This window comes from Streptomyces sp. NPDC088915, from assembly GCF_044749825.1.
In the GTDB taxonomy this organism is placed as follows: Bacteria; Actinomycetota; Actinomycetes; order Streptomycetales; family Streptomycetaceae; genus Streptomyces.
Genome location: NZ_JBIVIR010000008.1, coordinates 1 through 57,505, shown reverse-complemented (window position 1 = coordinate 57,505; position 57,505 = coordinate 1). Strand labels below are relative to the sequence as shown.

General features: G+C 73.0%; 48 protein-coding genes (1 of these 48 cut by a window edge). 15 read left to right on the top strand and 33 right to left on the bottom strand.

Annotated features, from left to right (window positions below):
* The 4 genes in view from ACIP5O_RS16360 to ACIP5O_RS16345 are tightly spaced (at most 20 nt apart) and all read right to left on the bottom strand, a layout consistent with a single transcriptional unit that may run on beyond the window.
* Positions 1-803 carry the 5' portion of an ABC transporter permease gene (locus tag ACIP5O_RS16360; protein WP_401293638.1) on the bottom strand. 25 nt of this gene lie to the left of the window's left edge, so 803 of the gene's 828 nt are visible here — the first part of the coding sequence; its start codon is at positions 801-803; the stop codon falls past the left edge of the window.
* Positions 800-1,018: a hypothetical protein gene (locus ACIP5O_RS16355; RefSeq protein ID WP_401293636.1), complete on the bottom strand. Its 219-nt coding sequence runs from the start codon at positions 1,016-1,018 to the stop codon at positions 800-802. The genes ACIP5O_RS16360 and ACIP5O_RS16355 overlap by 4 nt, the downstream gene beginning before the upstream one ends.
* Entirely contained in the window at positions 1,015-1,995 is a 981-nt protein-coding gene (locus ACIP5O_RS16350; RefSeq protein WP_401294161.1) for an ABC transporter ATP-binding protein, read from the bottom strand. The genes ACIP5O_RS16355 and ACIP5O_RS16350 overlap by 4 nt, the downstream gene beginning before the upstream one ends.
* Positions 1,996-2,015: 20 nt before the next feature.
* Positions 2,016-3,359: an NYN domain-containing protein gene (locus tag ACIP5O_RS16345; protein ID WP_401293633.1), complete on the bottom strand. Its 1,344-nt coding sequence runs from the start codon at positions 3,357-3,359 to the stop codon at positions 2,016-2,018.
* Positions 3,360-3,585: 226 nt separating this feature from the next.
* Here ACIP5O_RS16345 and ACIP5O_RS16340 point away from each other — a divergent pair, with 226 nt between their 5' ends.
* Positions 3,586-3,756, top strand: a complete 171-nt coding sequence (locus ACIP5O_RS16340) for a hypothetical protein (protein WP_356543539.1) — start codon at positions 3,586-3,588, stop codon at positions 3,754-3,756.
* Between the two features lie 73 nt (positions 3,757-3,829).
* Here ACIP5O_RS16340 and dnaE read toward each other — a convergent pair whose 3' ends face one another.
* Complete coding sequence (dnaE, locus tag ACIP5O_RS16335; RefSeq protein WP_401293630.1) at positions 3,830-7,369, bottom strand: DNA polymerase III subunit alpha; 3,540 nt, start codon at positions 7,367-7,369, stop codon at positions 3,830-3,832.
* Positions 7,370-7,559: 190 nt separating this feature from the next.
* Here dnaE and ACIP5O_RS16330 point away from each other — a divergent pair, with 190 nt between their 5' ends.
* The 5 genes from ACIP5O_RS16330 to ACIP5O_RS16310 all read left to right on the top strand — a co-directional run bounded on the left by ACIP5O_RS16330 (position 7,560) and on the right by ACIP5O_RS16310 (position 13,649).
* The gene (locus ACIP5O_RS16330) at positions 7,560-8,918 is read left to right on the top strand and encodes a DUF2252 domain-containing protein (RefSeq protein ID WP_401293627.1); all 1,359 of its coding nucleotides are present in this window, start codon (positions 7,560-7,562) and stop codon (positions 8,916-8,918) included.
* 37 nt (positions 8,919-8,955) lie between these two features.
* Positions 8,956-9,642, top strand: a complete 687-nt coding sequence (locus tag ACIP5O_RS16325) for a hypothetical protein (protein WP_401293624.1) — start codon at positions 8,956-8,958, stop codon at positions 9,640-9,642.
* A 57-nt stretch (positions 9,643-9,699) separates the two neighbouring features.
* Positions 9,700-10,515, top strand: a complete 816-nt coding sequence (locus ACIP5O_RS16320; protein ID WP_401293621.1) for a DsbA family protein — start codon at positions 9,700-9,702, stop codon at positions 10,513-10,515.
* Between the two features lie 174 nt (positions 10,516-10,689).
* Positions 10,690-12,339 (top strand): alkaline phosphatase D family protein, encoded by a 1,650-nt coding sequence (locus tag ACIP5O_RS16315; protein WP_401293618.1) that lies wholly within the window; start codon positions 10,690-10,692, stop codon positions 12,337-12,339.
* A 326-nt stretch (positions 12,340-12,665) separates the two neighbouring features.
* The gene (locus tag ACIP5O_RS16310; protein WP_401293615.1) at positions 12,666-13,649 is read left to right on the top strand and encodes a zinc metalloprotease; all 984 of its coding nucleotides are present in this window, start codon (positions 12,666-12,668) and stop codon (positions 13,647-13,649) included.
* Between the two features lie 83 nt (positions 13,650-13,732).
* On the opposite strand, the gene ACIP5O_RS16305 is transcribed toward ACIP5O_RS16310, so the two are convergent.
* The 6 genes from ACIP5O_RS16305 to ACIP5O_RS16280 all read right to left on the bottom strand — a co-directional run bounded on the left by ACIP5O_RS16305 (position 13,733) and on the right by ACIP5O_RS16280 (position 19,183).
* Entirely contained in the window at positions 13,733-14,323 is a 591-nt protein-coding gene (locus ACIP5O_RS16305; RefSeq protein WP_401293612.1) for a dienelactone hydrolase family protein, read from the bottom strand.
* 76 nt (positions 14,324-14,399) lie between these two features.
* Positions 14,400-15,986 (bottom strand): Na+/H+ antiporter, encoded by a 1,587-nt coding sequence (locus ACIP5O_RS16300; protein WP_401293609.1) that lies wholly within the window; start codon positions 15,984-15,986, stop codon positions 14,400-14,402.
* 78 nt (positions 15,987-16,064) lie between these two features.
* Positions 16,065-16,532 carry a GNAT family N-acetyltransferase gene (locus ACIP5O_RS16295; protein WP_401293606.1) on the bottom strand — a complete coding sequence of 156 codons (468 nt, stop codon included), beginning with the start codon at positions 16,530-16,532 and terminating at the stop codon, positions 16,065-16,067.
* Positions 16,529-17,470: an RluA family pseudouridine synthase gene (locus tag ACIP5O_RS16290; protein ID WP_125667297.1), complete on the bottom strand. Its 942-nt coding sequence runs from the start codon at positions 17,468-17,470 to the stop codon at positions 16,529-16,531. Before ACIP5O_RS16290 ends, ACIP5O_RS16295 begins: the two co-directional genes overlap by 4 nt.
* A gap of 17 nt (positions 17,471-17,487) precedes the next feature.
* Complete coding sequence (gene lspA, locus ACIP5O_RS16285) at positions 17,488-18,084, bottom strand: signal peptidase II (RefSeq protein ID WP_401293604.1); 597 nt, start codon at positions 18,082-18,084, stop codon at positions 17,488-17,490.
* A 283-nt stretch (positions 18,085-18,367) separates the two neighbouring features.
* Positions 18,368-19,183, bottom strand: coding sequence for a TraR/DksA family transcriptional regulator (locus ACIP5O_RS16280; RefSeq protein ID WP_401293601.1), 816 nt, complete (start codon positions 19,181-19,183; stop codon positions 18,368-18,370).
* Positions 19,184-19,732: 549 nt separating this feature from the next.
* Here ACIP5O_RS16280 and ileS point away from each other — a divergent pair.
* Positions 19,733-22,870 (top strand): isoleucine--tRNA ligase, encoded by a 3,138-nt coding sequence (ileS, locus tag ACIP5O_RS16275; RefSeq protein ID WP_401293598.1) that lies wholly within the window; start codon positions 19,733-19,735, stop codon positions 22,868-22,870.
* A gap of 171 nt (positions 22,871-23,041) precedes the next feature.
* Here the strand turns inward: ileS and ACIP5O_RS16270 are convergent, their stop codons facing one another.
* The 16 genes from ACIP5O_RS16270 to rsmH form a co-directional block, all read right to left on the bottom strand.
* The gene (locus ACIP5O_RS16270) at positions 23,042-24,169 is read right to left on the bottom strand and encodes a DivIVA domain-containing protein (RefSeq protein WP_401293595.1); all 1,128 of its coding nucleotides are present in this window, start codon (positions 24,167-24,169) and stop codon (positions 23,042-23,044) included.
* A 64-nt stretch (positions 24,170-24,233) separates the two neighbouring features.
* Positions 24,234-24,524, bottom strand: coding sequence for a YggT family protein (locus ACIP5O_RS16265; RefSeq protein WP_125664559.1), 291 nt, complete (start codon positions 24,522-24,524; stop codon positions 24,234-24,236).
* 81 nt (positions 24,525-24,605) lie between these two features.
* On the bottom strand, positions 24,606-25,226 hold the full coding sequence (locus ACIP5O_RS16260; protein ID WP_030205527.1) for a cell division protein SepF: 621 nt from the start codon (positions 25,224-25,226) through the stop codon (positions 24,606-24,608).
* A gap of 122 nt (positions 25,227-25,348) precedes the next feature.
* Positions 25,349-26,068, bottom strand: a complete 720-nt coding sequence (locus tag ACIP5O_RS16255) for a YggS family pyridoxal phosphate-dependent enzyme (RefSeq protein ID WP_401293592.1) — start codon at positions 26,066-26,068, stop codon at positions 25,349-25,351.
* Positions 26,068-26,844 carry a peptidoglycan editing factor PgeF gene (gene pgeF, locus ACIP5O_RS16250; protein ID WP_401293589.1) on the bottom strand — a complete coding sequence of 259 codons (777 nt, stop codon included), beginning with the start codon at positions 26,842-26,844 and terminating at the stop codon, positions 26,068-26,070. The genes ACIP5O_RS16255 and pgeF overlap by 1 nt, the downstream gene beginning before the upstream one ends.
* Positions 26,841-28,058, bottom strand: coding sequence for a cell division protein FtsZ (gene ftsZ, locus ACIP5O_RS16245; RefSeq protein ID WP_401293586.1), 1,218 nt, complete (start codon positions 28,056-28,058; stop codon positions 26,841-26,843). The genes pgeF and ftsZ overlap by 4 nt, the downstream gene beginning before the upstream one ends.
* A 278-nt stretch (positions 28,059-28,336) precedes the next feature.
* The gene (locus ACIP5O_RS16240) at positions 28,337-29,140 is read right to left on the bottom strand and encodes a cell division protein FtsQ/DivIB (RefSeq protein ID WP_401293583.1); all 804 of its coding nucleotides are present in this window, start codon (positions 29,138-29,140) and stop codon (positions 28,337-28,339) included.
* Between the two features lie 34 nt (positions 29,141-29,174).
* Positions 29,175-30,269, bottom strand: coding sequence for an undecaprenyldiphospho-muramoylpentapeptide beta-N-acetylglucosaminyltransferase (gene murG / locus ACIP5O_RS16235; protein WP_401293581.1), 1,095 nt, complete (start codon positions 30,267-30,269; stop codon positions 29,175-29,177).
* Positions 30,270-30,275: 6 nt separating this feature from the next.
* On the bottom strand, positions 30,276-31,616 hold the full coding sequence (gene ftsW, locus ACIP5O_RS16230; RefSeq protein WP_356543573.1) for a putative lipid II flippase FtsW: 1,341 nt from the start codon (positions 31,614-31,616) through the stop codon (positions 30,276-30,278).
* A 55-nt stretch (positions 31,617-31,671) separates the two neighbouring features.
* Positions 31,672-33,111, bottom strand: coding sequence for a UDP-N-acetylmuramoyl-L-alanine--D-glutamate ligase (murD, locus tag ACIP5O_RS16225; protein WP_401293578.1), 1,440 nt, complete (start codon positions 33,109-33,111; stop codon positions 31,672-31,674).
* Positions 33,093-34,163: a phospho-N-acetylmuramoyl-pentapeptide-transferase gene (gene mraY / locus ACIP5O_RS16220; protein ID WP_121832102.1), complete on the bottom strand. Its 1,071-nt coding sequence runs from the start codon at positions 34,161-34,163 to the stop codon at positions 33,093-33,095. Before mraY ends, murD begins: the two co-directional genes overlap by 19 nt.
* Positions 34,160-35,584: a UDP-N-acetylmuramoyl-tripeptide--D-alanyl-D-alanine ligase gene (gene murF / locus ACIP5O_RS16215; RefSeq protein ID WP_401293573.1), complete on the bottom strand. Its 1,425-nt coding sequence runs from the start codon at positions 35,582-35,584 to the stop codon at positions 34,160-34,162. Before murF ends, mraY begins: the two co-directional genes overlap by 4 nt.
* A 4-nt stretch (positions 35,585-35,588) precedes the next feature.
* Positions 35,589-37,280, bottom strand: a complete 1,692-nt coding sequence (locus ACIP5O_RS16210) for a UDP-N-acetylmuramoyl-L-alanyl-D-glutamate--2,6-diaminopimelate ligase (protein ID WP_401293570.1) — start codon at positions 37,278-37,280, stop codon at positions 35,589-35,591.
* Between the two features lie 16 nt (positions 37,281-37,296).
* Positions 37,297-39,294, bottom strand: coding sequence for a peptidoglycan D,D-transpeptidase FtsI family protein (locus ACIP5O_RS16205; RefSeq protein WP_401293568.1), 1,998 nt, complete (start codon positions 39,292-39,294; stop codon positions 37,297-37,299).
* A gap of 7 nt (positions 39,295-39,301) precedes the next feature.
* Positions 39,302-39,814, bottom strand: a complete 513-nt coding sequence (locus ACIP5O_RS16200; protein WP_401293566.1) for a septum formation initiator family protein — start codon at positions 39,812-39,814, stop codon at positions 39,302-39,304.
* Positions 39,811-40,767, bottom strand: a complete 957-nt coding sequence (gene rsmH / locus ACIP5O_RS16195; protein ID WP_356543583.1) for a 16S rRNA (cytosine(1402)-N(4))-methyltransferase RsmH — start codon at positions 40,765-40,767, stop codon at positions 39,811-39,813. Before rsmH ends, ACIP5O_RS16200 begins: the two co-directional genes overlap by 4 nt.
* A 541-nt stretch (positions 40,768-41,308) precedes the next feature.
* On the opposite strand from rsmH, the gene ACIP5O_RS16190 reads away from it, so the two are divergent.
* Genes ACIP5O_RS16190 through ACIP5O_RS16180 form a run of 3 tightly spaced genes read left to right on the top strand, consistent with a single transcriptional unit; the run spans position 41,309 to position 46,172 of the window.
* A complete protein-coding gene (locus ACIP5O_RS16190) occupies positions 41,309-42,325 on the top strand; it encodes an AAA family ATPase (RefSeq protein WP_401293562.1) in 1,017 nt (338 codons plus the stop codon).
* Positions 42,325-43,677: a DUF58 domain-containing protein gene (locus tag ACIP5O_RS16185; protein WP_401293559.1), complete on the top strand. Its 1,353-nt coding sequence runs from the start codon at positions 42,325-42,327 to the stop codon at positions 43,675-43,677. Before ACIP5O_RS16190 ends, ACIP5O_RS16185 begins: the two co-directional genes overlap by 1 nt.
* Positions 43,674-46,172: a DUF3488 and DUF4129 domain-containing transglutaminase family protein gene (locus ACIP5O_RS16180; protein ID WP_401293558.1), complete on the top strand. Its 2,499-nt coding sequence runs from the start codon at positions 43,674-43,676 to the stop codon at positions 46,170-46,172. The genes ACIP5O_RS16185 and ACIP5O_RS16180 overlap by 4 nt, the downstream gene beginning before the upstream one ends.
* Before the next feature lie 203 nt (positions 46,173-46,375).
* Here the strand turns inward: ACIP5O_RS16180 and ACIP5O_RS16175 are convergent, their stop codons facing one another.
* From ACIP5O_RS16175 to ACIP5O_RS16165, 3 genes are all read right to left on the bottom strand, one after another.
* On the bottom strand, positions 46,376-46,777 hold the full coding sequence (locus tag ACIP5O_RS16175; RefSeq protein ID WP_356543591.1) for a DUF3040 domain-containing protein: 402 nt from the start codon (positions 46,775-46,777) through the stop codon (positions 46,376-46,378).
* A 272-nt stretch (positions 46,778-47,049) separates the two neighbouring features.
* On the bottom strand, positions 47,050-47,838 hold the full coding sequence (locus ACIP5O_RS16170; RefSeq protein ID WP_401293554.1) for a methyltransferase: 789 nt from the start codon (positions 47,836-47,838) through the stop codon (positions 47,050-47,052).
* Between the two features lie 66 nt (positions 47,839-47,904).
* Positions 47,905-48,423: an SAV_6107 family HEPN domain-containing protein gene (locus ACIP5O_RS16165; protein WP_356543594.1), complete on the bottom strand. Its 519-nt coding sequence runs from the start codon at positions 48,421-48,423 to the stop codon at positions 47,905-47,907.
* A 164-nt stretch (positions 48,424-48,587) separates the two neighbouring features.
* Between ACIP5O_RS16165 and ACIP5O_RS16160 the strand changes: the two genes are divergently transcribed.
* The 5 genes from ACIP5O_RS16160 to ACIP5O_RS16140 all read left to right on the top strand — a co-directional run bounded on the left by ACIP5O_RS16160 (position 48,588) and on the right by ACIP5O_RS16140 (position 54,661).
* Positions 48,588-49,544, top strand: coding sequence for an ATP-binding cassette domain-containing protein (locus ACIP5O_RS16160; RefSeq protein WP_401293551.1), 957 nt, complete (start codon positions 48,588-48,590; stop codon positions 49,542-49,544).
* Positions 49,516-51,603 (top strand): YhgE/Pip family protein, encoded by a 2,088-nt coding sequence (locus ACIP5O_RS16155; RefSeq protein WP_401293548.1) that lies wholly within the window; start codon positions 49,516-49,518, stop codon positions 51,601-51,603. The genes ACIP5O_RS16160 and ACIP5O_RS16155 overlap by 29 nt, the downstream gene beginning before the upstream one ends.
* Positions 51,604-51,646: 43 nt before the next feature.
* Positions 51,647-52,258: a TetR/AcrR family transcriptional regulator gene (locus ACIP5O_RS16150; RefSeq protein ID WP_030205589.1), complete on the top strand. Its 612-nt coding sequence runs from the start codon at positions 51,647-51,649 to the stop codon at positions 52,256-52,258.
* Positions 52,259-52,572: 314 nt separating this feature from the next.
* On the top strand, positions 52,573-53,211 hold the full coding sequence (locus ACIP5O_RS16145; protein ID WP_401293544.1) for a DUF4126 domain-containing protein: 639 nt from the start codon (positions 52,573-52,575) through the stop codon (positions 53,209-53,211).
* Positions 53,212-53,254: 43 nt separating this feature from the next.
* Positions 53,255-54,661, top strand: a complete 1,407-nt coding sequence (locus ACIP5O_RS16140; protein WP_401293541.1) for a phytoene desaturase family protein — start codon at positions 53,255-53,257, stop codon at positions 54,659-54,661.
* A gap of 40 nt (positions 54,662-54,701) precedes the next feature.
* On the opposite strand, the gene ACIP5O_RS16135 is transcribed toward ACIP5O_RS16140, so the two are convergent.
* From ACIP5O_RS16135 to thiE, 3 genes are all read right to left on the bottom strand, one after another.
* Positions 54,702-55,532: a hypothetical protein gene (locus tag ACIP5O_RS16135; RefSeq protein WP_401293538.1), complete on the bottom strand. Its 831-nt coding sequence runs from the start codon at positions 55,530-55,532 to the stop codon at positions 54,702-54,704.
* A gap of 54 nt (positions 55,533-55,586) precedes the next feature.
* Complete coding sequence (metF, locus tag ACIP5O_RS16130) at positions 55,587-56,504, bottom strand: methylenetetrahydrofolate reductase [NAD(P)H] (RefSeq protein WP_401293535.1); 918 nt, start codon at positions 56,502-56,504, stop codon at positions 55,587-55,589.
* A gap of 151 nt (positions 56,505-56,655) precedes the next feature.
* Entirely contained in the window at positions 56,656-57,309 is a 654-nt protein-coding gene (gene thiE / locus ACIP5O_RS16125) for a thiamine phosphate synthase (protein ID WP_401293532.1), read from the bottom strand.
* Positions 57,310-57,505: the final 196 nt, after the last annotated feature.

Genomic DNA, 57,505 nt, shown 5'->3' with positions numbered 1-57,505 from the left:
GCCCAGGTGGCGACGGCGAGCGAGATGACGCCGACCGCGCCGCAGACGGCGAGGTCCAGGGCGACCACCGCCCAGTCGGGGCGCGGGTCGAAGGTGTGGGCCAGGGCCTCCACGCCGTACGTCGACGGCAGCAGGTCCCGCGCCCAGCCGATGGGCGCGGGCAGCCGCTCCGCCGGGAGCACGCCGAGGAGCAGCGCCGCCGACATGCCGAGCTGGCCCAGGAGGGTGGCCAGTTCCTGGCGGGGCGCGAGGAGCCCGAGGGCCGCGCCGAGCCCCGCGAGGGCGGCGCCGGAGAGCGGGACGACGGCGACCAGGATCCACAGGTGGGTGAGCGGGAGGCCGAAGAGCAGGGAGCCCGCGACGGCGGTGAAGGCGGTGCCGGGGACGGTGAAGGAGGCGTACGCCCCGGCCGCGCCGAGCACGACGGCGGCGGGCGGCACCGGCAGGGTGGCGTAGTGGTCGAGGCCACCGGTGGCCCGCAGCTGGCCGAAGTACTGGGCGAGCAGGTTGAGCGCGACGAAGGCGACGACGAGGACGGTGGAGCCGGCCACGACGGCGCGCGCCTCGGAGCCGCCGTCGACGACCCCGCGCATCAGGACCATGATCCCGATGGACTGGAAGGTGGCGACGAAGAGCAGCGGGATGCGGGCGACGCGGGCCCGGGAGAGCTGGGCGCGGTAGACGGCGGCCAGGGACGGCAGCAGCCGGGCGCTCGGGGCGAGGGGCGCGGGGGCGGCCCCTTCGTCGTACGACCGGACGTCCGGCGCGCGGGTCGGCAGGGCCTCGGCGGGCACGGTGCTCACTGCGGACAGCTCCTGACGGTCACGTGCGGGTACGGAGCGCGGTGCCCTCCGGGGGTGGGGAGGGGCGCGTGCGGGAGACGGCGGCCCCCGAGGGCGCGGGAGGCGTCCCGGGCGCCGGGGGTCCGGGCGGCACCCCGGACGCCGGGACGGCGTACCGCGCCGACGGGGCCGCGCACGCCGGAGGCCCCGGCGGGGCCGGGCGTCGTGGCGGTCATGCCTTCACCAGCCCCTCCGTGCCCTCCGTGGCGCCGCCGAGGGCGAGGTAGACGTCCTCCAGGCTGGGCGTGGCCAGGGTGAAGTCGTCGAGGGCGGCGAAGGCGGCGCCGCCGGTGACGGTGGCGACGGCCGCGCGGGCCGCGTCGGGGGCGAGCCGCAGGACCCAGCGCCGGCCGGTCTCCTGGGCGAGGCCCCGCAGGGCGGCGACCTCGGGCAGGTGGAGGGGGGCGGTCTCGCGCCACACCAGCTCGACGCGGACCTCGCCCGCGACGCGCTCCTTGAGCCCGGCCGGGGTGTCGCAGGCGATGACCCGGCCGTGTTCGAGGACGGCGACCCGGTCGAGGACGGTCTCGGCCTCGATGACGTTGTGGGTGACGAGCAGCACGGTGGTGCCGTGTTCGGCGCGCCGCCGGTCGACGGCGGCCCAGACGGCGCGGCGGGCGACCGGGTCCATGCCGGTGGTGGGCTCGTCGAGGACGAGGACGGGCCGCCGGCCGGCGAGGGCGGCGGCGACGCAGGCGAGGCGCCGCTGTCCGCCGGAGAGCTTCTTGAGGGGCCGGGAGGCGAGCGCGGTGAGGCCCAGCTCCTCCAGGACGGCGTCGCCCTCGGCTCGCGCGTCGCGGGCGGTGAGGCCGCGCAGCCGGCCGGTGGTCACGGCGGCGAGGGAGACGGTCAGCTCGTCGAGGGCGGTGGACTCCTGGCCGAGGTGGGCGAGGAGCCGGGAGGCCCGCTCGGGGTGGCGCACCAGGTCGTGGCCGAGGAGTTCGACGGAGCCGGAGTCGGGCCGCATGAGCCCGGTGACCTGGCGGACGAGGGTGGACTTGCCCGCTCCGTTGGGGCCGAGCAGCCCGAAGATCTCCCCGCCGCGCACGTCGAGGCTGATCCCGTCGGTGGCCCGCACCTCGGGGGTCGCCGGCGCACCGCGCCCGCCGCGCGTGGCGGGGTACGTCTTGACCAGATCCCGCACCGCGCACACCGTACTCACGGGGGAAGAGCCTACGGGGTCGCCGGGCCCGCTCCGGGCGCGGGGGCGTGTTCGGCGGCGGCGCGGACGTCGATCTCGCGCCAGAAACCGGCCCGGATCGCGTACCGGTCGTGCTCGTCGATCTGGTCGTCCTTGTGGGCGAGGAGGCCGAAGCGGGCGGCGTAGCGGAGGAGTTCGCCGTCGATGCGGTGCGGGATGCGGGGGTAGAGGGTGGAGAGCTTCTGGACGTGGCTCTGCTCCGGGAGGCGTTCCATCCAGCGGCGGGCGAACACCTGCCCGACCTCGAAGGGGTCGCCGCCGACGGTGGTGATGTCCTCCTCGCGGTCGGCCCAGCGCTGCTCGGCGCTGGTGAGCGCGGCGAGGGTGGGCAGGGAGGCGGTCTCGGGCGGTTCGCCGAGGGGGGCGGGGCGCTCGACCCAGCCCCGGTCGGAGGACCAGCGGAGCGCGCTCGCGCTCTGCGGCACGGAGGCGCCGTGGGCTCCGTGGATTCCGTGGGAGCCGTTGACGGCGGGGGCGCGCAGCCCCGCGAGGTCCTTGGGGGTGGGGACGCCCCTGGCCTGGGCCGGGGCGCGGCCGTTCTCCCCGGCGCGGTCGTGGGCGTGCTCGTGGCCGTGGCCGCCGTCGGAGGAGCCGTTCGTCCCGGCCGGAGCCGTGCTCCCGTTCCGTACGGCCGCCGCCGCGGCTGCCTCCGCCGCCCGTTCGGCGGAGGCGGCGAGGGCGGCCTCGGGCAGCGGCGCGGAGAGGATGGCGGCGATCTCGGGGCGCGGGGCCGGCGGGGGCGCGCAGAGTCCGTTGAGGTCCTTGGCGCGGACGGCGCGGGTGATCCAGGCCCGGTCGAGGACCCGCCGCTCGTCGGCCTCGGCGACGAGGTCCTCGGACTGGTTGTAGTCGCCGTCGGCGGCCTGGACGGCCCAGAGGTGGACGGCGACGCCGTGCTCCTTGGCCGACATGAGGCCGGGCAGCAGGTCGCCGTCGCCGGTGACGAGCACGATGTCGGAGCAGGCCCTGTTCCTCGCGAGCTCGGTCAGCTCGGTGTGCATGGCCGCGTCGACGCCCTTCTGCGCCCAGCGTCCCTCGCTCCGGGTCAGGGCGCCGAGCCGGACGGTGACCCGGGGCATCACGCGCAGTCTGCGGTGCTCGGGCTGGGGCACCCGGTCGGGCGCGCCGTCGAACCAGTAGATCCGCAGGAGGGGCAGCGCGGTCTCGGCCTCGGCCCGCTGGCGCAGCTGCTGGATCAGCGCGGCGTGGTCGACGGTGATCCGGGAACGGGCCGGTTCCCCGGCGAGGAGACTGGCGGCGGCGCCCAGCAGGTAGCCGGCGTCCACCAGGACGACGCAGCGGTCCACGTGTTCCACCCTCTTTCGGCCCTGGGGGTCGGACTCGGGATCGGAAGTTGCTCCGGGTTTCCTTCGAGTCTGCCCGACCGCCGGTGGCTTGACGGCCGGAACTGGATCATCGGCGTGGCGGATGTCCTGTTCGGCGGGGCCCTGACCCTCCGTAATGATCCAAAATGCGGCGTTTCAGCCCGTATGTGAGTCTGACAACGGCCCTGGCCCCTAATCCCCTTGAGGAGGCACCACCATGGCCAAGAACCGGAACCAGAACCGCGGTCCGAAGCAGTCCCCGGCCGAGCGCGGCACCCAGCAGGCACAGCAGTCGGCGATGGAGTCCGAGGCCGCGCAGCGCGCGTCCCAGGTCCTCCCGAGCGACGTCGCCCGCAAGGGCCGCCAGAAGCGCTTCGGCCACAACTGACGGCTTTCGCGTACGGCAAAGGGGCGCGCCCGTGACGACGGGCGCGCCCCTTGCGCGTCGGCGGACGGGAGGGTCAGCCCGCCAGGCAGGACGGGCCGAGCAGCACCTTCAGGTCGCCGAAGAGCGCCGGGTCGGCCGTCACCCGGTGCCGGTCGAGCCGCAGCACGGTGGTCTTGCGCGGGCCCTGGAGCCTGATCCGCACCTCGGTGTTGCCCTTGTGGTGCTGGAGGATCTCGCCGAGCCTGCTGACCATCGGCGGGGTCACCTTGACCGTGGGGATGGTGAGGATCACCGGCGCGTTGGTCCCGGCGTTCGACAGGTCGGGGACCATCAGCTCCATGGCGACGAGCCGGGGCACGTCCTCGCGCTTGTCGAGCCGGCCCTTGACGAAGACGACCGTGTCCTCGACGAGCTGGGTGGAGACCAGCTGGTAGGTGGCCGGGAAGAACATGCACTCGATGGAGCCGGCCAGGTCCTCGACGGTGGCGATGGCCCAGGCGTTGCCCTGCTTGGTCATCTTGCGCTGGAGGCCGGAGATGATGCCGCCGATGGTGACGACCGCGCCGTCGCTGTGCTCACCGCCGGTGAGCTGGGAGATCGCCGCGTCCGTCTTGTCGGAGAGGACGTGCTCGATGCCGAAGAGCGGGTGGTCGGAGACGTAGAGGCCGAGCATCTCGCGCTCCTGGGCGAGCAGGTAGGACTTCTCCCACTCGACGTCGGAGAACTCCACGTCCAGGCCGAAGCCGGGCTCGTCGCTGGTCTCCTCGCCCATGCCGCCGAAGAGGTCGAACTGCCCCTCGGCCTCCTTGCGCTTGACCGCCACCACGTTGTCGATCATGGGCTCGTGGTGGGCGACCAGGCCCTTGCGGGTGTGGCCCATCTCGTCGAAGGCGCCGGCCTTGATCAGCGACTCGACGGTCCGCTTGTTGCAGACGACGGCCTCGACCTTGTCCAGGAAGTCGGGGAAGGAGGAGTACTTCCCCTTGGACTTGCGGGACTTGATGATCGACTCGACGACGTTGGTGCCGACGTTGCGGATGGCGGAGAGGCCGAAGAGGATCACGTCGTCGCCCTGGGCGGCGAAGTTCGACTGGGACTCGTTGACGTTGGGCGGCAGGACCTTGATGCCCATGCGGCGGCACTCGTTGAGGTAGACCGCGGACTTGTCCTTGTCGTCCTTGACCGAGGTGAGGAGCCCCGCCATGTACTCGGCCGGGTGGTTGGCCTTGAGGTAGGCGGTCCAGTAGGAGACCAGGCCGTACGCGGCGGAGTGCGCCTTGTTGAAGGCGTAGCCGGCGAAGGGGACCAGGACGTCCCAGAGCGACTGGATGGCCTCGTCGCTGTAGCCGTTCTTCCGGGCGCCGGCCTGGAAGATGGTGAAGTTCTTCGCCAGCTCCTCGGGCTTCTTCTTGCCCATCACGCGGCGGAGGATGTCGGCCTCGCCGAGCGAGTAGCCGGCGATGATCTGGGCGGCCTTCTGCACCTGCTCCTGGTAGACGATCAGGCCGTAGGTGACCGCGAGCACCTCTTCGAGCGGCTTCTCCAGCTCGGGGTGGATCGGGGTGATCTCCTGCTGCTTGTTCTTGCGCAGGGCGTAGTTCGTGTGCGAGTTCATGCCCATCGGGCCCGGCCGGTACAGGGCGGACACGGCGGAGATGTCTTCGAAGTTGTCGGGCTTCATCAGCCGGAGCAGCGAGCGCATGGGGCCGCCGTCGAACTGGAAGACGCCGAGGGTGTCGCCGCGCTGGAGCAGTTCGAAGGTCTTCGGGTCGTCGAGCGGCAGGGCGAGCAGGTCGAGGTCGATCCCCTTGTTCGCCTTCACCATCTTGACGGCGTCGTCCATGATGGTGAGGTTGCGCAGGCCCAGGAAGTCCATCTTCAGGAGGCCGAGCGACTCGCACTGCGGGTAGTCCCACTGCGTGATGGTGACGCCGTCGGTGTGCCGCACCCAGATCGGGGCGTGGTCGACGATCGGCTCGCTGGACATGATCACGCCGGCGGCGTGCACGCCCATCTGCCGGACCAGGCCCTCGACGCCCCGGGCGGTGTCGATGACCTTCTTCACGTCGGGCTCGTTCTCGTACATCGCCCGGATCTCGCCCGCCTCGCTGTAGCGCGGGTGGGAGGGGTTGGTGATGCCGTCGAGGTCGATGCCCTTGCCGAGCACGTCGGCGGGCATGGCCTTGGTGAGCCGGTCGCCCATGGCGTACGGGTAGCCGAGGACGCGCGCGGAGTCCTTGATGGCGTTCTTGGCCTTGATCTTGCCGTAGGTGCCGATCATGGCGACCTTGTCGGAGCCGTACTTCTCCGTGACGTACCGGATGACCTCGACGCGCCGGCGCTCGTCGAAGTCGATGTCGACATCGGGCATGGAGATGCGCTCGGGGTTGAGGAAGCGCTCGAAGATCAGGCCGTGCGGGATGGGGTCGAGGTCGGTGATGCCCATGGCGTACGCGACGATCGAGCCGGCCGCGGAGCCCCGGCCCGGTCCCACGGCGATGCCCTGGCTCTTGGCCCACATGATGAAGTCGGCGACGACGAGGAAGTAGCCGGGGAAGCCCATCGAGATGATGGTGTCCATCTCGTACTCGACCTGCTTCATGCGGTCCTCGGGGATGCCCCCGGGGAAGCGGCGGTGCATGCCGCGCATGGTCTCCTCGCGGAACCAGGTGACCTCGGTGTAGCCCTCGGGGATGTCGAACTTCGGCATGAGGTTCCTGGCCTCGAACATGCCGGTGGTGTCGATCTGCTCGGCGACCAGGAGGGTGTTGCGGCAGCCCTCCTGCCAGGCGTCGGAGGAGTCGACGGCGTACATCTCGTCCGTGGACTTCAGGTAGTAGCCGGTGCCGTCGAACTTGAAGCGGTCCGGGTCGGAGAGGTTCTTGCCGGTCTGGATGCAGAGCAGGGCGTCGTGGGCGGTCGCCTCGTGCGCGTAGGTGTAGTGCGAGTCGTTGGTGACGAGCGGCGGGATGCCGAGCTTCTTGCCGATCTCCAGGAGTCCGTCGCGGACCCGGTGCTCGATCTCGATGCCGTGGTCCATCAGCTCCAGGAAGTACCGGTCCTTGCCGAAGATGTCCTGGTACTCGGAGGCGGACTTCAGGGCCTCGTCGAACTGGCCGAGGCGCAGCCGGGTCTGGAGCTCGCCGGAGGGGCAGCCGGTGGAGGCGATCAGGCCCTCGGACCACTGGGAGATGGTCTCCTTGTCCATCCGGGGCCACTTCTGGAGCCAGCCCTCGGCGTAGGCGTCGGAGGAGAGCTTGAAGAGGTTGTGCAGTCCGGTGGCGTTCGCCGCCCAGATCGTCTTGTGGGTGTAACCGCCGGAACCGGAGACGTCGTCCCGCTTCTGGTGCGGCTGGCCCCACTGGATCTTGCGCTTGTTCCGCCGGGACTCGGGGGCGACGTACGCCTCGATGCCGATGATCGGCGTGACCCCGGCCTTCTTGGCCGTGTGGAAGAAGTCGTACGCCCCGTGCAGGTTGCCGTGGTCGGACATGGCGATGTGCGTCATGCCCATCTCGTTGCACGCGTCGAACATGTCCTTCAGCCGCGCGGCACCGTCCAGCAGCGAGTACTGGGTGTGGACGTGGAGGTGCGTGAAGGGCGGCTTGGTCACGGCGGGAGGCCTCCGGGAACGACGGGGTGCAGGCTGCGGGCAGTCTGAGGGGGACGGTGTCGGAGTCTAGTCGGGCGGGTGGGTCGCGCGGGGCACTCGGGGGCTAGGGTCGCGCCTTGTGAGGCGGGGAACACCTGTCCCATTTGTCGTGAACATTCTTCCCGCACGTCCCGTACCAGGAGGCACCCCGATGCCGGTCCCCCAGCCCACCGCCGCCGAGCGCGGTGAGCACATCCTCGCCGTCTTCGGCACCGCCTTCGGCGAGCTGCTCGCCGCCGACCCGGCGGCCTTCCGCGTCAAGTTCCGGAAGATGGCCGGCTCCGCCTTCGCCTTCTACCGGGGCACCGCGTGCCTGTTCTACGCCGACCTGGAGCGGGAGGCCCACGGCGGGCCGTACCTGGACGAGCGCACCGGCCGGGTCTGGATCCACGGCGACCTGCACGCCGAGAACTTCGGCACGTACATGAACGCCAACGGGCGCCTGATCTTCAACGTCAACGACTTCGACGAGGCGTACGTGGGCCCCTTCACCTGGGACCTGAAGCGACTCGCGGCCTCGCTCGCCCTGATCGGCTACGCCAAGGCGCTCAGTGACGGGCAGATCACCGAGCTCGTGCGGATCTGCGCCGCCGCCTACCGGGAGCGGATCCACGCCCTGGCGACCGGCGCCGGGGCGGACGAGGCGCCCGGCTTCACCCTGGAGACCGCCGACGGGCCGCTGCTCGCCGCCCTGCGCACGGCCCGGTCGCTGACCCGTTTCGGGCTCCTGGACTCGATGACCGAGATCCGGGACTTCGAGCGCCGCTTCTCGGCGGGCCGCGGCACGATCGAGCTGGACGCGGCCACCCGCCGCGAGGTCCTGACGGCCTTCGACGCCTATCTGGAGACCCTGCCGGAGTCCAGCCTGGCCCGCCCCGACTCGTACCGGGTGAAGGACGTGGTCGGGCGGCGCGGGATCGGCATCGGCTCGGCCGGCCTCCCCTCGTACAACGTCCTCCTGGAGGGCAACAGCGACGCCCTGGAGAACGACGTCGTGATCTACCTCAAGCAGGCGCAGACCCCGGCGGTCTCCCGGCACGTGACCGACGGGGCGGTACGGGAGTACTTCCGGCACGAGGGGCACCGGACGGTGATCTCGCAGCGGGCGCTCCAGGCGCACGCGGACCCCTGGCTGGGGTGGACGGAGCTGGGCGGCGCGGGGCAGCTGGTGGCGGAGGTCTCGCCGTACGCGGTGGACCTGGACTGGTCGGACATCGACGACCCGGCCGAGATCGCGGCGACCGTGGCGGACCTGGGGCGGGCGACGGCGACCATGCACGCGGCGGCGGACGACTCCAGCGGCCACTCCCTCGTGCCGTTCTCGACGGAGCGGGCCATCGACGCGGCGATCGGCGCCGACGGGGAGGGCTTCGCCGAGCTGCTCGTGGACTTCGCGCACTCCTACGGGGCCCGCGCCCGGGCGGACCACCAGATCTTCGTGGACCTCTTCCGCAACGACCGGATCCCGGGACTCCAGGGGCCGGCGGGGCCGTCCACAGCTTCCCTTTAGCGACCCCTTACGCGCCCGCGTGGGACACTCCTGGGCGATGGACACGGCAGGGACGCAGCTCAGGGCGCTGCGGGCGGCGTTCTTCACGGCACTGGTCGTGACGCTGTCCGTGGCCTCCCACGTCCTGCTCTCGGGCGCGCCGCTGCCGGTGGGCACGGTCGTCCCGGTCGCCGCTGGCGTCTTCGCCGTGGCGTACGCGCTGGCCGGCCGCGAGCGCGGCCTCGGTCCGATCGCCGGGCTCCTCGTCCCGCTGGAGCTGGCGGCCGACACGCTCTTCACCAGCGGCCAGGCCGTCTGTTACGGCCCCGCCGGCGGCCCGGTCGCCGGGTCGCTGCGCGCGGTGGGCGTGGAGGTCTTCTGCGGCGGCGCCGTGGGGGCGCCGCTGCCCGGCGCGGCGGTCCCGGAGGGCGGGAGCGCGACCGCCCTGCTCTCCTCCCCCGACCCGGCGCTGCCGTGGCTGCTGCTCCTGGCCCACGTGGGCGTCGGGTTCTCGGCGGCCTGCTGGCTGCGCGGCGGGGAGCGGGCCCTCGCCCGGCTGGTCGGCGCGGTGGAGGCCTTCGCGTTCCGGCCGCTGCTGCTCGTGGCGGCCTTCTTCCGTACGGATGGTCCGGCGCCCCGGCGCACCGGACGTCCCGGGGACCGGCCCCGGTCCTCGCGCACCCGGCTCCTCGTGCACTCCGTGGGGCGGCGGGGGCCGCCGCGTCCGGGTCCCGCTCTCGTCTGAGCGGGCCCCGCGGCTCCCTTCCCCCCTTCTTCACGGTTCCCCACGGAGGAAACGATCATGAGTGCACGCAACAGCCAGGCCAACAAGGCGGCCGCCCGCGAGCGGCTGCGCGAGGAGCGCGAGCGCCGGGCCAAGAAGGACCGGGTGCGCCGGCAGCTCGTCGTGGCCGGCTCGGCGGTGGCCGTCCTGGCCGTCGCCGGCGGCGTCGGCTACGCGGTGGTGCAGGCCGACAAGCCCTCCCAGTGGGAGGCGGCGGCCGGGGCGACGACCGTCACGGCCCCGAAGAACACCTCGGGGACGAACGGCACGACGGTCGTCGTCGGCGAGGCGTCCGCGAAGAAGACCCTGGAGCTGTACGAGGACTCGCGCTGCCCGGTCTGCGCGACCTTCGAGCAGTCCGTGGGCTCCACGATCGAGAAGGACGTCGAGGCCGGCAAGTACAAGATCCGGTACGTCGGCGCGACCTTCATCGACAACGCCGTTCCGGGCGAGGGCTCGAAGAACGCCCTCTCGGCGCTCGGCGCGGCCCTGGACGTGAGCCCGGAGGCCTTCCTGACGTACAAGTCCGCGCTCTACTCCGCGAAGTTCCACCCGGAGGAGAAGGACGACAAGTTCGCGAAGGACTCCTACCTCCTGGAGGTCGCGGAGTCGGTGCCGGCGCTCAAGGGCAACGCCGCGTTCAGGAAGAACGTCGAGGAGGGCACCTTCGACGCCTGGGCGATGAAGATGTCCCGGGCCTTCGACGACAGCGGGGTGCAGGGCACCCCGACGCTGAAGATGGACGGCAGGCCGGTGACGGTCCAGGGCACCGACAACCCGCCGATGTCTCCGGAGGAGTTCAACACGGCGATCACGGCCGCCCTCAAGGGCTGACGAACCCGCCTCTCCTTCGCGGCGTCTTCCCGGCCCCGGACCGATCGGTCCGGGGCCGGGGCGCGTCGGAGCCGGGCCCGGCAGGAGGAACCCGGGCGTCCCGGGGACGACCAGTCGGCGAACTTCCGGATTTCGCCTGCCCCCTGGGCATACCCGTCAGTAATCTGACTGCCCGTGACCAGTCGTTCCCTGTCCTCCGCCCCCACCCGCCGCACGGTCGTGAAGGCCGCCGCCGTCACCGCCGTCGCCGCGCCCGCCCTCCTGGGCGCCGCCTCTCCCGCCCTCGCCGGGACCGCGGTCCCCGCCTTCCTCCACGGCGTCGCCTCCGGCGACCCGCTGCCCGACGGCGTCCTGCTCTGGACGCGCCTCACCCCCGTCCCCGAGGCCGTGCCCGGCTCCGGCCTCGGCCCCGACGTCCGGGTCGGCTGGGAGGTCGCGGAGGACCGCGCCTTCTCCCGGGTCGTCGCCTCGGGCACGACCACGGCGAGCGCCGCCGCCGACCACACCGTGAAGGCGGACGTCCGGGGCCTGCGCCCGGCCACCGCCTACTGGTTCCGCTTCACCGCGGACGGCGTGGTCTCGCCGGCCGCCCGCACCCGCACCGCCCCGGCCGTCGACGCGGCCGCGCCCGGCGTCCGCTTCGGCGTGGTCTCCTGCGCGAACTGGGAGTCCGGGCACTTCTCCGCCTACCGCCACCTGGCCGCCCGCGCCGACCTGGACGCGGTGCTGCACCTCGGCGACTACCTCTACGAGTACGCCAGCGGGGTCTACCCGGAGGCGAAGTACACCGTCCGGACCCACGAGCCGCGCCACGAGATCGTCTCGCTCGCCGACTACCGCGCCCGGCACGGGACGTACAAGACGGACCCCGACCTGCGGGCGCTGCACGCGGCCCACCCGGTGATCGCCATCTGGGACGACCACGAGTTCGCCAACGACGCCTGGACGGGCGGGGCCGAGAACCACACCCCCGGCGCCGAGGGCGCGTGGGCGGCCCGGGTCGCGGCCGCCAAGCAGGCGTACTTCGAGTGGATGCCGGTCCGGGCCTCCACCGAGGGCACGGTCTTCCGGCGCCTGCGCTTCGGCAGGCTGGCCGATCTGCACCTGCTCGACCTGCGTTCGTTCCGCTCGGCGCAGGCGAAGACGGGCAGCGGCGCGGTCGACGACCCGGAGCGGAGCATCACCGGCCGCGCCCAGCTGGACTGGCTCAAGGCGGGGCTCGCCGGTTCGGACGCGGCCTGGCAGCTCGTCGGCACCTCGGTGATGATCTCGCCGGTCGCCTTCGGCTCCCTGCCCGCCCACCTCCTGGAGCCGCTCGCGGAGCTGATGGGCCTGCCGAAGGAGGGGCTCGCGGTCAACGTGGACCAGTGGGACGGGTACACGGACGACCGCAAGGAGCTGCTCGCGCACATGACCTCGCGGGGTGTCCGGAACACGGTCTTCCTGACCGGTGACATCCACATGGCCTGGGCCAACGACGTGCCGGTGAAGGCCGCGACGTATCCGCTCTCGGCCTCGGCGGCGACCGAGTTCGTGGTCACCTCCGTGACCTCGGACAACCTGGACGACCTGCTGCACGTGGCGCCGGGGACGCTCTCGGCGGTGGCCGCGACCGCCGTGAAGGCCGCCAACCGCCACGTGAAGTGGGTGGACATGGACCACCACGGCTACGGCGTGCTCGACGTGACGGCCGCCCGCTCGCAGATGGACTACTACACGGTCTCCGACAAGACGGACCCGGCCGCGACGACGGCCTGGGCGCGCTCGTACCGGACGCAGAGCGGAACGCAGCGTGTCGAGCGGGTGTACCAGCCGGTCCTCTGACTCCTCCCCGAGGGGCGATTTTCAGCCATGATCTCTTCTGTTAACGGGAGATCACACGGCTACGGCGGGTGGCGAGTTCCAGCGATCGAATCCGGACACACCACCCGCCTCCGTCCTTCGAACCATTACCTCGACGTCTCAAACTCCGGAGGGCGCAGAAGATTTTCTTCCCGTTGCGCCGAATTGCCCCACGGATGATTGGGCCTGATCACTCCTCAACGAGCACTGACATGGACGCGTAATCTCCCCGGCGTGGCGGAGGAAGTTCCCCCGCTCACCCCCCACGAGGAGTCACCGTGCGTGCTCTTGCCCGTATATCCCCGCGTATGTCCCGCCGTGTCATCGGTACCGCCGTCATGGCCGGAACCCTGGCCCTCGCACCGCTTTCGGCCCCCGTCGCCACCGGTGCCGCCGGCACCACCCTCGCCGGTGCCTCCGCCGAGGAGTGTGCCGACGGCGCCCTGTCCGGTGCCCGCAAGGCGCGCGGCGCCGACCACCACGCCGCCGAGCCGAACGAGCTCTCGGCCGCCCAGGCCAAGGCGATGGACGCCGACCTCAAGAAGAGACTGTCGGCGCTCTCCCCGGCCGCGCGCACCGACGCCGGCCGGGCCGCCGCCGCGGGCCGGGCCGCCGCGGCGGTCTCCATCCCCGTCTACTTCCACGTCATCCACTCCGGGACGACGGGCAAGCTCTCCGCGAGCGCCGTCAACAGCCAGATCGCGGTCCTCAACGCGGCCTACGGCGGCCAGGGCACCGGCAACGTGAACACCAACTTCCAGTTCACGCTGGCCGGGACGGACTACACGGACAACTCCACCTGGTACAACCTGTCCTCCGGCTCCAGCGCCGAGAAGCAGATGAAGCAGACGCTCCGCAAGGGCGGTGCCAACGCGCTGAACTTCTACACCGCCAAGCTGGGCGGCGGCCTCCTCGGCTGGGCGACCTTCCCGTCCTCGTACAAGTCCAGCCCGAAGATGGACGGCGTCGTCGTCCTGGACGCCTCGCTCCCGGGCGGCTCGGCGGCCAACTACAACCAGGGCGACACCGGTACGCACGAGGTCGGCCACTGGATGGGGCTCTACCACACCTTCCAGGGCGGCTGCGGCGGCAGCGGCGACTCCGTGTCCGACACCCCGGCCGAGTCGAGCCCGGCGTACGAGTGCCCGACGGGCCGCGACACCTGCACCGCGACGGGGGCGGACCCGATCCACAACTTCATGGACTACACGTACGACTCCTGCATGTACCAGTTCACCGCGGGCCAGGTGTCCCGGATGAGCCAGCACTGGAGCGCGTACCGCGCGGGCTGACCCGGCTCGCCGGTACACCGGAACACGCCGAGGGCGCGACGGGAAGAGCCTCCCGCCGCGCCCTCGGGCACGTCCGGACGGAGCTACGAGGCGGCTTCCGGGTCCTTCAGATCCTCCAGGAACGCGAGCGCCACCGACCAGGTCCGCCCGGCCGCCTCCTCGTCCCAGTCCGGCAGCTCCGGGTCCGTGTAGAGGTGCCCCGCGCCCCGGTAGCGGTGGACCTCCACGTCCGCCCCGGCCCGCCGCATCTGCAGGTACCAGGCGGACAGCCAGTCGTCCGTCTCGAAGGGGTCGGGCTCGGCCACGTGCAGCTGTACGGGCAGCTCGTCCACTGACGCGTTCGGCGCCAGGTCCGAGGTGCCGTGCAGCAGCAGGAGGCCGCGCGCCTTCTCGTCGCCGAGGGCCAGGGTCTGCGCGACCGACGCGCCCAGCGAGAAGCCGGCGTAGACGAGGCCGCGCTCCGAGTACGGGGCGGCGGCCAGGATCGCGCGCCTGAGCAGCTCGTCCTTGCCGATCTCGTCCCGCTTCGCCATGCCCTCCTCGACCGAACCGGTGGTCCAGCCGTCGAAGAGGTCCGGCGTCCACACCCGGTGCCCGGCGGCCCGCAGCCGCTCGGCCGCGGCCTCCACGGCCGGGCGCGGGCCGTATACCGAGTGGAAAAGCATGATGTCCATGCGCGCCATCCTGCCACCCGGCGCGGACCCGCTCCGCAAGCCGGGCCCGCTCCCCCGCCGGATCGCGGCGCACGCGTCACCGCATGCTGCGCACGTCCAGCTGGCGGAGCACCCGGTCCACCACCTCGGGGTCGGCGCCCGGTTCGCTGCGCGCCGCCAGGACCTCGTGCCGGGCGGCCGACATCAGCTCCCGCTGGATGCGCTGCACCGTCTTGAACCGGTTCACCCGCTCCGAGAAGGCGGCCCGCCGCTCGTCGTCCACGATGTCGGGACTGATGCGCGCGGCGATGTCGAAGGCACCGCGCTGGAGCCGCTCCTGCACCTCCTCCGGCAGGTCCTCGACCTCCTCGATCTCCTTGAGCCGCCGCTTGGCCGCCTTCGCGGCCCGGATCGCGAGGTCGTGCTCCAGGACCCGTTCGGCCTCGGCGTCCGCCTTCACCCCGAGCCACCGGACCAGGGTGGGCAGGGTGAGCCCCTGGAGGACGAGGGTGGTGAGGATCACGCAGAAGGCGATGAAGACGATCTCCGCACGGCCGGGGAAGGGTTCGCCGTCGTCGGTGGTGAGCGGGACGGCGAGCGCGAGCGCCACCGAGGCCACGCCGCGCATCCCCGCCCACCACATGACGACGGTCTCCCGCCAGCTCACCGGGATCTCCTCGTTCACGTCCCGGAGCGTGTGCATCTTCTTCGCCAGCCAGGTGGCGGGCAGCAGCCAAAGCAGCCGGACCACGACGACCGTCCCGGCCACGGCGGCGCCCCAGCCGAGCATCTCCAGGACGTGCCCGTCCGCGTACCCGAAGACGTGGACGACCTCCAGGCCGATGAGGCCGAAGGCGATGCCGGTCACGAGGGTGTCGACGATCTCCCAGAAGGTCTGCCCGGCGAGCCGGCCCATGACGTCGTCGGCGTCGGCCGCGTGCTCGGCCAGGAAGAGGGCGGTGACCAGGACGGAGAGGACGCCGGAGCCGTGCAGCTCCTCGGCGAGCACGTAGCTCACGAAGGGGACGAGGAGGGTGAGGCCGGTCTGGAGGGTGGCGTCGCCCAGGAAACCGATGAGCTTGTTGGAGAGCCAGCCGAGCCCCAGGCCGACGACCACGGCGACGACGGCGGAGAGCACGAGGGCGCCGGCCGCCTCGGGCAGGGAGAAGGAGCCGCTGACGGCGGCGGCGATCGCCACGTGGTAGAGCACGATCGCGGTGACGTCGTTGAAGAGCCCCTCGCCCTCCAGGATCGACACGAGCCGGCGGGGCAGTCCGAGCGAGCCCGCGACGGCGGTCGCGGCGACCGGGTCCGGCGGCGCGACGAGGGCGCCGAGCGCGATCGCGGCGGCCAGCGGGATGCCGGGCACGAGCGCGTTGGCGACGGCGCCGACGGCGGCCGTGGTGACGAAGACCAGGGCCACCGCCAGCAGGAAGATGGGCCGCTTGTTGGCCGCGAACTGGCGCCAGGAGGTCCGCTGCACGGCCGCGTAGAGGAGGGGCGGCAGCACCAGCGGGAGGATGTACTCCGGCGGGATCTCGACGTTCGGCACGAAGGGCAGGAAGGCCAGCACGATCCCGACGAGGGTCATCAGGACGGGCGCGGGCAGCCCGAGCCGCTCGCCGAGGGGGACGGTGAGCAGGGCGCCGAGGAGCAGCAGGAACAGCAGGGCCAATTGATCCACGGGCTCAGCCTGCCACGTGGGCCTCTTTTCACACGTGTCGTCCCCGGGGCGCCGCGGCGGGCGGCCCCGGGGAGGGTGCTACAGGGCCTTCCGCATGGCCCGGTGCGGGATGCCCGCGTCCGGGAACTCGGGGCCGTACGCCTCGTAGCCGAGCCGCTCGTAGAAGCCGAGGGCGTGGGTCTGCGCGTGCAGGTCGACGGCGGTCAGTCCGCGCTCGCGCGCCGCGTCCTCGATGCCCCGGACCAGGGCCGCGCCGACCCCGAGGCCGCGCGCGGCCTTGGCGACCGCGAGCCGGCCGAGCGAGCCCACCGAGGCGTCGCCGCCGGTCCTGCCGGCCGCGTCGGCGCCGTGCAGCAGGCGACCGGTGCCCAGCGGGAGGCCGTCCGCGCGGACCGCGAGCACGTGCACGGCGGTCGCGTCGTACGCGTCGTACTCCAGCTCCCGGGGGACGCCCTGCTCCTCGACGAAGACCTCGCGGCGGACCGCGAAGCAGGCCTCCCGGTCCGCGTCGCCCCGGACCTCGCGGACGTCGTACGCGGCGGTCACCGGCTCTCCGCCTCGATCCGGTCCAGGGCCTTCCGCAGGTCCTCGGGGTAGGTGCTGGCGAACTCGACCCACGAGCCGTCGCCCGGGTGCTCGAAGCCGAGGCGGACGGCGTGCAGCCACTGCCGGGTCAGGCCGAGGCGCTTGGCGAGGGTCGGGTCGGCGCCGTAGGTGAGGTCGCCGACGCAGGGGTGGCGGTGGGCGGACATGTGCACCCGGATCTGGTGGGTGCGGCCCGTCTCCAGCTTGATGTCGAGCAGCGAGGCCGAGCGGTAGGCCTCGATGAGGTCGTAGTGCGTGACGGAGGGCTTGCCGTCGGCGGTGACCGCCCACTTGTAGTCGTGGTTCGGGTGCCGGCCGATGGGGGCGTCGATGGTGCCGCTCATCGGGTCGGGGTGGCCCTGGACGAGCGCGTGGTAGCGCTTGTCGACCGTGCGCTCCTTGAACTGGCGCTTGAGCGAGGTGTACGCGTACTCGGACTTGGCGACCACCATCAGGCCGGAGGTGCCGACGTCGAGGCGGTGCACGATGCCCTGGCGCTCGGCGGCGCCGGAGGTGGAGATGCGGTAGCCGGCGGCGGCGAGGCCGCCGATGACCGTGGTGCCGGTCCAGCCGGGGCTGGGGTGGGCGGCGACGCCGATCGGCTTCGTGATCACGACGATGTCGTCGTCGTCGTGGACGATCTCCATGCCCTCGACGGGCTCCGCGACGATCTGGACGGGCGCGGCGGCGCCCGGCATCTCGACCTCGAGCCACGCGCCGCCGCTGACCCGCTCGGACTTGCCGACGACTGAGCCGTCGACCTGGACCTTCCCTGCGGCGGCCAGTTCGGCCGCCTTCGTACGGGAAAACCCGAACATACGGGCGATGGCGGCGTCGACGCGCTCGCCCTCCAGGCCGTCGGGAACGGGCAGCGTGCGGATCTCGGGACTCGTACTCACCCGTCGAGTATGCCTTGTCAGTCCTTGTGGACGGTCCCGTCCGGGTCCAGGCCCCGGAACGACAGGATCACGATGAGGATGCCGCCGCAGACGATCGCCGAGTCGGCGAGGTTGAAGACGGCGAAGTGCGCGGGGGCGATGAAGTCGACGACCGCGCCCTCGAAGACGCCCGGCGAGCGGAAGATCCGGTCCGTGAGGTTGCCGAGCGCGCCGCCGAGGAGCAGGCCGAGCGCGATGGCCCAGGGCAGGCTGTAGAGCTTCCGCGCGAGCCGGACGATCACGACGATCACGACGGCGGCGATGCAGGTGAAGATGATCGTGAAGGCCTCGCCCATGCCGAAGGCGGCGCCCGGGTTCCGGACGGCGTCGAAGCGGAGCAGGTCGCCGATCACCGGGATCGGGTCGCGGCCCTCCAGCTTCTCGACCACGAGGATCTTGCTGCCGAGGTCGAGCAGATAGGCCAGGACGGCGACCACGAACAGGGCGACGATCCTGCGCCTGCCCCGGGGACGCTCCACGGGGGCGTCCGTGCCGGCGTCCGTGCCGTCGGAGGCGGCCGACTCGTCGGCCCCTGCTGAATCCGGCGTACCGATGATGCGCTCCGCCTCTGCCACGTGAGTGAGTCCCTCGACCTCGATGCCTGACCGTGCACCGAGGGTACGGCACGGGCGTACGGGGCCGTCGGCCGAGACCACCGGCCACCCGGCGCACCGGCGACCGGGGCCGCCCGGCGTCACCACCGGGCCGTACCCCGCCCCGGACCCCGGCCGCGACCCACCGGGGCACCCGCTGCCGTGACCAGGAGTCCGGCCCGCACCGCTGCCGCCCCGGCGCCGGTCGTCCGTCCCGCGCCGGGGCCGCCGGGGCGTGCCGCCCGGGCGCCGCGTCCCGCCCCTCTCAGCCGCGTCGTTCCTGGCGCTGCTTGTCCTCGACGCAGAGGGTGGCCCGCGGGAAGGCCTGCATCCGGGCCTTGCCGATCGGCTTGCCGCACACCTCGCACAGGCCGTACGTGCCGGCGTCGAGCCGCTCCAGGGCGTGCTCGGTCTGCTCCAGCATCTCCCGGGCGTTGGCCGCGAGGGCCAGCTCGTGCTCGCGGGTGATGTTCTTGGTGCCGGTGTCGGCCTGGTCGTCCCCGGCCCCGTCGCCCGAGTCCCGCATGAGGCCGGTCAGCTCCTCCTGGGAGTGCGCGAGCTCGCTGCGCAGCCGCAGCACCTCCGCCTGGAGCCCGTCGCGGGCCTCGGCGGCCTCCTCGGGCGTCCACGGGTCCTCGCCCGGCCGGACCGCGAGCTCGCCGGTACGGGCCGGGGGCACCGCGACCCCGTCGTCGACGGTCGTGACGCCACCCGCGGTCTTCTTCGCTGCCACCGTCCTGGCTCCTGTCTGCTTCCGCGCGGGCGCCTTGCCCGCGGCCTCCCTCTTCGCCCCGGCCTTCCCGGCGGGCGCGCCCGGGGCGGCTGCGGCCTCGGCGGAGGCCGCCTCGGCGGGGGCCGCCGCTCCCGTCTTCTCCACGACGGCCTTCTTGGCCGCCGCGGCCTTCTTCGCGACCGTCTCCTTCGCGGCCGCCACCTTCTTCGCGACCGCCTTCTTGGCGCCCGCCCGGCCGGCCCCCTTCTTCCCGGGGGCCGGCGGTTCCTCCGCGACCGCGGGGCGTCCGGCGACCGCCGTCCGCCCTCCGGCCGTGGTCTTCTTCGCGGCGGTCTTCTTCGCCACCATGTCGCGGCCCCTTCACATTTTGTGATCTTGCTCGCGAATCGTGCTGGGACGATAAATCGGCCCGAGGCCCGCGGCAACGGGGCACGCCGCCGTTCCCACCCGCCCCCGCTCCCCGCCGGGGCGGCCTGCATCCGTTGTGCCCAGCTCCCCGCCCGGTTATCCGCCCCGGCCTTCCCCCACATGGCCCCGCACCGGGTCCGGCGCCCGCCGTGTGGCCATTCGGGTCACGGGAAAACCGGTCCGCCCCCCGTCCCCGGGCCCCGTACACTGGGCTCAGCGAAAGGCTTGGATGGGGACGAGTAGCGTCGTACGCAGCCATGAGCGACCCGGGGACGGTGAGAGCCCGGGGGCGAGCCCGATGTGAAGCATCACCCCGGAGCCGCCGGAAGAAAGCCGCCCCACGGGCGCGGTGACTAGACCCGGCGTCGCGACCCCAATGAGGGGGTTCGGGGCGGTCACGTCCGGAGCCAAGGAGGGTGGTACCGCGGGAGCAGCGCTCTCGTCCCTCCGACGGAAGCAGAACCGTCCGTCCGGAGGAGAGTCCGCCGCATGACACCGCCGCAGTACCGCCAGGTGCCCGCCCAGGTCGACCTGCCCGCCCTCGAGCACGCCGTGCTCGACTTCTGGCAGGAGAGCAAGGTCTTCGCGAAGACCCTGGAGCAGTCCGGGGGACGCCCCGAGTGGGTCTTCTACGAGGGCCCGCCCACCGCCAACGGCATGCCGGGCGCCCACCACATCGAGGCCCGCGTCTTCAAGGACGTCTTCCCCCGCTTCCGGACCATGCGCGGCTACCACGTGGCCCGCAAGGCCGGCTGGGACTGCCACGGCCTGCCGGTCGAGCTCGCCGTCGAGAAGGAGCTCGGCTTCTCCGGCAAGAAGGACATCGAGGACTACGGCATCGCGGAGTTCAACGCGAAGTGCCGCGAGTCGGTGACCCGCCACACCGACGCCTTCGCCGAGCTGACGACCCGGATGGGCTACTGGGTCGACCTCGACGACGCGTACCGGACCATGGACCCCTCGTACATCGAGTCGGTCTGGTGGTCGCTGAAGCAGATCTTCGAGAAGGACCTGCTGGTCCAGGACCACCGGGTCGCCCCCTGGTGTCCCCGCTGCGGCACCGGCCTCTCCGACCACGAGCTGGCGCAGGGCTACGAGACGGTCGTCGACCCCTCGGTCTACGTCCGCTTCCCGCTGACCTCCGGCCCGCTGGCCGGCCGCGCGGCGCTCCTGGTCTGGACGACGACCCCGTGGACCCTGGTGTCCAACACGGCGGTCGCCGCCCACCCCGAGGTCACCTACGTGGTGGCCACCGACGGCGACGAGCAGGTCGTCGTCGCCGAGCCGCTGGTCGACAAGGCGCTCGGCGAGGGCTGGGTGACCACCGGCGAGACCTTCACCGGCAAGGACATGGAGCGCTGGACGTACGAGCGCCCGTTCGAGCTGATCGAGTTCCCGGAGCCGGCGCACTACGTCGTCAACGCCGAGTACGTGACGACCGAGGACGGCACGGGTCTGGTTCACCAGTCCCCCGCCTTCGGCGAGGACGACCTCAAGGTCTGCAAGGCGTACGGCCTGCCGGTCGTGAACCCGGTCCGCCCCGACGGCACCTTCGAGGAGGACGTGCCGCTGGTCGGCGGCGTCTTCTTCAAGAAGGCCGACGAGAAGCTGACCGCCGACCTGGACGCGCGCGGCCTGCTCTTCCGGCACATCGCGTACGAGCACAGCTACCCGCACTGCTGGCGCTGCCACACGGCCCTGCTCTACTACGCGCAGCCGTCCTGGTACATCCGCACGACCGCGGTCAAGGACCGCATGCTCGCGGAGAACGAGAAGACCCACTGGTTCCCGGAGTCGGTCAAGCACGGGCGCTTCGGCGACTGGCTGACCAACAACGTCGACTGGGCGCTCTCCCGCAACCGCTACTGGGGCACCCCGCTGCCGATCTGGCGCTGCGAGGACGGGCACCTCACCTGCGTGGGCTCGCGCGCGGAGCTGACGGAGCTGACCGGCACCGACCAGTCGGGCCTGGACCCGCACCGCCCGTACATCGACGCGGTCACCTTCCCGTGCCCGGACTGCTCGAAGACGGCGACCCGCGTCCCGGAGGTCATCGACGCCTGGTACGACTCGGGCTCGATGCCGTTCGCGCAGTACGGCTACCCGTACGAGAACAAGGAGCTGTTCGAGAGCCGCTACCCGGCGCAGTTCATCTCCGAGGCGATCGACCAGACCCGCGGCTGGTTCTACACGCTGATGGCCGTCGGCACCCTGGTCTTCGACGAGTCGTCGTACGAGAACGTGGTCTGCCTGGGCCACATCCTCGCCGAGGACGGCCGCAAGATGTCCAAGCACCTGGGGAACATCCTCCAGCCGATCCCGCTGATGGACCAGCACGGCGCCGACGCGGTCCGCTGGTTCATGGCGGCCGGCGGCTCGCCGTGGGCGGCCCGCCGGGTGGGCCACGGCACGATCCAGGAGGTCGTCCGCAAGACCCTCCTGACGTACTGGAACACGGTCGCCTTCCAGGCGCTGTACGCCCGCACGTCCGGCTGGGCGCCGAGCGCGGCGGACCCGGCCCCGGCCGACCGCACGGTCCTCGACAAGTGGCTGCTGTCCGAGCTGAACACGCTGGTGGCCGAGGCGACCGAAGCGATGGAGTCGTACGACACCCAGCGCACCGGCAAGCTCCTGTCGGCGTTCGTGGACGACCTGTCCAACTGGTACGTGCGCCGCTCGCGCCGCCGCTTCTGGCAGGGCGACAAGGCGGCCCTGCGGACCCTGCACGAGGTCGTGGAGACGGTCACGCGCCTGATGGCCCCGCTGACCCCGTTCATCACCGAGCGGGTCTGGCAGGACCTGGTGGTGCCGGTGACCCCGAACGCCCCGGAGTCGGTCCACCTGGCCACCTGGCCGGAGGCGGACGCCGCGCTGATCGACGGCACGCTCTCCGAGCAGATGCTGCTCGTCCGGCGCCTGGTCGAGCTGGGCCGGGCGACGCGCGCCGAGTCGGGCGTGAAGACCCGTCAGCCGCTCTCCCGCGCCCTGGTCGCCGCCAACGGCTTCGCGGCGCTCTCCCCCGAGCTCCGGGCCCAGATCACGGAGGAGCTGAACGTCTCCTCCCTCGCGTCCCTCTCCGAGGTCGGCGGCTCGCTCGTCGACACGACGGCGAAGGCGAACTTCCGGGCCCTGGGCAAGCGCTTCGGCAAGGGCGTCCAGGACGTGGCGAAGGCGGTGGCGGCGGCGGACGCGGCGGCCCTCTCCCTGGCGCTGCGCTCCGGCGGGGCGAGCCTGGAGGTGAACGGCGAGACGATCACCGTCACTCCCGAGGAGATCATCATCACGGAGACCCCCCGCGAGGGCTGGTCGGTCGCCTCGGACGCGGGCGCGACGGTCGCCCTGGACCTGGAGATCACCCCGGAGCTGCGCCGGGCGGGCCTGGCCCGTGACGCGATCCGGCTGATCCAGGAGGCCCGCAAGAACAGCGGCCTGGACGTCGCCGACCGGATCGCCCTGCGCTGGACCGCGGACTCCGAGGAGACCACGGAGGCCCTGACGGCCCACGCGGCCCTCATCGCGGACGAGGTCCTGGCGACGGACCACGCGAACGGCGAGGCCGACGACACCTACGGCGCCCCGTTCACGGACGAGTCCCTCGGCCTGACGTTCCGCCTCCGCAAGGCGTAACCGGCACGGCGGAAGGCCCGGCACCCCGTCCCGGGGCGCCGGGCCTTCCGCTTTCTCCTGCCGTACGTCTCCGCGCGCGGAGCGCACGACGAAGGGCCGGCCCCCGGTTTCCCGGGAGCCGGCCCTCGTAGCCTGCCGACGGCTACGCGCTCGTCGCGCGACCGCCCGCCGTCAGTTGTCGTCCTCGTCGATCAGGAAGCCCCGCATCGGCGCCGGAGCCTGCTGCATCGGCTGCGGTGCCTGCGGACGGACCGGAGCCATCGGCTGGGTCATCGCCGGGGACATCTGCTGCTGACCGCCGCCGTAGGACGGGGCGCCGCCCATGGACGGAGCGCCACCCATCGTGCCGCCGCCGTAGGACGGAGCACCGGCGCCGGCCGAGGCCATCGACGGGGCCGGCGGCAGGGAGGCCGCGGCCGGGGTCCGCGGCGGAGCCAGCGAGTCGTCCGCCTGGGTCTCCAGCTGGCGCAGCTGCGACTCCAGGTACGACTTCAGGCGCGTGCGGTACTCGCGCTCGAAGCCCCGCAGGTCCTCGACCTTGCGCTCGAGGGTGGCGCGGGCGGACTCCAGGGAGCCCATCGCGACGCGGTGCTTCTCCTGCGCGTCCCGCTCCAGGGCGTCGGCCTTGGCGCGGGCGTCCCGCTCCAGGCCCTCGGCGCGCGAGCGCGCCTCGCCGACGATCTTGTTGGCCTCGGAACGGGCCTCCGCGATCGCCTGGTCGGCGGTCTGCTGGGCCAGCGAGAGGACGCGCGCGGCGCTGTCGCCGCCCGGAGCCTGCGCGGGCTGCTGCTGCATCTGCTGCGGGTGGCCCATCGGGCCGCCCTGCATCGGGCCGGGACCCATCGGTCCGCCCTGCATGGGGCCGCCCTGCATCGGGCCGGGACCCATGGGACCGCCCTGCATGGGGCCACCCTGCATGGGACCGCCCTGCATGGGGCCGCCCTGCATCGGGCCGGCGGGAAGCTGAGGGGCACCGGAAGGCAGCTGCGGCGGGCCCATCTGCGGCGGCTGCTGCTGGACCGGCGGTCCGGATATGGCGGCGGGGACCGGGGCCCCGGGACCGACGGGACGATCCTGCTGCTCCGGGGGCTTGCGCATGCCCTGCTGCTGCTGGTTCTGCGCGGCGGCGCGCGTCGCGGCGGCCAGCTTGGCGCGCAGGTCCTCGTTCTCGCGAAGCAGGCGGGTCAGCTCGGCCTCGACCTCGTCGAGGAAGGCATCGACCTCGTCCTCGTCATAGCCTTCTCGAAGGCGGACGGTCGTGAACTGCTTGTTCCGCACGTCCTCGGGAGTCAGCGGCATCTCTTCTTCACCTCTACGTAGTCGTCGGCAGTCGGCAAGACCGTATCGTCCACACGCATCTCACTCACCTCGCGAAGCTGCTCACGAGGGAGATCAGGATCCAGACGATGATCATCAGAACGAAGAAGGACAGGTCGAGTGCCACGCCCCCGAGACGCAGCGGCGGGATCAGCCGCCGCAGAAGCTTGAGCGGTGGATCGGTGACAGTGTAAGTGGCCTCAAGGACGACCACCATCGCCTTACCGGGTTCCCATGAACGGGCGAACTGGAAGACGTAGTCCATGACAAGCCGGACGATCAGGAGGACGAGGAAGCACATCAGCACGATGTAGACCACCTGTAGTGCGACGCCCATCCCGCGTTTCCCTCTCCCCTGGCTTGCGTGCTCTCGCTCGTCCGGCCGCCCTCGCGACCGGTCCGTCCGGTTCCTGTGTTCTCAGCTCTGGTTGAAGAATCCGCCCTCTGCGATCCGGGCCTTGTCCTCCGCCGTGACATCGACGTTAGCAGGCGACAACAGGAACACCTTCTGCGTCACGCGCTCAATGCTGCCATGGAGCCCGAAGACGAGTCCGGCGGCGAAGTCGACAAGTCGCTTCGCGTCCGTGTCGTCCATCTCCGTGAGGTTCATGATCACCGGAGTGCCCTCACGGAAGTGTTCCCCGATGGTACGGGCCTCGTTGTAGGTCCGGGGGTGCAGCGTGGTGATGCGGTAGGGCTCCCGCTCGGACACGACCTTGGGCATGATCACCGGTGCGTTCTTCTCCAGGCTCGGGCGTTCGGGTGTGATGGATGCCACGGGGGCAATTCGGGCCGGACGTCCGCTTTCGGCGAGTACCGGGACGGAATGGGCGACGGGCTCCCGGGGGGCCGGGGGCTTCACCACGCGCACCGGCTCCTCGTGCTCCACCTGTCGCGGGGGAACGTGACGCCGGTCGCGCTCGGGCTCCGGCTCCAGCTCGGGTTCGAAGTCGTCGTCGGGGTCGAAGCCCCGGCCGTCGTACCCATCGTCCTCCACGAGGCCGAGGTAGACCGCCATCTTGCGCATCGCGCCGGCCATTCTCCGATTCCTCCGCTCTGTGGTGGATCGGCCTCGTCACCAAGTGCCGGCGATCCACGGGTCGTCCCGCCGTTCTGCGGAATGACCATATTTTCTGCTGTGGTCCGACTTGCTTCGCGACGTTACCCGAGCTTCGGGCGGACTCCGAGTACCGCCGTACCGACGCGTACGTGTGTCGCCCCGGCGGCGACGGCCTCTTCGAGGTCTCCGCTCATCCCTGCCGACACCATGTTCGCAGCCGGACGGGTCGCGCGCAGGGCAGTCGACGAATCCATCAGCCGGTCGAAGGCCGCGCGGGGCTCGCCCGCGTACGGGCCGGTGAGCGGGGCGACCGTCATCAGGCCGTCGAGCCGCAGCCCGGGGGCGGCGTCCACGGCCGCCGCCAACTCCTCGATCCCGTCCGGCGCCACGCCGCCGCGGTCGCCCCGCTCGCCGGACTCCGCGTCGAGCGCGACCTGGATCAGACAGCCGAGTTCGGACCCCTTCCTCTCCGCGGCGGCGGAGAGGGAGGAGACGAGCTTCGGGCGGTCGACGGACTGCACCACATCGGCATAACCGACCACGGACTTGACCTTGTTCGTCTGCAACTGGCCCACGAAGTGCCAGGTGAGGTCGAGATCGGCACAGGCGGCCGCCTTGGGGGCGGCGTCCTGGTCCCGGTTCTCGGCGACGTGCCGAACGCCCAGGCCGTGGAGGATTCTCACGTCGCTCGCGGGGTAGGTCTTGGTCACCACGATCAGGGTGACCTCCTCGCGCGCGCGCCCCGCGGCGGCGCAGGCGGCGGCGATGCGCGCCTCCACCCGGGCCAGGTTCTCGGCGAGTTCCGCCGTGCGGTCCGTCATCAGCTCTTTCCTGCCGGGGATCCGGGGGTCGCGCCCCGGGAGGACTCGGCGTCCAGCCAGACATATCCCGCGAGTCGCCCCGTGGTGCGGTCGCGGCGGTACGAGTAGTGGTCGCGGGACTCCAGGGTGCAGACCCCGGCGTCCCCGACGTCCCGGACCCCGAGCCGGGCGAGCTGCGCGCGCACTCCGGCGGCGACGTCGACGGCGGGGGTCCCCCAGGAGGTCTCCGCGGCGGCGTCCGGCTCGACGGCCGCGACCTCGTCGCGCATCGCCTCCGGCACCTCGTAGCACCGTCCGCAGACGGACGGTCCGGTGCGGGCGACGATCCGGGCGGGGTCGGCGCCCAGGCCGGTCATGGCCTTCACGGCGGCCGGGACGACCCCGGCGACCATGCCGGGCCGTCCGGCGTGGGCGGCGGCCGCGACCCCGGCGACGGGGTCGGCGAGCAGGACCGGGACGCAGTCGGCGGTGAGGACGGCGAGGGCGAGCCCGCGCCGGGCGGTGACGAGGGCGTCGACGGAGGGGATCTCCGCGCCGCCCCAGGGGCCTTCGACCTCGGCCACGTCCGCGCCGTGCACCTGGTTCATCCAGACCACCCGGCCCGGGTCGAGCCCGAGGCTCCCGGCGGCGAGCGACCGGTTGGCGAGCACGGCCCCGGGGTCGTCGCCCACCGCGCCGCCGAGGTTGAGCTCCTCGTACGGAACGGCGCTCACCCCGCCCCACCGGTCGGTGAAGGCGAAGTGCGCGCCGTTCGCGTCGAAGCGACGTCCTATCACTTCAGGAAGTCCGGGACGTCCAGCTCCTCGGCCTGGCTGTCCGCGTACGGACGGGCCGGGGGGACCACCGGCGGGGCCGGGGTCAGCGGGGCCTCATTGACGGCCGGGGCCGGGGGCTCGACCGGCGCGGGGGCCGGGTCCTCGCGCGGGGTCACCGTGCCGAGGCCGCCCAGCGGGCGGGAGGTCTCGGTGGTGCGGGGCGCCGAGGCGGGCTCCTCGCGCTTGGCGGAGACCGAGCCGATGACGTTGTCCCGGCGGGCCGGCGGCTGGCCGCCGTCGAAGCCGGCCGCGATGACGGTGACCCGCACCTCGTCACCCAGGGCGTCGTCGATGACGGCGCCGAAGATGATGTTGGCCTCGGGGTGGGCCGCCTCGCTGACCAGCTGCGCCGCCTCGTTGATCTCGAAGAGGCCGAGGTCGCTGCCGCCGGAGATGGAGAGCAGCACGCCGCGGGCGCCGTCGATGGAGGCCTCCAGGAGCGGCGAGGAGATCGCCATCTCCGCGGCGGCCACCGCGCGGTCGTCGCCGCGGGCGGAGCCGATGCCCATGAGGGCCGATCCGGCCTCGGACATGACCGACTTGACGTCGGCGAAGTCGAGGTTGATCAGACCCGGGGTGGTGATGAGGTCGGTGATGCCCTGGACACCGCTCAGGAGGACCTGGTCGGCCGACTTGAAGGCGTCGAGCACGGAGACCTGGCGGTCCGAGATCGAGAGCAGCCGGTCGTTGGGGATGACGATGAGGGTGTCGACCTCTTCGCGGAGCTCGGCGATGCCGTCCTCCGCCTGGTTGGCGCGCCGGCGTCCCTCGAAGGTGAACGGCCGGGTGACCACGCCGATCGTGAGGGCGCCGAGCGAGCGCGCGATGTTGGCCACGACGGGGGCGCCGCCGGTGCCGGTGCCGCCGCCTTCGCCGGCGGTGACGAAGACCATGTCGGCCCCCTTGAGGACCTCCTCGATCTCCTCGCGGTGGTCCTCTGCCGCCTTGCGACCGACGGCCGGGTTCGCCCCGGCCCCGAGGCCGCGGGTGAGTTCACGGCCGACGTCGAGCTTGACGTCGGCGTCGCTCATCAACAGCGCTTGCGCGTCGGTGTTGATCGCGATGAACTCGACGCCCTTGAGACCGACCTCGATCATTCGGTTGATGGCATTGACACCACCGCCGCCGACACCGATGACCTTGATGACTGCGAGGTAGTTCTGCGGTGCTGCCACGTCGAAGGCCTCTCGCCTCGAGTTACGTGTCGCCACCGCGCGGTTGGCCGCGCTGCGACGACGGATGCCGATTGGGACGGTCCGAAACGCCGACCCAAACCCTAACGTTGAAGTTTAGGGTTACCAGTGTCTCTGTTCGCTGGACTCTTCCGAACAGGACACTAAGTCGACAAGTGGCGCACGTTCAACGAACACGCCGAACCTCCCGTTTTTCTTTTCACCCTATGTGATCACCCGTAGCGCTGGCCAACCAGGGTGCTGGCCAGCGGTGACGCCCGTCAACTCCCCGACGCGGCGGGCGCCGTGGGGGCACTTACGTCGAAGTGCCCCGCTTTGGGAACGGCCTTCATGAGGGCGGTGAGGACCCGGGCCTTGACGGGGCCGTGTTCGCCGCTGCCCCAGAGGACGGTCCGGCCGCCGGTCAGTTCGAGCGTGACGGAGTCGTACGAGGTGACGCGGACGGCCCGGGTGTCCCGGGCGACCTCCGCCGGGAGTTCGCCCCGGACGCGGACCGCCTCCCCGAGCAGTCGGTCCGCGCCGAAGCGGCGGAGGCTCGGGGAGGAGGAGGCGTCGAGGACCAGCAGGGGGACGCCCCGGGGGGCGGTGGCGACGGTGGCGAACCGCACGCCGCCCATGTCCACTTCGGTGAACTTTCCGCCCTTTTCGATGAGCAGGACCGGCTGCCGTTCCGTCACCTTAAGGTCGATTCCGTGCGGCCAGGACCGCACGACCTCGATCGACTCGATCCGCGGCAGCAGCCGCCGGGTCCGGGCCGCGATCGCGTCGGTGTCGACGGAGGCGAGCGGGGCGCCGGCCGGGACGGCCGCGACCTTCTCGACCTGGGCCGCGGTCAGGACCCGCGTGCCGGAAGTCTTCACACGTTCCACACGGAACCAGTCCGACCCGTAGAGCGCCCAGAGCACGCCGACGGCGACCGCCGCGAGGCCGAGCGCGGAGAACAGGAGCCGGGGCGCGGGCACCCGGAACCTTCGATTCCGGGCGCCCGGCCGGGACGGACCGTCCGACGACCCCTTCGACCCGCGTGCGCCGCTCTTCCCGGCGGTCGTCGGTGCGGTTGCCACCCGGCGCCTCCTGCCTTCCGTCCGGAGCGCCGCGCTACGCCTGGCGGCGGGCGGCGATCGCCTCGTACACCATGCCGACGAGCAGGTCGTCGGCGTCCCGGCGGCCGAACTCGGCGGCGGCGCGGGACATCTCGTACAACCGGTGCGGATCGGCCAGTACGGGCAGGACGTTGCCCTGCACCCACTGCGGCGTCAGCTCCGCGTCGTCGACGAGGAGCCCGCCGCCGGCCTTGACCACCGGCTGGGCGTTGAGCCGCTGTTCGCCGTTGCCGATGGGCAGCGGGACGTAGGCGGCGGGCAGCCCGACGGCGGAGAGCTCGGCGACGGTCATCGCGCCCGCGCGGCAGAGCATCATGTCGGCCGCGGCGTACGCGAGATCCATCCGGTCCACGTACGGTACCGGTACGTACGGCGGCATACCGGGCATGTTGTCGACGCGCGGCATTTCGTTCTTCGGGCCGACCGCGTGCAGGATCTGGATGCCGGAGCGCTGGAGCACCGGGGCGACCTGCTGGACGACCTCGTTGAGGCGCCGGGCGCCCTGCGAGCCGCCCGAGACGAGCAGCGTCGGCAGGTTCGGGTCGAGGCCGAACGCGGCGCGCGCCTCGGGGCGCACCCGGGCCCGGTCGAGGGTGGCGATGGTGTGCCGCAGCGGGATGCCGATGTAACGGGCGTTGCGGAGCTTGCTGTCCGGGGTGGCGACGGCGACCCCGGCCGCGTACCGCGAACCGATCTTGTTGGCCAGGCCGGGCCGGGCGTTGGCCTCGTGGACCACGATCGGCACCCCGAGCCGCTTGGCGGCCAGGTAGCCGGGCAGGGCCACGTAGCCGCCGAAGCCGACCACGCAGTCCGCCTCGGTGCGCTCCAGGACCTGCTCGGCCGCCTTGATCGTGCCGCGCAGCCGCCCGGGGACGGTGATCAGCTCGGGGGTGGGCTTGCGGGGCAGCGGCACGGCGGGGATGAGCGCCAACTCGTAGCCCCGCTCGGGCACGAGGCGGGTCTCCAGACCCTTCTCCGTGCCGAGCGCCGTGATCCCCACGCTGGGGTCCTGCCTGCGCAGGGCGTCCGCGAGGGCGAGCGCGGGCTCGATGTGGCCGGCGGTCCCCCCACCGGCGAGTACGACATGCACCGAAATTCACCGCTCTCCGGACGGGCGCTTCTTCACGCGCCGTCGCATCGACTTCCATCTCTTCCCGACCCGCTTGCCCCAGCCGGGGCGGCGCATGGCCAGGGCCGCTTTCGCGGCGGGTTCCTGTCGCGCGAAGGCGATGAGGAGCCCGACGGCGAACATGGTCGGCAGCAGGGCCGACCCTCCGTAGGAGAACAGCGGGAGCGGGACACCGGCGATCGGCAGCAGGCCGAGCACCGCACCGATGTTGATCACGGCCTGCGCCGTGATCCAGGTGGTCACACCTCCCGCGGCGAACCTCACGAAGGGGTCCTCCGTGCCTCCGGCCACGCGGATACCCGCATAGCCTAGAGCCGCGAACAGGGCGAGTACCGACAGCGTCCCCGCGAGGCCCAGTTCCTCACCGGTGACCGCGAAGATGAAGTCGGTGTGCGCCTCGGGCAGTTGGCCCCATTTCTCCACGCTCGCACCGAGCCCGGATCCGAACCATCCGCCCGACGCCAGAGCATAGATTCCGTGCGCGGCCTGGAGGCAGGGGGCTCCGTCGCCGCCGGGGTCGGACGCGCCGACGCACTGGAAGCGCTTCATGCGGTTGGCACTCGTCTTGATGAGCAGCATGCCGATAGCGCCGGCGACGGTGAGCACCCCGACGAAGAGCCGGGTGGGCGCGCCGGCCGTCCAGAGCAGGCCGAAGAGGATCGCGGCGAGGACGATCGAGGTGCCCATGTCGCCGCCGAGCATGATCAGTCCGAGCAGCATGAAGGCGCCCGGGACCAGCGGCACCAGCATGTGCTTCCACTGGGTCAGGAGCCGCATGTCCTGCTTGCGGGCGAGCAGGTCGGCGCCCCACAGGATCAGCGCCAGCTTGCCGAACTCGCTGGGCTGGAGCTGGAAGGGGCCGCCGAGGGAGATCCAGTTCTGGTTGCCGTTGACCGCGTGCCCTATCCCGGGGATCTGCACGAGGGCCATCAGGAAGACCGCGCCGACCAGGATCGGGTAGGCGAGCGCCCGGTGCAGCCTCACCGGCATCCGGGAGGCCAGGAAGAGCAGTCCGGTGCCGAGGAGCGCGGCGAGGAACTGCTTCCGGAAGAAGTAGGAGGGCACCAGCTCGTAGCGGAGCGCGGTGATCATCGAGGCGGAGTAGACCATCACGAGCCCGAGGCCGGTGATGAGCATCCCGGCGCCGATGATCACGTAGTACGCCGTGAGAGGGCGGTCCCAGGCCTTCCTGGCCCGCTCGTGGAGTCCCCGGACCCCTCCGCCGCGCGCCCGCCGCGGGGTCGCGGGAGCCCGCCCCCCGCCGCGTGCGGCGGAGGGCCGGCGCGTTCCGGCGATCTTGCTCGGCATGGTCGCCGTCCCCTCCGGTCGTGTCCGGTGCGGCCGGACCCTCCCACTGGTCGGGTCAGGCGTCCCCGGTGGCGGCGAGGGCGCGGACCGCGTCCGCGAAGGCCTCGCCGCGCTCGTTGTAGTTGGTGAACATGTCCATCGAGGCACAGGCCGGGGCGAGCAGGACCGTGTCCCCCGGGCGGGCGAGCCGGGCCGCCTCGCGGACCGCCTCGGACATCGCCCCAGTGTCGGTCCGGTCGAGGTCGACCACCGGGACCTCCGGGGCGTGTCGCGCCAGGGCTTCGCGGATCAGGGCCCGGTCGGCGCCGATCAGGACGGCCCCGCGCAGCCGCTTCGCGGACTTCTGGACGAGTTCGTCGAAGGTCGCGCCCTTGGCGAGGCCGCCGGCGATCCAGACGATCGGGTCGTAGGCCGCCAAGGAGGCTTCCGCGGCGTGGGTGTTGGTGGCCTTGGAGTCGTCGACGTAGGTGACCCCCCCGACCTCCTCGACCCGTTCGATGCGGTGCGGGTCGGGCCGGAAGGCCTTCAGGCCGTCCCGTACGGCCTTGGCGTCGACGCCGAAGGCACGGGCCAGGGCGGCGGCCGCGAGGGCGTTGGCGATGTTGTGCGGGGCCGGGGGCCGCACGTCGGCGACCTCGGCCAGCTCCTGGGCGTTCTCCCGCCGGTTCTCGACGAAGGCCCGGTCGACGAGGAGGCCCTCGACGACGCCCAGTTCGGAGGGGCCGGGGGTGCCGAGGGTGAAGCCGATCGCGCGGCAGCCCTCCTCGACGTCGGCCTCGCGGACCAGGTCCTCGGTGACCTTGTCGGCCGTGTTGTAGACGCAGGCGACCTGATTGCCCTCGTAGATCCGGCCCTTGTCGGCGGCGTACGCCTCCATGGAGCCGTGCCAGTCGAGGTGGTCGGGCGCCAGGTTGAGGACGGCGGCCGAGTGGGCGCGGACCGAGGGCGCCCAGTGGAGCTGGTAGCTGGAGAGTTCGACGGCGAGCACGTCGTACTCCTCGTCGCCGAGGACGGCGTCGAGGAGCGAGACGCCGATGTTGCCGACGGCGGCGGTCCGCAGGCCGGCCGCCTCCAGGATCGAGGCGAGCATCCGCACGGTCGTGGTCTTGCCGTTGGTGCCGGTGACGGCGAGCCAGGGGGCCGCTCCGGGGCCCCGGAGGCGCCAGGCCAGCTCGACGTCGCCCCAGATCTCCACGCCCGCCTCGGCGGCGGCCGTGAAGAGGGGCTTGTCGGGGCGCCAGCCGGGGGCGGTGACGATCAGCTCGGTGCCGGTCGGCAGGGTGTCGCCGTCGCCGAGGCGGACGGTGATCCCCTCGGCCTCCAGCGCGGCGGCCTGGGCCCGGGAGCGCTCGTCGTCGCCGTCGTTGACGACGGTCACGCGCGCGCCGAGTCCGTGCAGGACGCGGGCGGCCGGGATGCCGGAGACGCCGAGTCCCGCGACGGTGACGTTCTTGCCGTTCCAGTCGAGCCGCTCTGTCACTTGTCCGCTGCCCATCCCGCGTAGAAGAGGCCCAGGCCCACGATCACGCACATGCCCTGGATGATCCAGAACCGGACGACGACCAGGACCTCGGACCACCCCTTGAGTTCGAAGTGGTGCTGGAGGGGGGCCATCCGGAAGACGCGCTTGCCGGTCATCTTGAACGAGCCGACCTGGATGACCACGGACATCGTGATCAGCACGAACAGGCCGCCGAGCAGCGCGAGGAGGAGCTCCGTGCGGGAGCAGATGGCGAGGCCGGCGAGGGCGCCGCCGAGGGCGAGCGAGCCGGTGTCGCCCATGAAGATCTTGGCGGGCGAGGTGTTCCACCACAGGAAGCCGAAGCAGGCGCCCATGAGGGCGGAGGCCACGACCGCGAGGTCCAGCGGGTCGCGGACCTCGAAGCAGGCGTTCGGGTTGGTGAGGGTCAGCGCGTTGGCACAGGACTCCTGGAACTGCCAGAGCCCGATGAAGGTGTACGCGCCGAAGACCATCACGGAGGCGCCGGTGGCCAGGCCGTCCAGACCGTCCGTCAGGTTCACGCCGTTGGACATGGCCAGGATCATGAAGAGCGCCCAGACCACGAAGAGCACCGGGCCGATGGTCCAGCCGAAGTCCGTGATGAAGGAGAGCTTCTCGGAGGCCGGGGTGAGTCCGCGCGAGTCGGAGAACTGGAGCGCGAGCACCGCGAAGGCGATGCCCACGATCAGCTGTCCGGCCATCTTCGCCTTCGCCCGCAGACCGAGCGACCGCTGCTTGACGATCTTGATGTAGTCGTCGAGGAACCCGACCAGGCCCATGCCCGCCATCAGGAAGAGGACGAGCAGGCCGGAGTACGAGACGGGTTCGCCGGTGATGACCTTGGCCAGCGCGTACGCGATGAGCGTGGCCAGGATGAAGGAGATGCCGCCCATGGTGGGCGTGCCCTTCTTCCCGGCGTGGCCGCGCGGGCCGTCGTCCCGGATGAACTGCCCGTACCCCTTGCGCGCGAGCAGCTTGATGAGCAGCGGGGTGCCGATCAGGGTCAGGAAGAGCCCGATGGCCCCCGCGAAGAGGATCTGCCTCATCGGCCGGTGACCTCGCCCTCGGTGTCGAGGAGAGCCAGGGCGACCTGTTCGAGACCGACCGACCTGGAAGCCTTCACAAGGACGACGTCCCCCGGGCGCAGCTCACTGCGCAACAGGTCGACCGCCGCCTGCGCGTCGGACACGTGCACCGACTCCTCACCCCACGAACCCTCGTTATATGCGCCCAGTTGCAGCCAGGACGCTTCCCTGTCCCCGACCGCCACGAGCTTGCTGACGTTGAGCCGGACGGCGAGCCGTCCGACCGCGTCGTGCTCGACGAGCGATGCGTCCCCGAGCTCGGCCATCTTGCCGAGCACCGCCCACGTACGGGCCCCCCGGGCCTGTGCGGCCCGGCCCATGGCCGCGAGCGCGCGCAGGGCGGCCCGCATGGACTCGGGGTTCGCGTTGTAGGCGTCGTTGACGATCGTCACGCCGTCCGGACGCTCGGTGACCTCCATGCGCCAGCGCGACAGGGAGCCGGCCTCGGAGAGCGCGGTGGCGATCTCTTCGACAGGCATGCCCAGCTCGTGCGCGACGGCGGCCGCGGCGAGCGCGTTCGACACGTGGTGCTCACCGTACAGGCGCAAGGTCACGTCGCTGCACCCGGTGGGTGTGTGAAGGAGGAAAGAGGGCCTCCCGGCCTCGGTGAGGTGGACGTTCTCGGCACGTACGGCCGCTTCGTCCGCTTCTCCGAAGAGGAGCACGCGGGCCTTGGTGCGGTCGGCCATCGCGCGCACGAGGGGGTCGTCGGCGTTGAGGACCGCCACGCCCCCCTCGGCCTCGGTCGGGAGCGACTCGACCATCTCGCCCTTCGCCAGGGCGATCTGCTCCCGGCCGCCGAACTCGCCGATGTGGGCGGAGCCCACGTTGAGGACGAGGCCGATGCGGGGCGGGGTGAGGGTGGTGAGGTAGCGGATGTGGCCGATTCCGCGCGCGCCCATCTCCAGGACCAGGTGCCGGGTCTCGTCGGTCGCGCGGAGCGCCGTGAGGGGCAGGCCGATCTCGTTGTTGAGCGAACCGGGCGTCCACACGGTGGGGGCGTGCTTCTCCAGGACCTGGGCGATCAGGTCCTTGGTGGAGGTCTTGCCCGCCGATCCGGTGAGGGCGACGACGTCGGTGCCGAGGCGTTCGACGACCGTTCGGGCGAGGGCCCCGAGGGCGCTCTGGACGTCGTCCACGACGATCGCGGGCACGCCGACGGGGCGGGCGGCGAGCACGGCCGTGGCACCCGCCTCGACGGCGCGTGCCGCGTAGTCGTGGCCGTCGACGCGCTCACCGGCGAAGGCGGCGAAGAGGCTGCCGGCCCGCACCTCGCGGGAGTCGATGACGACGGGCCCGGTGATCCGGGCGGCCGGATCCGGTATGTCGTGCGCCTGCCCGCCGACGATTTCGGCGATCTCGGCGAGGGAGAGGGCGATCACTGCTTCATCCCTGACTGTTCTGGTGGCTGGCTTCGGCACTGCTGTTCGGCGGGGCGGTCCGGGTCTTCCGTTCGAGGATCGCGGCGCGCAGGACCTCGCGGTCGTCGAAGGGGCGGACGGCCCCGGCGATCTCCTGGCCCTGTTCGTGTCCCTTGCCCGCGACCAGGACGGTGTCGCCCGGCCGGGCGCGGGCGACGGCCGCGGCGATCGCGGCGGCGCGGTCGGCGAGGACGAGCACCTCGCCGCGCTCCTCCGCGGGGACCCCGGCGGCGCCCGTGAGCATGGCGGTGAGGATGGCGAGGGGGTCCTCGGAGCGGGGGTTGTCCGAGGTCAGGACGGCGGTGTCGGCGAGCCGGGCGGCGGCGGCGCCCATCGGGCCGCGCTTGGTGACGTCCCGGTCGCCGCCGCAGCCGATGACCACGTGCAGCCGGCCCTCGGTGACCTCGCGCAGGGAGCGCAGGACCGATTCGACGGCGTCCGTCTTGTGCGCGTAGTCGACGACCGCGAGGTACGGCTGGCCGGCGTCGACGCGCTCCAGCCGGCCGGGGACGCCGGGGACGGCGGCGACGCCCTCGGCGGCGGCCTTCGGGTCGAGGCCGGCGGCGGCGAGGACGGCGATGGCGGCGAGGGTGTTGGCGACGTTGAACGGGCCGGGCAGCGGGGCGGTGGCGGGGATCCGCTCGCCCCCGGGGCCGACGGCGGTGAACGTCGAGTCGTGGGAGCCCAGGACGAGGTCCTCGGCGCGCCAGTCGGCGTCGGCGCGGCCCTCGGCGGAGAAGGTGAGGACCGGGACGCCGGCCTCCTTCACGAGCCTGCGGCCGTACGCGTCGTCGAGGTTGACCACGCCCAGGCGGCTGCGCTCGGGCGTGAAGAGCCCGGCCTTGGCCCGGAAGTAGTCCTCCATGTCGGAGTGGAACTCCATGTGCTCCGGGCTGAGGTTGTTGAAGACGGCGACGTCGAAGACGCAGCCGTCGACCCGGCCGAGCACGAGGGCGTGGCTGGAGACCTCCATGGCGACGGCCTCGACGCCCCGTTCGCGCATGACGGCGAAGAGGGCCTGGAGGTCGGTGGCCTCGGGGGTGGTGCGCTCGGACTTGATGCGCTCGTCGCCGATCCGCATCTCGACGGTGCCGACGAGCCCGGTGCGCCGTCCGGCGCCGCGCAGGCCGCCCTCGACCAGGTAGGCCGTGGTGGTCTTGCCGGAGGTGCCGGTGATGCCGATCTGCAGGAGGCCGGCGCCGGGCCGTCCGTAGATCTCGGCGGCGAGTTCGCCCATCCGGGCGCGCGGGTCCTCGACGACCAGGACCGGCAGTCCGGTGGCGGCGGCGCGTTCGGCGCCCGCCGGGTCGGTGAGGACCGCGGCGGCGCCGAGTCCGGCGGCCTGGGCTACGAAGTCGGCGCCGTGGAGGCGGGCCCCGGGCAGGGCGGCGTACACGTCCCCGGGGCGCACGGCCCGGGAGTCGTGGGTGATGCCCGAGATCTCGGCGTCGCCCGGGGTGTCGGTCCCCAGGTGCGCGGCCAGGTCGCCCAGGGGTGTCGGGCGGACCCGCTCCGGCCGTGGCGGGGTGGTTCGGTACTGATCAGCGTGTGGCACGGCGGTGAGCGTACCGGGCCCACCCTGTGGGGGGCCAAAAGAGGCCGGGGCCTCGCCGGAGTTCGATTTCCGGTTCCCGGAATGGGGGGTGATCGTTGTCACTGGTGCTCCCGGAGTGTCACGGGGTGGGATCGAAGACGACCGGCAGTCGGGCGGGGCCGCTGCCCGTGGGGGCGATGTGGAGGGTCTTGAGGGCGAACTCCATGACCTTCTTGTAGATGGGTCCGCAGATCTGGCCGCCGAAGTAGCTGCCCCTGGTGGGGTTCTGGATGGCGCAGTAGACGGTGACGCGCGGCGCGTCGGCGGGGGCGAAGCCGGCGAAGGAGGCGGTGTAGCCCTTGTAGCGGCCGAGTTCGGGGTCGACGCGGTTGGCGGTGCCGGTCTTGCCGGCGACGCGGTAGCCGGGGATCGCGGCGCGGGTGCCGGTGCCCTCCTGGTCGTCGACGACGGACTCCAGCATGGCGGCGAGGGTCCTGGCGGTCTTCTCGCTGATCGCCCGGGACTCCTCGGGCCGGGGGGCCGGGGCGAAGCGCCCGTCGGGGCCCTTGGTGCCGCGCACGAGGGTGGGGGCGATCCGTACGCCTCCGTTGGCGATGGTCGAGTACACGGAGGCGGCCTGCATGGCGTTGAGGGAGAGGCCCTGGCCGAAGGGGATCGTGTACTGCTGCGAGGTGGACCAGTCCTTGGGCTTGGCGAGGATGCCGGGGGTCTCCCCGGGGTAGCCGAGGCCGGTGGGGCTGCCGATGCCGAACTTGCGCAGGTAGGAGTGGAGCACCTCGTTGGACTCGGCCTGGGTGGCGCCGAGGCGGCCGGTGGCGAGGATGGTGCCGATGTTGCTGGACTTGGCGAGGACGCCGTTGAGCGTCAGGTACCAGGTCGGGTGGTCGATGTCGTCCTTGAAGAGCCGGTCGCCGCGGTGGAGCCGGTTGGGGACGGTGACGTGGGTGTCGGGGGCGGCCTTGCCCTCCTCCAGGACCGCGGCCATGGACATGACCTTGCTGGTGGAGCCGGGCTCGTAGGCGTCCTGGAGGGCGGCGTTGCCCATGGAGGCGGCGTTGGCGGCGGAGAGGTCGTTGGGGTCGAAGCCGGGGGCGTTGGCCATGGCGAGGACCTCGCCGGTGCGGGTGTCCTGCACGATGACGTAGCCGCGGTCGGCCCTGGACTTCTTCACCTGCTCGGTGATGGCCTGCTGGGCGGCCCACTGGATGTCCCGGTCGATGGTCAGCTCGATGTTCGAGCCGGGGACGGCGGGGGTGCCCCGGGAGCCGGCGGTGGGCACCTGGCGGCCGCCGGACTGGGTGAAGCGGATCTTGCCGTCCTTGCCGGCGAGCTGCGGGTCGAGCATGGACTCCAGGCCGCCGGCGCCCCGGCCCTCGGCGTTCACGTAGCCCAGTATCCCGGCGGCGAGTTCGCCGTTCGGGTAGACGCGCTTGGTGCTGGGCTCGCTGAGGACGCCGCCGAGGAGGTTGATCCCGTTGCCCCCGGCGGAGGGCTGGGACTTCTGCCCGTAGACCTTCTTGAGGTCCTTGATCTGGTTCCAGACCTGCGGGGTCTGCTTGCGGGCGAGCAGGGTGTAGCGGGACTTGGGGGTGCGGAGCTTCTTGGCGAGCTCGGCGGGCTGCTTGCCGAGGATCGGGGCGAGGAGGGCGGCCGCCTGCTCGGGGGCGTCCGCGACCTTGCTCTCCTCGGGGGTGAAGAGGGCGGGGTCGGCGGTGATGTCGTACGCGTCGACGCTGGCGGCGAGCGCGATGCCGTTGCGGTCGGTGATCTCGCCGCGCTCGGCGGAGAGCGTGTACTCCTGGAAGCGGTACTTGTCGGCCTTGGCCGCGTACGCGTCGGCGTCCACGGCCTGGACCTGGAGCAGCCGGACGACGAAGACCAGCATGACGAGGGTCAGGCCGAGGGAGACCAGGCGCAGCCGGGGCCGGGGGTTGCCGAGCTTGATGGTGCGGGGCCTGCGGGCCGGGGGCCGGGGCGCGGGGCGCCCGGCCCCGGCCGCCGGGCGCGGCGCGGGACGGGCGGTGCGGGTGCCGACGGAGGCCGCCCGGCCCGGCCGGGGGCGGACGGGCCGGGCGGGACCGGGGACGCGGCGGCGCGGGGGCTCCTGGGGGGGCACTGCTCGGTCACCTGCCGGAGGTCGTGGGAGCGGTTGCGGAGGACGCGGGCGCGGTCCGCGCCGGGCCGGTGGCGGCGGGGTCCGTGCCGGTGCCGGCCGCGCCCGTGCCCGCCGGCGGCTCCGGGGAGGCGGTGGAGGCCGCCGGCGTCGGGAAGGGCGCTGCGGAGGGGCGGCCGAGGACCCTGCCGTCCGGGCCGAGGAAGGCGGGGCTGCCGCCCGGGACCATGCCGAGCTCGCGGGCCCGCCGCTCCAGGGCGTCGGGGGCCGCGTAGTCGTCCACGTCCCGCTGGAGCGCCTGCTCCTCGTCGGTGAGCTCGGTGGTCTCGTTCTTCAGCTCGTTCAGCTTGAAGGAGCCCTGGTTGAGCGCCGAGTTCAGCAGGAGCAGGCTGATCAGGCCGCCGCCGAGCAGGACGACGACGAGCAGGACGAAGGGGGTGCGGGCGGCCGTGCTGGGCCCGGACGGCATGAGCCGTCCGAGCCGCGCGGCCCGCCCTTTGAGGGGCCCCTTCGCCGTGCTCACAGGACGTCTTCCCGGATGCGCTCGACGCCCCGCAGCCGGGCCGGGGCGGCGCGCCGGTTCTCGGCGACCTCCTCCTCGGTGGGCAGCTCGGCGCCGCGGGTGAGCAGCTTCAGACGGGGCTGGTACTTCTCGGGGACGACCGGCAGGCCGGGCGGGGCGGTGGTGGCCGCGCCGGCCGCGAAGACCTGCTTGACGATCCGGTCCTCCAGGGACTGGTACGAGAGGACGGCGACCCGGCCGCCGACGGCGAGGGCCTTCACGGCCGCCGGGATCGCCCTCTCGACGCTGTCGAGTTCGTGGTTGACCTCGATGCGCAGGGCCTGGAAGGTGCGCTTGGCCGGGTTGCCGCCGGTGCGCTTGGCGGCCTGGGGCAGGGCGTCGCGGATGAGCTCGACGAGCCGGGCGCTGTGGGTGAACGGCTCCTTCTCGCGCTCGCGCACGATCGCGGAGACGATCCGCTTGGCCTGCTTCTCCTCGCCGTACGCGCGCAGGATGCGGACCAGCTCGCCGGCCGGGTAGGTGTTGAGCACCTCGGCCGCGCCGATGCCGGTCGACTGGTCCATGCGCATGTCGAGCGGGGCGTCCTGGGCGTAGGCGAAGCCGCGGTCGGCCTCGTCGAGCTGCATGGAGGAGACGCCCAGGTCGAACAGGACGCCGTCCACCTTCGGGATGCCGAGCCGGTCGAGGACCTCGGGCAGCTCGTCGTACACCGCGTGGACGAGGGTGGCCCGCTCGCCGTAGGGGGCGAGCCGTTCGCCGGAGAGCCGCAGGGCCTCCTTGTCCCGGTCGAGGGCGACGAGCCGCACCTCGGGGAACCGCTTCAGCAGGGCCTCGCTGTGGCCGCCGAGCCCCAGGGTGCAGTCGACGACGACCGCGCCGGGGCGCTCCAGGGCGGGGGCCAACATGTCCAGGCACCGCTGGAGCATCACCGGGACGTGTCGGTCGTTGCTCAATGCGCCCTCTCAATTCGGGCACGGGGGCACGTACCGCCGGGTCCCCGCCCGCTCGCCGGGGAGAAGCGGTCGTCCGGCGCCGGAAGGGCGCGTCGGCCGACCGGCGAGCGGGAGGAGGCCGAGCCGTGGGTACCGCCGCGCACACGGGGGAGAAACAGCGGAAATCGCTCGTTGTCTCCGTGAACTTCGCGTCACTTTAGTCCACGGGACCCGCCGGTCAATCAACCCGCTGGCGCGTCGCACGGCCCCGGCGGTTCCGTCGGGGATTCCGGGCGGCTCACTCGTTCGGGGTGCGGCTCTCCCTCCTGTGGGTCACCTCACAAAGAGGCCCGTTGACGCTCCCCGCCCGTTCCCGCGCCGGGCGGCGCGGGCCCGTGCCGCCGAGCGGGTTTAACGGTCGAAACTCCGGCATTTCCTCCGTACTTGCCGGCAGCCGAGTGACACGACCCGGCCGCGCCAACAAGAATGCCCGGGTGGACACCCCATGAAGAACCCACCGGGGGCAGGTGTCCGTGTGTTTCGGAAGGCCGAGGAGGGCCGGGTGACGACCTATGACGATCGAGCGAGCCTCACTGATCTGACCGCCACTGTGGAGCGCGTCCGCAGGTCGGTGGAGAGTGTGATCGAGGGCAAGCCCGAGGTCGTACGGCTTTCGCTGACCGTGCTGCTCGCCGAGGGGCACCTCCTCATCGAGGACGTGCCCGGCGTCGGCAAGACCATGCTGGCCAAGACCCTGGCCCGGTCCATCGACTGCTCGGTGCGCCGCATCCAGTTCACTCCGGACCTGCTGCCCTCGGACGTCACGGGCGTGTCGATCTTCGACCAGCAGCGCCGGGAGTTCGAGTTCAAGCCGGGCGCGATCTTCGCCCAGATCGTGATCGGCGACGAGATCAACCGCGCCTCGCCGAAGACCCAGTCCGCGCTCCTGGAGTCCATGGAGGAGCGGCAGGTCACCATCGACGGGCAGACGTACGAGCTGCCCAGCCCGTTCATGGTCGTGGCCACCCAGAACCCGGTCGAGATGGAGGGCACCTACCCGCTGCCCGAGGCCCAGCGCGACCGCTTCATGGCGCGCGTCTCCATCGGCTACCCGAGCGCCGAGGCCGAATTCCAGATGCTCGACGTGCACGGCGCGGTCAACCCGCTGGACGACCTCCAGCCGGTCGCGCACGCCCACGACGTCCTGAAGCTGATCGAGGCGGTGCGCGCGGTGCACGTCGCCGACCCCGTACGCCGGTACGCGGTCGACCTCGTCGCCGCCACCCGCACCCACCCCGACCTGCGGCTCGGCGCCTCCCCGCGGGCCACGCTCCACCTGCTGCGGGCCGCGCGGGCCTCCGCCGCGCTCAGCGGCCGCGAGTACGTGCTGCCCGACGACCTCCAGGCGCTCGCCGCGCCCGTCCTCGCCCACCGGCTGCTGCCGACGGCGCAGGCCCAGCTCAACCGCCGCACCGCCGAGCAGGTCGTCCACGACATCCTGCAGCGCACCCCCGTACCGGCCGCGGCCCCGCCCGCCGGGCCGCTCTACGGCCAGCAGCCCGGCGCCCGGCGGCTGTGATGACGAGCGCCGCCGTGCCGGACGGGCAGCGGGGCGACGACGACCGGGGCGGGCTGCGGGCCGCCCTGAGCGGCCTCACCACCCGCGGCCGGTCCTTCCTCGCCGCCGGGGTGGCCGCCGCCGTCTGCGCGTACGTCCTCGGCCAGGCCGACCTGCTGCGCGTCGGGCTGCTGCTCGCCGTCCTGCCGCTGATCTGCGTCCTCGTGCTGCACCGGACCCGCTACCGGGTCGCGACCTCGCGCCTGCTCACCCCGCAGCGGGTGGAGACGGGCACGGAGGCCCGGGTCCGGCTGCGGATGGAGAACGTCTCCAAGCTGCCCACCGGGCTGCTCATGCTCCAGGACCACGTGCCGTACATGCTGGGGTCCCGTCCCCGTTTCGTCCTCGACCGGGTCGAGGCGGGCGGGCGGCGCGAGGTGTCCTACCGGGTCCGCTCGGACCTGCGCGGACGCTTCCCGCTCGGGCCGCTCCAGCTGCGGCTGGGCGACCCCTTCGGGATGTGCGAGCTGACCCGCTCCTTCAGCGCGTACGACACCCTCACCGTCGTGCCCAGGACCGAGGCCCTGCCGCCGGTCGGGCTCTTCGGCGAGTCCGCCGGGTACGGCGAGGGGCAGCGGCGGGCGCTCGCCCTCGCCGGCGACGACGACGTCATCCCCCGCGCCTACCGCCACGGCGACGACCTGCGCCGGGTGCACTGGCGCTCCACCGCCCGCTACGGCGAGCTGATGGTCCGCCGCGAGGAGCAGCCGCAGCGGGCCCGCTGCACCGTCCTCCTCGACACCCGCGGGGTCGCCTACCGGGGCGCGGGCCCCGACTCCGCCTTCGAGTGGGCGGTCTCCGGCGCCGCCTCCGCGCTCGTGCACATGCTGGAGCGCGGCTACACGGTCCGGCTGCTCACCGACACCGGCAGCGCGGTCCCCGGCGAGGGCGCCGAGGGCTTCGGCGGTTCGGTGCAGGACCCGGCGGACTCGGCCGGTCTGATGATGGACGCCCTCGCGGTCGTCGACCACTCCGAGGGGGCCGGGCTCTCGCGCGCCTCCGACGTGCTGCGGACCGGCGGCGACGGACTGCTCGTCGCCTTCTTCGGCGACCTCGACGAGGAGCAGGCCGCGCTCGTGGCCCGGATGCACGGGCGCACCGGCGCGGCCGTCGCCTTCGTCCTGGACTCCGGCGCCTGGCTGACCGGCGGTTCGCTCTCCGGGGCGGTCGAGAAGCGTCTGCGGCGGTTGCGCGAGGCGGGCTGGACGGCGATCGCCGTGCCGCCCGGGGCGCGGCTCGCCGATCTGTGGCAGCAGGCGGCCGGCGTCCGCGCGGCGGCCGCCGCCGACACCCCCTACGGAGGATGGGCATGAGCGGGCGCGCACGGCTGACGCTGGCCTCCTGGGCCGCCACCCTGATGGCGGCCGGGGCCCTGCTCCCGCTGGTGAAGCCGGCGACCTGGATCTTCACGGCGGCCTTCGTGCTCGCCCTGGTGAGCGGGGCGGGCACGCTGGTCCGGCGGGTGGCGCCGGCCCGGTCGCCGGCCCTGCTCGCCCAGGCCGTGGTGGCGCTGCTCGCGCTGACCGCGCTCTTCGCCCGCGAGCAGGCGGTCCTCTGGCTCTTCCCGGGGCCGCGGGCGGTGACGTACGCCGCCGAGCTGTTCCGGACGGGCGCCGAGGACGTGGGCCGGTACGCGGTTCCCGCGCCGGACACCGAGGGCATCCGGCTCATGCTGGTCGGCGGCGTGGTCGTGATCGGGCTCCTGGTGGACGCCCTCGCGGTCACCTTCCGCAGGGCGGCCCCGGCCGGTCTGCCGCTGCTCGCCCTGTACTCGGTGGCGGCGGGCCTCTCCGGCGGCGGCGCGGGCGGGCTCTGGTTCCTCCTGGCGGGGGCGGGCTATCTGCTGCTGCTCCTCGCCGAGGGCCGGGACCGGCTCTCCCAGTGGGGGCGGGTCTTCGGCGGCGCCCAGCGCACCGGCCGGCCCGGCACCGCCGTCGGCAGCGGCGGCCCGTCCTTCGCGCCGGTCCGCACCGGGCGCCGGATCGGGGCCGTGGCCATGGGGGTCGCGCTCGTGGTGCCGTTCGCGCTGCCCGGTCTGAGCGGCGGCCTGCTCCTGAACGGCGGGGGCGGCGAGGGGTCCGGGGGCGGCGGCGGGGGCGGCACGATCTCCACCGTGAACCCGCTGGTCTCCCTCCAGGACGACCTGCGCCAGCAGGAGGACCGGGAGGTCCTGCGCTACCGGACCAACGCCACCGACACCAGCGGCATGTACCTGCGGCTCGTCGCGCTCGACCAGTTCGACGGCCTGTCGTGGAAGTCCTCGGTCCGTCCGGTCGTGGACGTGCCGGAGCGGCTCCCGTGGCCGGAGGGGCTCGCGCAGGACGTCCGGGTCACCGAGGTGACAAGCAACTTCGTCGCCTCCGGGAACTACGAGCAGAAGTGGCTGCCCATGCCGTACCCGGCCTCCCGGGTCGACGTGGAGGGGCGCTGGCGGTACGAGCCGGCCGGCCGGATGCTGGTCGGCGACGGCAAGCAGACCACCCGGGGCGCCCGCTACCAGGTGGCCGGTCTGGACGTGCGGCCGACGGCGGAGCAGCTCGCCGCCGCCGGCCCCGCCCCGGAGAAGCTGCGCGCCGAGTACACCAAGGTGCCCCCGTCGCTGCCGGCCGACGTGAAGGCGACGGCCCTGAAGGTCACCGAGGGCGCGCGCAACGACTACGAGCGGGCGGTGCGGCTCCAGGACTGGTTCGCCCGGAAGGGCGGCTTCCGCTACGACGTGGACGTGAAGTCCGGCACGGGGGTGCAGGCGGTCTCCCGCTTCCTGAAGGACAAGGAGGGCTTCTGCGTCCACTTCTCCTTCTCGATGGCGGCGATGGCCCGCTCGCTCGGCGTCCCGGCCCGGGTGGCCGTGGGCTTCATGCCGGGCACGCCCCAGACCGACGGATCGGTGTCGGTCGGCATCCGGGACGCGCACGCGTGGCCGGAGCTGTACTTCGAGGGGGCGGGCTGGACGCGGTTCGAGCCGACCCCGGCGCGGGGCTCCACCCCGGAGTACGCCCGGGAGACCACGCCCTCGGGTTCGGCCACCGGGCCCGCGCAGCCGCAGGAGAGCGCCTCGGCGCAGCCGTCCGCCGCGCCGAGCGCCTCGGAGGGCTGCACGCCGCAGATGCGCAAGCTCGGCGACTGCGGCCCGGATCCGGCGGTGGCCGGGGCGGCCCCGGAGGACTCCGGTCCCGACCCGATGGACACGGCCCTGGTCGTCCTGGGCGTGGTCGCGGTCCTGGTCCTGCCGCTGCTTCCGCTGTTCTGGCGGATCCGGACCCGCTCCCGGCGGCTCGGGCCGGCCGGGTCGTGGGACCTGGAGGAGGCGGCGGCGCCGTCCGGAGCGGCGCCCGCCGGGGAGCGGCCCGGCCGGGCCGCGACGCGGGGCACCGGGGGGACGGCGGCGCGGACGCTCGCGGTCTGGCGGGAGATCAACGACACGGCCTGGGACTACGGGGTCGAGCCGGACGAGTCGCAGACGCCCCGGCGCGCGGCGGCGCGGATCGTACGCCTGGGCGAGCTGCGGGGCGAGTCCGCCGACGCGGTGCACCGGGTGGCGCGGGCGGTGGAGGAGGTGCTGTACGCGCCCCGGCCGCAGCCGGTCGCGGGTCTGGCCGAGGAGGCCGGGCGGGTCCGGGCGGGCTTCCACGCGGGAGCGGACCGCCGCACCCGGCTGCGCGCCCTGCTCGCCCCCCGCTCGGCGGTCCGGGTCCGCTGGGCGGCCTCGGCCCGCTGGGCGGAGACGACGGCCCGCTGGTCGGACCGCCGCGATGCCCTGACGGCCCGCTTCCGCCGGGCTCCGCACGGGGCGGGCCGAGAGGCCTGATCGGGGCGGTGAGGGGGCGGGGTCCTTTCGGATTCCGCCCCCTTTCCTCATGGGCCCGGAACACGGATTCCGTCACGGGCCCGGAACACGGATTCTGTACGGGCCCGGAACACGAACGAGCCCCGCGGGGCCGCTGCGCTCGGGAGCGCGGCCCTGCGGGGCTCGGTTCGTCGAAGGGAGCGGGGCTTCCGCTCAGGGGGCCGTCAGTGGCCGCCGCCCTGTTCGTCACGGCGGCGCTGCCACCGCTCTTCGATCCGGTTCATCATGGGGCGTCGCTGCCGGGTCTGACGGCCGCCGGCCGCCGGTCCACCCGCAGCCTGCTGCTCACCCGGCTTCGGCGCCTTGCGCCATCCGGTGACCGCCAGGACCGCGCAGCCCAGCATGACGAGGAATCCCACCACGCTGATCCAGATCTGCTGTGCGACCATTCCGGCCATGAGGAGCGCGATACCCACCAGGAAGCCGGCGACTGCCTGGTAAACCCGTCGCCGGGTGTACGTACGCAGTCCGCTTCCCTCGAGCGCTGTCGCGAACTTGGGGTCTTCGGCGTACAGCGCTCGCTCCATCTGCTCGAGCATGCGCTGCTCGTGCTCCGAGAGCGGCACGGAGTCCTCCTAGTCGTCGGCCGCGGGGGCGACCGGTTTGCGGCCCTTTCAGGATAGGCAGGGAATCGCCCCCGTGAAACCCGCCCACAATGCCGAATAGCCAATCCGGGCCGCCATGCGGATCGGTTGCTGAGGTGTTGGTTCCCCGGGGCCCCGTCCGTCATGCCGGATGGTGTCCCCCGATCATACGGGGCCGAGCCCCCCCACCGGGCGTGCTGTGGCGTACTCCATGGAGCGCCGCGGCCCGAACCGCCGAACGGGTGACCTCCGGGTCAGGCCCGCTTCTCGCCGAGGACGTGCAGCTGGGTGGCGACGGCGTGGAAGGAGGGCAGCTCCGCGGCGGCCGCCTCCAGGCGGAGGAGGGCCTCGGCCGCGCCCGGCTCGGTGTCGACGAGGACGCCGGGGACGAGGTCGGCGAAGACCCGGACGCCGTGCACGGCGCCGACCTCCAGGCCGGCCTCGTCGGCCAGCTCGGCGAGCTGCTCGGCGGTGAAGCGCCGGGGCACCGGGTCGCCCGCGCCCCAGCGGCCCGCCGGGTCGGTGAGCGCGTGCCGGGCCTCGGTGAAGTGCCCGGCGAGGGCGCGGGCCAGGACGGCGCCGCCGACCCCGGCGGCGAGCAGGCTGAGGCTGCCGCCGGGCCGGAGCGCGGCGACCGCGTTGCGCACGCCCTCGGCGGGGTCGTCGACGTACTCCAGGACGCCGTGGCAGAGCACGGCGTCGTAGCCCTCGCGCCCGACCACGTCGAAGAGGCCCCGGACGTCGCCCTGGACGCCGGTGACGAGGTCGGCGACGCCGGCCTCGGCGGCCCGGCGCTCCAGCGCGAAGAGCGCGTTGGGGCTGGGGTCGACGACGGTGACCCGGTGGCCGAGGCGGGCCACCGGCACCGCGAAGTTCCCGGAGCCGCCGCCCGTGTCGAGGACGTCGAGGCCGTCTTTCCCGGTGGACCCGACCCGGCGGTCCAGGGCGTCCTTGAGGACGTCCCAGACGACGGCGGTGCGCAGGGAGGCGCGCGACGGGCGTGAGGTCGCCTCTCGACCGAAGGCGGGGGAAGGGTCCGGCACGGCTGTTGACTCCTCGGTGACGGGTACGGACCTCCCCACCCTATGGCCTCGGTCCCGCCTTTCGGATCATCCTCCCGCGTCGTCGCTCCCGGGGCTGCGGGGCAGCACCGGCCGGAGGGCGAGCAGCCGCTCGACCAGGCGGGAGAAGTACGCGGCGTCCCTGAGGAGGTCGTCGGCCTCCCTCGGGGTGGCGGCGCTGGTGATGCCCGCCTCGGCGCGGGCCCTGCGCGGCGCTCCGGCGGCGAAGTGGGCGCTCCACTCGGCGAGCTCGGGCGCCAGCTCGGCGAGGAGCTCCCAGGCGGTCCGTATCCGCTCCCGGCGACGGGGGCCCGGATCGGGCGTGCCCCGGGCGGCGAGCACGGCGGCCGCGGCGCGCAGGGCGGCGAGGTGGGCGGTGGCGTACCGCTCGTGGGGGCGGTCGAGGGCGGCGGCCTCGGCGAGGCCGGCGCGGGACTTGGCGAGGAGGTCGAGGGCGGCGGGCGGGGCGGCGGTGCGGCGGGAGACGGGGTGGATGTCGGACGCGGGTCCGGAGTGCGCGGGGACGTGGTGGCGCCTGGGTGCGGCTGCTGCGGATGGACGTGCCATGACGAAGCCTCCTGTCGTCGCGTGACGGCGCTGTGGCCGTATGCATCCATCGTGCCCAGCCCCACTGACAATCAAGCTGACCTGCGGTTTTGCGAAGGGCCCGACGCGGGGGTAACTTTTGAACTGACTGGTCAGTTCAAAAATGGGGAGTGGGGGGTGAGTCCGTGGGCACGGAATCCGAGGAACAGCCGCACGGCGCCGCCGTCGTCGCGGACGGCTTCGGAGTGAAGGGGCCGCGGGGCTGGGTCTTCCGGAAGGTGTCCTTCCGGGCGGAGCCGGGCGCGCTCGTGGCGATCGAGGGGCCGTCGGGCTCGGGGCGCACCTGTCTGCTGCTCGCGCTCACCGGCCGGATGAAGGCCAAGGAGGGGCACGCCGAGGTCGGCGGCCTCCCGCTGCCCCGGAAGATGGCCGCGGTGCGCCGGATCAGCGCGCTGGGCCAGGTCCCCGGCGTCAACGAGCTCGACCCCGCCTTCACGGTCGCCGAGCACCTTCACGAGCGGGCGCTGCTCCAGCACCGCTTCGACGGCTCCGTACGGGCGCTGCTGCGGCGCCCCGGCACGCGGGCGGCGGAGGCGCGGGCCCGGATCGAGGAGGCCGTGGCGGCCGCGGGGCTCGACCTCGACGCCCTGCCGAAGGGCGGGCGGACCTCCGTACGCGACCTGGAGCGGCTGGAGGCGCTGCGGCTCTCGATCGCCCTCGCCCTGATCGGGCGTCCCCGGCTGCTCGCCGTGGACGACACGGACCTGAAGCTCTCGGACGCCGCCCGGGCCGAGGTCTGGACGCTCCTGCGCTCCCTGACCGCGTCCGGGACGACCGTCCTCGCCGTCTGCAGCGAGGCCCCGGAGGACGCGCTGCGGATCACCACGGTCGCGGCGGAGTCGCCCGAGGTGCCCGAGGCGCCGGAAGCCCCGGAGACGCCCGAGGCGCCGGAAGCCCTCGCGAAGGTCTCCACGGAGAAGACCGGGAAGGCGGGGAAGACGGGGAAGACCGCCGACGCGCCGGAGGCCACCGGCCCGGAGGACGCCGCCGGGGCGACCCGCACCAACACCGACGCGGACACCACCGCGTCCACGACCGAGGAGGGGGCGGCCGATGCGCTCGCCGAAACTGGCCGCTCTTGAGCTGAGGCGCTTCGGCAGGGGCAAGCTGCCGCGCGCCGCGCTCGTCGCGGTCCTGCTGCTGCCGCTGCTGTACGGCGCCCTGTACCTGTACTCGTTCTGGGACCCGTACGGCAGGCTCGACAAGATCCCCGTCGCCCTCGTGAACGAGGACAGGGGCGCCACCGCCGACGGCAGGAGGATCAACGCCGGCGACGACATCACGAAGGGGCTCCTGGAGAGCGAGACCTTCGCGTGGCACCGGGTGAGCGACGAGGAGGCGCGCAGGGGCGTCGAGGACGGGACGTACTACCTGTCCCTGACCATGCCCGGCGACTTCAGCTCCCGCATCGCCTCCAGCTCCGGCGACTCCCCCGAGACCGGTGCCCTGCGGGTGCGGACGAACGACGCCAACAACTACATCGTCGGCCAGATCTCCCGGACGGTCTTCTCCGAGGTGCGCACCGCGGCCTCCACCAAGTCCTCGCGCACCTTCCTCGACAAGATCTTCATCTCCTTCTCCGACATCCACGACGCCACCGAGAAGGCCGCCAAGGGCGCCGCCGACCTCAAACAGGGCGTGGACAAGGCCAAGAAGGGCTCCAAGAGCCTGGCGGACGGCCTCGGGGACGCCAAGACCGGCAGCGGCGACCTGGCCGCCGGCCTGAAGAAGCTCGACAAGGGCGCCAAGGACCTGGAGAACGGTTCCCGCAAGGTCGCGAACGGCACGCAGACGCTCGCCGACAAGGTGAACGGCACCGCCGACAAGGTCCGCCCCTACCTGGCGAACAACGGCAAGTCGATCCGCGACACCGCCCGGCTCGTCTCCGACTCGGCCACCGCCGTCCAGCACAACCTGGACATCCTGGTCAAGCGGGGCCCCCAGGTCCGCACCGCCGCGCACAAGGCCGACGCCGACATGACCGCCCTGCACCGCGAGGCGTGCGTGGAGGTCCCGGACCCCGACGCCCGGATCTGCAAGGTGCTCCAGCGGGCCGCGGTCACCGCCGGTGACGTGGCCGTCATCGCGGACGACGTGCACGAGCTGACCAAGGACAGCAACGGCGACCTGAAGAAGCTGAACGCGCGCCTGGTCACGCTCAAGAAGCAGGCCGACGAGCTGGCCGCCCGCGCCCCGCACCTCGACGAGGACGTCGAGGACGCCATCCGGAAGATCAACGAGCTGAACACGGGCGCCAAGAAGGTCGCGGCGGGCGCCGACGAGCTGCACACCGGCATCACCCGGGCGAAGACCGGCTCGGTGAACCTCGACGCCGGCGTCGGCAAGCTCAAGAAGGGCGCCGGCGACCTGGACGGCGGCCTGTTCAAGCTGGCCGACGGCTCCGGCGAGCTGGCCGGCGGGCTGCGCGACGGGGTCGCGCAGATCCCGGACTACGACCAGCAGGCCCGCGACCGGCGCACGGAGGTCATGGCCGATCCGGTGCGGCTCGCCTCGCAGTCGATGCACAAGGCGCCGAACTACGGCACCGGTTTCGCCCCGTACTTCATCCCGCTCTCCCTCTGGGTCGGCGCGATGGTCGCGTACATGATCATCCAGCCGCTGAACCGGCGCGCGCTCGCCGCGGGCGGCTCCGCCTGGCGGATCGCCCTGGCGGGCTGGCTCCCGGTGGCGGCGATCGGCATCCTCCAGGTCGCGGCCCTGATGTCGGTCCTCCACTGGGGGATCGGCCTCCAGATGGCGCGGGCCGCCGGCACGATCGGCTTCCTCGCCCTGGTCGCCTGCTGCTTCACCGCGATCGTGCAGTGGTTCAACGCCCGCTTCGGCGCGGCGGGCCGGATCCTGGTGCTCGCCGCCCTGATGCTCCAGCTCACCTCGGCGGGCGGCACGTACCCCGTCCAGACCAGCCCGGCCTTCTTCAACGCGATCCACCCCTTCCTGCCCATGACGTACGTGGTCGAGTCGCTGCGCCGGCTGATCACGGGCGGCGGGCTCGAACCCGTCTGGCAGTCCTGCGCGGTCCTGACGGCGTTCACCGTGGGCGCCCTGGCCCTGACGGCCGTCTCGGCCCGCAGGCGGCAGGTCTGGACGATGGACCGGCTCCACCCCGAACTGACCCTGTGACACCGGGCCGGTGCCACCCGTGACACCTGTGAGAATCGACCCCATGGACAGCAGCAGCACCAGACGCCGGGCCACGCGCGCGAAGCTCTACGAAGCGGCCGTGACGCTCATCGCGGAGCAGGGCTTCTCCGCGACGACGGTGGACGAGATCGCCGAGCGGGCCGGCGTGGCCAAGGGCACGGTCTACTACAACTTCAAGAGCAAGACCGAGCTCTTCGAGGAGCTGCTGCGCCACGGGGTGTCGCTGCTCACCGCCTCCCTGCGCACGGCGGCCGAGGAGACCGCCGGACGCGGCGGGAGCCGGGTCGACGCGCTGGACGCGATGATCCGGGCGGGCCTGGTCTTCATCGACCGCTACCCGGCCTTCACCCAGCTCTACGTGGCCGAGCTCTGGCGCACCAACCGGGCCTGGAACTCCACGCTCCTGGTGGTCCGCCAGGAGGCGGTCGCGGTGGTCGAGGGGGTGCTGCGCGAGGGGGTCGAGGCCGGGGAGCTGAGCGAGGAGATCGACGTCCAGCTCACGGCGGCGGCGCTCGTCGGCATGGTGCTCGTGGCGGCGCTCGACTGGCAGGCCTTCCAGAGCGAGCGGTCGCTCGACGACGTGCACGCGGCCCTCTCCCGGCTGCTGCACGGGCGGGTGGGCGGCCGCCGCTGACCGCTCCCCCGCTTCTCCACGCGCGCGTGGAGACGGAAAACAGCCGGGCACAGGAAAAGCCGGTGCGGTGAAGCTCGATCCCCCCGAGCCTCGCCGCACCGGCTTCTCCGCGTCCCCCCTGTCGGGAGGGCGCACCCCCGTGTCCCCCGTGCCGGCAGGTGCGCGGCCCCGTTCCGCCGCCCCGTGCCGGCGGTCCGGAGCCGCGCCCCCTCCGTGGGCTCCACTCTCTCCTGCGGGCCCCGTCCGGCCCATCCGCGCACCTACTCATCCCGCGCCCTGGGTACGGATACTCAGTCCTGGTTACGATCGCGGACGTGTCCGTACTTCCCCTGGTGTTCACCAGCGGCTGGGCGAGCGGGATCAACGCGTACGCGGTGGTCCTGCTGTTCGGCCTCTTCGGCGCGACCGGGCTGACCGACGAGGTGCCCGAGTCCCTGCAGCGCACCGACGTCCTCGTCGTCGCGGGCGTGCTGTTCCTGTGCGAGGCGGTGGCGGACAAGATCCCGTACGTCGACTCGATGTGGGACTCCGTCCACACCGTGATCCGGCCGGTCGCGGGGGCCGTCGTCGGCGCCCTGCTCGCCGGGCAGAACGGATCGCTGCCGGAGCTGGCGGCGGGCGCGGTCGGCGGCTCGACGGCCCTCCTGAGCCACTTCGTCAAGGCGGGGACGAGGATGGCGGTCAACACCTCGCCGGAGCCGTTCTCGAACATCGGGCTGAGCCTGGCGGAGGACCTCGGGGTGGCGGCGGTCGTCACCTTCGCGCTCTTCCATCCGGTGGCGGCGGCGGTCGTCGCGGGCGTCCTGCTCCTGCTCGGCCTGGTCGTGGTCGTCTTCCTCGCCCGGCGGATCCGCCGCTTCCTGCGCCGCAGGTCCCAGCGCCGGGAGGAGCGGCGGCTCGCCGCCGGGGCCCGCACCCCTCCCCCGCCCGACGACGGGCCGTGGCGCCCCTGACCTCTTCCCGGAGGTGTCGGAGGGGCCGGATAGGCTCGCCGGCATGGCACGGATTGTGGTGATCGGCGCGGGGCTCGGCGCCATGGCGGCGGCGGCCCGGCTGGCCGTGGCGGGCCACCGGGTGACGGTGTACGAGCGGGGGTCGACGCACGGCGGCGCGGTGGGCCGGTTCGCGCGGGACGGCTTCGCCTTCGACACGGGCCCGGGGCTGCTGCACCTGCCCGCCGTGTACCGGGACCTGTTCGTGAAGACGGGCAGGGAGCCTCTGGAGGAGTGCGTCGCGCTGACGCAGGTCGATCCGGCGGCCCGTCACGTCTTCGCCGACGGCACGCGCGTGGACCTGCCGAACGCCTCCCGGGCCGGCACGGTCGCCGCCCTGGACGCGGCGCTCGGGGCGGGCGCGGGCGAGCGCTGGGGCGATGTCCTGACGCGGGCCCGCGAGGCCTGGGACCGCACCCGCCGGCCGCTCCTGGAGGAGCCGCAGCCGGCCGATCCGGCGCCGCTCGCCCGCGAGCCGTACCCGGCCCCGAAGGCGGGCCTGCTGCGGCGCCCGACGACGACCCTGGCCCAGGTGGGGGCGCGGGAGCTGCGCGATCCCCGGCTCGCCGCCCTGCTCGACGCGTACGCGTGGGCGTACGGCTTCGACCCGGCCGACGCCCCGGCCTCGGCCGCCGTCCTGCCGTACATGGAGCAGACCTTCGGGAGCTGGCACGTGGCCGGGGGCCTGCGGGCGCTCGCCGACGCGGTGTACGAGCGGTGCCGGAAGCGGCGGGTGGAGTTCGTCTTCGACGCGCCGGTGGAGGAGGTCCTGGAGAAGGACGGCCGGGCGGTCGGCGTGCGCCTGGCCGGGGGCGAGGAGGTCGCGGCCGACCACGTGGTCTCCGGGGCCCCGGTGCCCGCGCTCCACCCCGGCGGGGCGCCGCGCCACCAGTCCCTCGGCACCGGCCGGGTGACGGTCTGTCTGGCCCTGCGCGGCCCCCGGGAGGCGGACGCGGTCCACCGCACGGTCGTGCACGCGGAGGGCGGGCGCCCGGCGGTGACCGTGCTGCGCCCGGACGACCCGGCGCTGCGCCCGGACGCGGACCACGAGGCGGTGACGGTCACGGCGACCGTCCGGACGGCTCCGGGGCGGGAGTGGGGGTCCTTCGCCGACCTGATGGTCGAGGCGGCCGGGCGGGCGGTGCCGGGCCTTCGGGAACGGCTGCTGTGGCGGCACGTCCGCACCCCGGAGGACGTGCGGCGGGACACCGGCTCCGCCGAGGTGCCCGGACCCGCGCTCGCCGGGGCGGGCGGGCGCCTGCTCCCGGCGGACAACCGCTCGGCGCTGCCGGGGCTGTACTTCGCGGGCGGCTGGTCGCACCCGGGCGGCGGGCTCGCCCACGCGGGCATGTCGGGCGCGCTGGTGGCGGGGCTGATCGTGGAGGGCGCGGACTTCCGCGGCTCGCGGTGACCTTCCGCGGCCCGCGGCGGGACCGCGGGCCGCACGGGTCTCAGTACCGGTACTGCTGCGGGTCGTCCTGGTGCGGTCCGGGGCCGTACGGCCCCGGGGCCTGCTGCTGCGGGTCCGGCTCGGTGTCGCGCTGCTGCGGGACCCAGACCCCGCCGGGCGGGGTGTCGTAGGTGTACGAGGGGGCGTAGGGGTCGCCGTAGTACGAGCCGTACTGCTGGGCGTCCGTGCCCGGGCCGATGTACGGGTCGGAGTAGGCGGCGTACTGCTGCTGCCCGGCGGTGCCGTAGTCGTATCCCTGCTGGTGGGCGGGCTGCTCGTACCCCTGCGGGTCGTAGCCCTGCTGGTCGTGGCCCGCCGCGTAGGGGGCGTAGGCCGCCGGGTCGTAGCCGGCGTCGGCGGCGGGGGCGGTGTCCCGGCCGGTGTCGTAGACCCCGTACTGGCCGGTGTCGTCGGGCATCGGGAGGGGCTCGTAGACCGCCGTGCTCTCCGCCGCCGTCTCCGGGTGCTCCCCGGGGCCGTGACCGGCGCCCGGCTCGTCGTACGAGAGGTCGGTGACCTCCAGGGTGGGTCCGGCCCGGTCCGGGGCGCCGGACCTGCGGCGGCGGCTCGCGCCCGGGTTGCCGCCGATCGCCCAGCCGGTGGAGAAGCCGCGGCGGAACGAGAGCGTCACGTAGGTCTGGCCGACGGCGAAGGCGACCGCGCCGGCGACGATCACCGGGACCGAGGGCAGCAGGACGCCCAGGACCACGAAGAGGAAGCCGCAGAAGGCGAGCACGCGCCAGCGCAGCCGCGCCTTGTACTGGAGGAGCACCTCCCCCAGCAGCCACAGCGCGACCACGCCGAACGCGATGTAGAGGACCGTCCACCCCATGCCCCGCCGCCCCTCTCCGCGGTCACCGCCGCGGGTCGGGGCGGGTACGACCGGTCACGACTGCTGGTGCAGTCCGAGATTCTCGTAGATCTCGAGCGTCGCGGTGGAGCTGTTGAGCGTGATGAAGTGCAGCCCGGGGACTCCCTCGGACAGCAGACGCGCGCAGAACTCCGTCGCGAACTCGATACCGATGGAGCGTACAGCGGCGGGATCGTCCTTGACGGCGAGGATGCGCTCTTTCACACGCGCCGGGAAGGCGGCGTTGCTCAACTGGGGCAGCCGGTCGAGGGTCTTCACGTTCACGACGGGCATGACCTCGGGGATGATCGGGGTCTCGCAGCCCGCCTCGACGACGCTGTCGCGCAGCCGCAGGTACTTCTCCGGGTCGAAGAACATCTGGGTGATGGCGTAGTCGGCGCCCGCGCGGCACTTGTCCACGAAGTGCCGGACGTCCGTGTCCCAGTCGGTGGACCGGGGGTGCATCTCGGGGAAGGCGGCGACGCCGACGCAGAAGTCGCCCGACTCCTTGATCAGCCGGACCAGGTCGGCGGCGTACCGGACCCCCTCGGGGTGCTCGACCCACTCGCCCAGCGGGTCGCCCGGCGGGTCGCCGCGGAGGGCGAGCATGTTGCGGATGCCGGCGTCGGCGTACTGGCCGAGGATGTTGCGCAGCTCGGCGACGGACTGGCCGACGGCCGTGAGGTGCGCGACGGGGGTCAGGGTGCTGTCGGAGGCGATCTTCTGGGTGGCCTTGACGGTGCCGCCCCGGGTGGTGCCGCCGGCGCCGTAGGTCACGGAGACGAAGCTGGGGCCGACCGCCTCGACCCGCCGCATGGCCTTCCAGAGGCTCTGCTCACCCTTCTCGGTCCGGGGCGCGTAGAACTCGAAGGAGTACGACGTGCCGCCGGAGGCGAGGATGTCGCGGACCGTGCGGGCGCGGTCCGAGCGGACGGAAGCGGTACCAAGGGCCATACGGGCAGGTTAGACGGGGTGCGTCGGGCCGTGTGCGGGTTGTCCGATCGGTGGACACTTTTTCGGACACATTTCGGGCGGGCCGGTCCGGGCGTGTCCGGATCCCGGTCCGCGCGGGTCCCGGGCGTGTCCGGTCCGGCCCGGTGCCGTCTCAGCCCTCGGCGCGCTCCCGGACGCGCTTGGCGAGGGCGGCGGTCGCGGCGGCCGGGTCGTCGGCCCCCGTGATCGCCCGGACGACGACGATCCGGCGCGCGCCCGCGTCCAGGACCTCGTCGAGGTTGGTCTCGTCGATGCCGCCGATGGCGAACCAGGGGCGGTCCTGGGCCAGGCCGGCCGCGTACCGCACGAGGCCGAGCCCCGGCGCGTACCGTCCGGGCTTGGTGGGGGTGGGCCAGCAGGGGCCGGTGCAGAAGTAGTCCACGCCCGGTTCGGCGGCGGCCGCGGCCACCTCGTCCTCGGCGTGGCAGGAGCGCCCGATCAGCACCTCGTCGCCGAGGATCGCGCGGGCGGCGGGGACGGGCAGGTCGCCCTGGCCGAGGTGGAGGACGTCGGAGCCGATGGCGTGGGCGACGTCGGCCCGGTCGTTGACGGCGAGGAGCCTGCCGTGCCGGCGGGCGGCCTCGGCGAAGACGGCGAGGTGCTCCAGCTCCTCGGCGGCCTCCATGCCCTTGTCGCGGAGCTGGACGACGTCCACGCCGGAGGAGAGCACGGCGTCGAGGAAGGCGGGCAGGTCGCCCTGGCGCTTCCGGGCGTCGGTGCACAGGTAGAGCCGGGCGTCGGCGAGGCGCTCGCGAGGCGTGGGCATGGGTGGGTCCCCCCGTCGGTGTCGCCGGTGTCGCGGGGGGGGGGGCCCCCCCGCCCCCCCCCCCCCCCCCCCCGGGGGGGGGGGGGGGGGGGGGCCCCCCCCCGCCCGCATTCCGTAGGTGGTGAACCCCTATTGCGACGTCGGCCGTCCGGAGGGTAGACCACCTGCCCAACGGGCGGCCCCGGTCGTACGGGAG

Bases quoted from the DNA above. Each gene is read 5' to 3' on its own strand.
- ACIP5O_RS16355 (WP_401293636.1), bottom strand. From the start codon at position 1,018: ATGACCGCCACGACGCCCGGCCCCGCCGGGGCCTCCGGCGTGCGCGGC.
- ACIP5O_RS16340 (WP_356543539.1), top strand. From the start codon at position 3,586: ATGGCCAAGAACCGGAACCAGAACCGCGGTCCGAAGCAGTCCCCGGCC.
- ACIP5O_RS16330 (WP_401293627.1), top strand. From the start codon at position 7,560: ATGCCGGTCCCCCAGCCCACCGCCGCCGAGCGCGGTGAGCACATCCTC.
- ACIP5O_RS16325 (WP_401293624.1), top strand. From the start codon at position 8,956: ATGGACACGGCAGGGACGCAGCTCAGGGCGCTGCGGGCGGCGTTCTTC.
- ACIP5O_RS16320 (WP_401293621.1), top strand. From the start codon at position 9,700: ATGAGTGCACGCAACAGCCAGGCCAACAAGGCGGCCGCCCGCGAGCGG.
- ACIP5O_RS16310 (WP_401293615.1), top strand. From the start codon at position 12,666: ATGTCCCGCCGTGTCATCGGTACCGCCGTCATGGCCGGAACCCTGGCC.
- ACIP5O_RS16305 (WP_401293612.1), bottom strand. From the start codon at position 14,323: ATGGACATCATGCTTTTCCACTCGGTATACGGCCCGCGCCCGGCCGTG.
- ACIP5O_RS16280 (WP_401293601.1), bottom strand. From the start codon at position 19,183: ATGGTGGCGAAGAAGACCGCCGCGAAGAAGACCACGGCCGGAGGGCGG.
- ileS (WP_401293598.1), top strand. From the start codon at position 19,733: ATGACACCGCCGCAGTACCGCCAGGTGCCCGCCCAGGTCGACCTGCCC.
- ACIP5O_RS16270 (WP_401293595.1), bottom strand. From the start codon at position 24,169: ATGCCGCTGACTCCCGAGGACGTGCGGAACAAGCAGTTCACGACCGTC.
- ACIP5O_RS16265 (WP_125664559.1), bottom strand. From the start codon at position 24,524: ATGGGCGTCGCACTACAGGTGGTCTACATCGTGCTGATGTGCTTCCTC.
- ACIP5O_RS16260 (WP_030205527.1), bottom strand. From the start codon at position 25,226: ATGGCCGGCGCGATGCGCAAGATGGCGGTCTACCTCGGCCTCGTGGAG.
- ACIP5O_RS16255 (WP_401293592.1), bottom strand. From the start codon at position 26,068: ATGACGGACCGCACGGCGGAACTCGCCGAGAACCTGGCCCGGGTGGAG.
- ftsW (WP_356543573.1), bottom strand. From the start codon at position 31,616: ATGCCGAGCAAGATCGCCGGAACGCGCCGGCCCTCCGCCGCACGCGGC.
- murD (WP_401293578.1), bottom strand. From the start codon at position 33,111: ATGGGCAGCGGACAAGTGACAGAGCGGCTCGACTGGAACGGCAAGAAC.
- mraY (WP_121832102.1), bottom strand. From the start codon at position 34,163: ATGAGGCAGATCCTCTTCGCGGGGGCCATCGGGCTCTTCCTGACCCTG.
- ACIP5O_RS16185 (WP_401293559.1), top strand. From the start codon at position 42,325: ATGACGAGCGCCGCCGTGCCGGACGGGCAGCGGGGCGACGACGACCGG.
- ACIP5O_RS16180 (WP_401293558.1), top strand. From the start codon at position 43,674: ATGAGCGGGCGCGCACGGCTGACGCTGGCCTCCTGGGCCGCCACCCTG.
- ACIP5O_RS16165 (WP_356543594.1), bottom strand. From the start codon at position 48,423: ATGGCACGTCCATCCGCAGCAGCCGCACCCAGGCGCCACCACGTCCCC.
- ACIP5O_RS16155 (WP_401293548.1), top strand. From the start codon at position 49,516: ATGCGCTCGCCGAAACTGGCCGCTCTTGAGCTGAGGCGCTTCGGCAGG.
- ACIP5O_RS16150 (WP_030205589.1), top strand. From the start codon at position 51,647: ATGGACAGCAGCAGCACCAGACGCCGGGCCACGCGCGCGAAGCTCTAC.
- ACIP5O_RS16140 (WP_401293541.1), top strand. From the start codon at position 53,255: ATGGCACGGATTGTGGTGATCGGCGCGGGGCTCGGCGCCATGGCGGCG.
- ACIP5O_RS16135 (WP_401293538.1), bottom strand. From the start codon at position 55,532: ATGGGGTGGACGGTCCTCTACATCGCGTTCGGCGTGGTCGCGCTGTGG.
- metF (WP_401293535.1), bottom strand. From the start codon at position 56,504: ATGGCCCTTGGTACCGCTTCCGTCCGCTCGGACCGCGCCCGCACGGTC.
- thiE (WP_401293532.1), bottom strand. From the start codon at position 57,309: ATGCCCACGCCTCGCGAGCGCCTCGCCGACGCCCGGCTCTACCTGTGC.